This window comes from Nocardiopsis sp. NPDC055879, assembly GCF_053615935.1.
The window spans coordinates 1-57,671 of the sequence record NZ_JBSHCT010000023.1 but is presented as its reverse complement, the minus strand read 5'-3'; the positions used below and the strand labels follow the sequence as shown (position 1 = coordinate 57,671).

Annotated in this window: 45 protein-coding genes, 1 pseudogene and 1 riboswitch (1 of these 47 running past the window's edge); of the genes and pseudogenes, 25 read left to right on the top strand and 21 right to left on the bottom strand. The window is 65.1% G+C overall.

What is annotated here, in order from left to right:
• A protein-coding gene (locus tag ACWGKS_RS24180) for a type I restriction endonuclease subunit R (RefSeq protein ID WP_358507927.1) crosses the window boundary here: on the top strand, positions 1–2,702 show its 3' portion. Its footprint begins 469 nt before the window's first position; only the last 2,702 of its 3,171 coding nucleotides appear in the window; its start codon lies beyond the left edge, outside the window; its stop codon occupies positions 2,700–2,702.
• 130 nt (positions 2,703–2,832) lie between these two features.
• On the opposite strand, the gene ACWGKS_RS24175 is transcribed toward ACWGKS_RS24180, so the two are convergent.
• Genes ACWGKS_RS24175 through ACWGKS_RS24165 form a run of 3 tightly spaced genes read right to left on the bottom strand, consistent with a single transcriptional unit; the run spans position 2,833 to position 4,114 of the window.
• Positions 2,833–3,060 carry a DUF397 domain-containing protein gene (locus tag ACWGKS_RS24175; RefSeq protein ID WP_358507925.1) on the bottom strand — a complete coding sequence of 76 codons (228 nt, stop codon included), beginning with the start codon at positions 3,058–3,060 and terminating at the stop codon, positions 2,833–2,835.
• Positions 3,060–3,257 carry a DUF397 domain-containing protein gene (locus tag ACWGKS_RS24170; protein ID WP_358507923.1) on the bottom strand — a complete coding sequence of 66 codons (198 nt, stop codon included), beginning with the start codon at positions 3,255–3,257 and terminating at the stop codon, positions 3,060–3,062. Before ACWGKS_RS24170 ends, ACWGKS_RS24175 begins: the two co-directional genes overlap by 1 nt.
• Before the next feature lie 2 nt (positions 3,258–3,259).
• Entirely contained in the window at positions 3,260–4,114 is an 855-nt protein-coding gene (locus tag ACWGKS_RS24165) for a helix-turn-helix domain-containing protein (protein ID WP_452524140.1), read from the bottom strand.
• A gap of 208 nt (positions 4,115–4,322) precedes the next feature.
• Here ACWGKS_RS24165 and ACWGKS_RS24160 point away from each other — a divergent pair, with 208 nt between their 5' ends.
• Positions 4,323–5,102: a DUF5753 domain-containing protein gene (locus tag ACWGKS_RS24160; RefSeq protein ID WP_358507917.1), complete on the top strand. Its 780-nt coding sequence runs from the start codon at positions 4,323–4,325 to the stop codon at positions 5,100–5,102.
• A 122-nt stretch (positions 5,103–5,224) separates the two neighbouring features.
• Positions 5,225–5,797, top strand: coding sequence for an ATP-binding protein (locus ACWGKS_RS24155; protein WP_358507911.1), 573 nt, complete (start codon positions 5,225–5,227; stop codon positions 5,795–5,797).
• Positions 5,798–6,528: 731 nt separating this feature from the next.
• On the opposite strand, the gene ACWGKS_RS24150 is transcribed toward ACWGKS_RS24155, so the two are convergent.
• Complete coding sequence (locus ACWGKS_RS24150; protein ID WP_358507909.1) at positions 6,529–7,119, bottom strand: hypothetical protein; 591 nt, start codon at positions 7,117–7,119, stop codon at positions 6,529–6,531.
• A gap of 214 nt (positions 7,120–7,333) precedes the next feature.
• Here ACWGKS_RS24150 and ACWGKS_RS24145 point away from each other — a divergent pair, with 214 nt between their 5' ends.
• The 9 genes from ACWGKS_RS24145 (at position 7,334) to ACWGKS_RS24105 (ending at position 23,933) form a co-directional block, all read left to right on the top strand.
• Positions 7,334–8,920, top strand: a complete 1,587-nt coding sequence (locus ACWGKS_RS24145) for a serine/threonine-protein kinase (protein WP_358507907.1) — start codon at positions 7,334–7,336, stop codon at positions 8,918–8,920.
• Between the two features lie 55 nt (positions 8,921–8,975).
• Positions 8,976–11,114 (top strand): UvrD-helicase domain-containing protein, encoded by a 2,139-nt coding sequence (locus tag ACWGKS_RS24140; protein ID WP_358507905.1) that lies wholly within the window; start codon positions 8,976–8,978, stop codon positions 11,112–11,114.
• A 187-nt stretch (positions 11,115–11,301) separates the two neighbouring features.
• Positions 11,302–12,909 carry a hypothetical protein gene (locus tag ACWGKS_RS24135; protein ID WP_358507903.1) on the top strand — a complete coding sequence of 536 codons (1,608 nt, stop codon included), beginning with the start codon at positions 11,302–11,304 and terminating at the stop codon, positions 12,907–12,909.
• The gene (locus ACWGKS_RS24130; RefSeq protein ID WP_358507901.1) at positions 12,906–13,460 is read left to right on the top strand and encodes a hypothetical protein; all 555 of its coding nucleotides are present in this window, start codon (positions 12,906–12,908) and stop codon (positions 13,458–13,460) included. The genes ACWGKS_RS24135 and ACWGKS_RS24130 overlap by 4 nt, the downstream gene beginning before the upstream one ends.
• The gene (locus tag ACWGKS_RS24125; RefSeq protein WP_358507899.1) at positions 13,457–15,529 is read left to right on the top strand and encodes an Hsp70 family protein; all 2,073 of its coding nucleotides are present in this window, start codon (positions 13,457–13,459) and stop codon (positions 15,527–15,529) included. Before ACWGKS_RS24130 ends, ACWGKS_RS24125 begins: the two co-directional genes overlap by 4 nt.
• Before the next feature lie 95 nt (positions 15,530–15,624).
• On the top strand, positions 15,625–19,176 hold the full coding sequence (locus ACWGKS_RS24120) for a competence protein CoiA family protein (protein ID WP_358507897.1): 3,552 nt from the start codon (positions 15,625–15,627) through the stop codon (positions 19,174–19,176).
• A gap of 830 nt (positions 19,177–20,006) precedes the next feature.
• Positions 20,007–21,239, top strand: a complete 1,233-nt coding sequence (locus tag ACWGKS_RS24115) for an ISAs1 family transposase (RefSeq protein WP_452524136.1) — start codon at positions 20,007–20,009, stop codon at positions 21,237–21,239.
• A gap of 454 nt (positions 21,240–21,693) precedes the next feature.
• Positions 21,694–22,470 carry a DUF4253 domain-containing protein gene (locus ACWGKS_RS24110; RefSeq protein ID WP_358507893.1) on the top strand — a complete coding sequence of 259 codons (777 nt, stop codon included), beginning with the start codon at positions 21,694–21,696 and terminating at the stop codon, positions 22,468–22,470.
• 230 nt (positions 22,471–22,700) lie between these two features.
• Positions 22,701–23,933 carry an MFS transporter gene (locus ACWGKS_RS24105; protein ID WP_358507891.1) on the top strand — a complete coding sequence of 411 codons (1,233 nt, stop codon included), beginning with the start codon at positions 22,701–22,703 and terminating at the stop codon, positions 23,931–23,933.
• A 278-nt stretch (positions 23,934–24,211) separates the two neighbouring features.
• Here the strand turns inward: ACWGKS_RS24105 and ACWGKS_RS24100 are convergent, their stop codons facing one another.
• The 3 genes from ACWGKS_RS24100 to ACWGKS_RS24090 form a co-directional block, all read right to left on the bottom strand.
• Positions 24,212–24,625, bottom strand: a complete 414-nt coding sequence (locus ACWGKS_RS24100) for a hypothetical protein (protein WP_358507889.1) — start codon at positions 24,623–24,625, stop codon at positions 24,212–24,214.
• Positions 24,626–24,841: 216 nt separating this feature from the next.
• The gene (locus ACWGKS_RS24095) at positions 24,842–25,438 is read right to left on the bottom strand and encodes a hypothetical protein (RefSeq protein ID WP_358507887.1); all 597 of its coding nucleotides are present in this window, start codon (positions 25,436–25,438) and stop codon (positions 24,842–24,844) included.
• Between the two features lie 404 nt (positions 25,439–25,842).
• Entirely contained in the window at positions 25,843–26,010 is a 168-nt protein-coding gene (locus tag ACWGKS_RS24090) for a hypothetical protein (protein ID WP_358507886.1), read from the bottom strand.
• Positions 26,011–26,278: 268 nt separating this feature from the next.
• Between ACWGKS_RS24090 and ACWGKS_RS24085 the strand changes: the two genes are divergently transcribed.
• The 3 genes from ACWGKS_RS24085 (at position 26,279) to ACWGKS_RS24075 (ending at position 29,118) form a co-directional block, all read left to right on the top strand.
• A complete protein-coding gene (locus ACWGKS_RS24085) occupies positions 26,279–26,830 on the top strand; it encodes a DUF4352 domain-containing protein (RefSeq protein ID WP_358507884.1) in 552 nt (183 codons plus the stop codon).
• Positions 26,831–26,949: 119 nt separating this feature from the next.
• Positions 26,950–27,651 carry a hypothetical protein gene (locus ACWGKS_RS24080; RefSeq protein ID WP_358507882.1) on the top strand — a complete coding sequence of 234 codons (702 nt, stop codon included), beginning with the start codon at positions 26,950–26,952 and terminating at the stop codon, positions 27,649–27,651.
• 384 nt (positions 27,652–28,035) lie between these two features.
• Complete coding sequence (locus ACWGKS_RS24075; protein WP_358507880.1) at positions 28,036–29,118, top strand: type I restriction endonuclease; 1,083 nt, start codon at positions 28,036–28,038, stop codon at positions 29,116–29,118.
• Between the two features lie 34 nt (positions 29,119–29,152).
• Here ACWGKS_RS24075 and ACWGKS_RS24070 read toward each other — a convergent pair whose 3' ends face one another.
• The 3 genes from ACWGKS_RS24070 to ACWGKS_RS24060 are packed head-to-tail and all read right to left on the bottom strand — an operon-like array spanning position 29,153 to position 32,601.
• A complete protein-coding gene (locus ACWGKS_RS24070; protein ID WP_358507878.1) occupies positions 29,153–29,842 on the bottom strand; it encodes a hypothetical protein in 690 nt (229 codons plus the stop codon).
• 42 nt (positions 29,843–29,884) lie between these two features.
• Positions 29,885–30,832 carry a 5'-methylthioadenosine/S-adenosylhomocysteine nucleosidase family protein gene (locus ACWGKS_RS24065; RefSeq protein ID WP_358507876.1) on the bottom strand — a complete coding sequence of 316 codons (948 nt, stop codon included), beginning with the start codon at positions 30,830–30,832 and terminating at the stop codon, positions 29,885–29,887.
• Positions 30,829–32,601, bottom strand: coding sequence for a hypothetical protein (locus ACWGKS_RS24060; RefSeq protein ID WP_358507874.1), 1,773 nt, complete (start codon positions 32,599–32,601; stop codon positions 30,829–30,831). The genes ACWGKS_RS24065 and ACWGKS_RS24060 overlap by 4 nt, the downstream gene beginning before the upstream one ends.
• A gap of 90 nt (positions 32,602–32,691) precedes the next feature.
• Here ACWGKS_RS24060 and ACWGKS_RS24055 point away from each other — a divergent pair, with 90 nt between their 5' ends.
• From ACWGKS_RS24055 to ACWGKS_RS24040, 4 genes are all read left to right on the top strand, one after another.
• Positions 32,692–33,405, top strand: a complete 714-nt coding sequence (locus ACWGKS_RS24055) for an NUDIX hydrolase (RefSeq protein WP_358507872.1) — start codon at positions 32,692–32,694, stop codon at positions 33,403–33,405.
• Positions 33,406–33,952: 547 nt separating this feature from the next.
• Positions 33,953–34,237 carry a hypothetical protein gene (locus ACWGKS_RS24050; RefSeq protein ID WP_358507870.1) on the top strand — a complete coding sequence of 95 codons (285 nt, stop codon included), beginning with the start codon at positions 33,953–33,955 and terminating at the stop codon, positions 34,235–34,237.
• A gap of 76 nt (positions 34,238–34,313) precedes the next feature.
• Positions 34,314–34,934 carry a restriction endonuclease subunit S gene (locus ACWGKS_RS24045; protein WP_358507868.1) on the top strand — a complete coding sequence of 207 codons (621 nt, stop codon included), beginning with the start codon at positions 34,314–34,316 and terminating at the stop codon, positions 34,932–34,934.
• On the top strand, positions 34,931–36,871 hold the full coding sequence (locus ACWGKS_RS24040) for an N-6 DNA methylase (protein WP_358507867.1): 1,941 nt from the start codon (positions 34,931–34,933) through the stop codon (positions 36,869–36,871). Before ACWGKS_RS24045 ends, ACWGKS_RS24040 begins: the two co-directional genes overlap by 4 nt.
• Positions 36,872–36,980: 109 nt before the next feature.
• Here ACWGKS_RS24040 and ACWGKS_RS24035 read toward each other — a convergent pair whose 3' ends face one another.
• On the bottom strand, positions 36,981–40,427 hold the full coding sequence (locus ACWGKS_RS24035) for an AAA domain-containing protein (RefSeq protein WP_358507865.1): 3,447 nt from the start codon (positions 40,425–40,427) through the stop codon (positions 36,981–36,983).
• 519 nt (positions 40,428–40,946) lie between these two features.
• On the opposite strand from ACWGKS_RS24035, the gene ACWGKS_RS24030 reads away from it, so the two are divergent.
• The 5 genes from ACWGKS_RS24030 to ACWGKS_RS24010 all read left to right on the top strand — a co-directional run bounded on the left by ACWGKS_RS24030 (position 40,947) and on the right by ACWGKS_RS24010 (position 47,409).
• Entirely contained in the window at positions 40,947–43,121 is a 2,175-nt protein-coding gene (locus tag ACWGKS_RS24030) for a DNA methyltransferase (RefSeq protein WP_358507863.1), read from the top strand.
• Positions 43,118–44,578, top strand: coding sequence for a class I SAM-dependent methyltransferase (locus tag ACWGKS_RS24025; protein WP_358507861.1), 1,461 nt, complete (start codon positions 43,118–43,120; stop codon positions 44,576–44,578). The genes ACWGKS_RS24030 and ACWGKS_RS24025 overlap by 4 nt, the downstream gene beginning before the upstream one ends.
• Positions 44,575–44,943, top strand: coding sequence for a hypothetical protein (locus ACWGKS_RS24020; protein ID WP_358507860.1), 369 nt, complete (start codon positions 44,575–44,577; stop codon positions 44,941–44,943). Before ACWGKS_RS24025 ends, ACWGKS_RS24020 begins: the two co-directional genes overlap by 4 nt.
• A 196-nt stretch (positions 44,944–45,139) precedes the next feature.
• A riboswitch (TPP riboswitch) is annotated at positions 45,140–45,242 on the top strand.
• Positions 45,243–45,292: 50 nt separating this feature from the next.
• A complete protein-coding gene (locus tag ACWGKS_RS24015; RefSeq protein WP_358507858.1) occupies positions 45,293–46,075 on the top strand; it encodes a 3-oxoacyl-ACP reductase in 783 nt (260 codons plus the stop codon).
• Positions 46,075–47,409, top strand: coding sequence for an LLM class flavin-dependent oxidoreductase (locus tag ACWGKS_RS24010; protein WP_358507856.1), 1,335 nt, complete (start codon positions 46,075–46,077; stop codon positions 47,407–47,409). Before ACWGKS_RS24015 ends, ACWGKS_RS24010 begins: the two co-directional genes overlap by 1 nt.
• A 258-nt stretch (positions 47,410–47,667) precedes the next feature.
• Here the strand turns inward: ACWGKS_RS24010 and ACWGKS_RS24005 are convergent, their stop codons facing one another.
• From ACWGKS_RS24005 to ACWGKS_RS23960, 10 genes and pseudogenes are all read right to left on the bottom strand, one after another.
• Complete coding sequence (locus ACWGKS_RS24005; protein ID WP_358507854.1) at positions 47,668–48,150, bottom strand: carboxymuconolactone decarboxylase family protein; 483 nt, start codon at positions 48,148–48,150, stop codon at positions 47,668–47,670.
• Complete coding sequence (locus ACWGKS_RS24000) at positions 48,147–48,539, bottom strand: GNAT family N-acetyltransferase (RefSeq protein ID WP_358507852.1); 393 nt, start codon at positions 48,537–48,539, stop codon at positions 48,147–48,149. The genes ACWGKS_RS24005 and ACWGKS_RS24000 overlap by 4 nt, the downstream gene beginning before the upstream one ends.
• A 91-nt stretch (positions 48,540–48,630) precedes the next feature.
• A pseudogene (locus tag ACWGKS_RS23995) lies at positions 48,631–49,684 on the bottom strand (pirin family protein).
• Positions 49,685–50,087: 403 nt separating this feature from the next.
• On the bottom strand, positions 50,088–50,561 hold the full coding sequence (locus ACWGKS_RS23990; protein ID WP_358507849.1) for a hypothetical protein: 474 nt from the start codon (positions 50,559–50,561) through the stop codon (positions 50,088–50,090).
• 80 nt (positions 50,562–50,641) lie between these two features.
• Complete coding sequence (locus tag ACWGKS_RS23985; protein ID WP_358507847.1) at positions 50,642–51,106, bottom strand: hypothetical protein; 465 nt, start codon at positions 51,104–51,106, stop codon at positions 50,642–50,644.
• Positions 51,107–51,121: 15 nt separating this feature from the next.
• The gene (locus tag ACWGKS_RS23980; RefSeq protein WP_358507845.1) at positions 51,122–54,073 is read right to left on the bottom strand and encodes a DNA/RNA non-specific endonuclease; all 2,952 of its coding nucleotides are present in this window, start codon (positions 54,071–54,073) and stop codon (positions 51,122–51,124) included.
• A 63-nt stretch (positions 54,074–54,136) separates the two neighbouring features.
• Positions 54,137–54,472, bottom strand: coding sequence for a DUF6507 family protein (locus tag ACWGKS_RS23975; RefSeq protein ID WP_358507844.1), 336 nt, complete (start codon positions 54,470–54,472; stop codon positions 54,137–54,139).
• Entirely contained in the window at positions 54,469–54,795 is a 327-nt protein-coding gene (locus tag ACWGKS_RS23970) for a cell envelope biogenesis protein TolA (RefSeq protein ID WP_358507842.1), read from the bottom strand. The genes ACWGKS_RS23975 and ACWGKS_RS23970 overlap by 4 nt, the downstream gene beginning before the upstream one ends.
• A gap of 271 nt (positions 54,796–55,066) precedes the next feature.
• Positions 55,067–56,476 carry a DUF6177 family protein gene (locus ACWGKS_RS23965; protein ID WP_358507840.1) on the bottom strand — a complete coding sequence of 470 codons (1,410 nt, stop codon included), beginning with the start codon at positions 56,474–56,476 and terminating at the stop codon, positions 55,067–55,069.
• A gap of 138 nt (positions 56,477–56,614) precedes the next feature.
• A complete protein-coding gene (locus tag ACWGKS_RS23960; protein WP_358507838.1) occupies positions 56,615–57,145 on the bottom strand; it encodes an NUDIX hydrolase in 531 nt (176 codons plus the stop codon).
• A 182-nt stretch (positions 57,146–57,327) separates the two neighbouring features.
• Between ACWGKS_RS23960 and ACWGKS_RS23955 the strand changes: the two genes are divergently transcribed.
• Positions 57,328–57,671, top strand: a 344-nt coding sequence (locus tag ACWGKS_RS23955; protein WP_452524127.1) for a TetR/AcrR family transcriptional regulator, incomplete at its 3' end; no start/stop codon positions are given.

Here is a 57,671-nt window from a genome sequence, read left to right as displayed (position 1 = left end):
CTGAACTGAAGAACCCCCTGACCGGGCAGAACGTCAACGACGCCAAACGTCAGTACGTCCGTGACCGGGACCCGCGCGAACCGCTCTTCCACAAGCGCGCTCTCGTGCACTTCGCCGTCGACCCCGACCTGGTCTTTCTCACAACCAAGCTCGCCGGCAAGGACACCCGCTTCCTGCCCTTCAACACCGGTTCCGAAGGCCCAGGGAATACCGGCGGCGCCGGCAACCCACTCCCCACCGCCGACCAGAGCGGATACCGCACCGCCTACCTGTGGGAGACGGTCTGGGACGTCGACAACTGGCTCGACCTGCTAGAACGCTTCATCCACGTCAAGCGCGGCAAGGACGACAAGGGCCGCCGACGCGACACCGTCATCTTCCCTCGCTTCCACCAGTGGCACGCCGTGCGCCGCATGGTCGACCACGCCGCACTCCACGGCGCCGGGAACAACTACCTCATCCAGCACTCGGCCGGCTCGGGCAAGTCCAACACCATCGCCTGGCTCGCGCACCGGCTCTCCTCCCTGCACACCCCCGCCGACGTCTCCCTCTTGGACCCGGCCGCCGTCGCCAAGGGCCTTCAGCCCAACACCCCCGTCTTCGACAAGACCGTCATCATCACCGACCGCTCGGTCCTGGACAAGCAGCTTCAGGACACCGTCGGTGACTTCTCTCAGGTCGAAGGACTGGTCGGGCGGATCAGCGGCAAGGGTGGTTCCAAGTCCGCCCAGCTCGCCGAGGCACTGTCCACCTCCACCAAGCGCATCATCGTCGTCACCCTCCAGACCTTCCCCGCCCTGCTGGAGTACCTCAAGCGCGAACCCACCGAGATCCGAGGCGGCCGGTTCGCGATCGTGGTCGACGAGGCGCACTCCTCCCAGAGTGGTGAAGCGGCCAAGGACGTGAAGAAGGCCCTGCGTGACCTGGGCCTGGACGCCGACGACGACAGCGACGAGACCAACGGCGAGGACACCCCCAGGTCCACCGAGGACGCGCTACGCGAATCGGCCGCCTACCGGGGTCGCAGCGCCAACCTGTCCTACTTCGCCTTCACCGCCACCCCCAAGCACAAGACCCTCAACCTGTTCGGGGTGCGTAACGAGGCCACCGGTCTCTACGAGCCATTCCACACCTACTCGATGCGCCAGGCCATCGAAGAGGGCTTCATCCTCGACCCGATGCGCAGTTACATCACCTACGGCACCCAGTACCGCCTGCTGAACGCCAACACCGAGGACCGTGAGGTCGACGCGGCCAAGGCCAAGTCGCAGCTGGCCAGGTTCGCGCTGTTGCACGACTCCACGCTCGCCCAGCACGCAGAGACCATCGTGGAGAACTTCAACGCCGTCACCCGCAAGCAGATGGGTGGGCGGGCCAAGGCCATGGTGGTCACCCGTTCCCGGCAGGCGGCCCTGTGGCTGTACGAAGCGATCGGTAGCTACCTGAAGGACAGCGGAGCACCCGACCCGGGTGCCCTCCTCGCGGTCTCCGGTTCGCTCAAGAACCGGGCGGGTGAAGAGGTCAGCGAGCACAGCATCAACGGGTTCGCCGAGAGTGAGCTGCCCCAACGCTTCGCCGCGACCCTGGCGGACGACCCCACGGCCGTGAAGCGCAACGGCAAGGAATACCGGCTTCTCATCGTCGCCGACAAGTACCAGACCGGATTCGACCAGCCGCTGCTGACCACCATGTTCGTGGAGAAGTCCCTCAAGGGCGTTGCGGCGGTGCAGACCCTGTCCCGGCTGAACCGGACCCACCCCCTCAAGTCCCAGAGCGACCTGCGGGTGTTGGACTTCGTCAACGACGCCGAGGACATCCGGGACGCCTTCCTGCCCTACTACGAGCAGGCCGTGACCGCCGAGGCAGATCCGGACATCCTGCACACCATCTCCCATCGGGTCATGCACGAGTTCAACGTGCTGGTCCGGGACGAGATGCAAGGGTTCGCCGAAGCCTTCCACAAGCTGGACGTCCAGCCCGGCGCCGATAACCTGAAGAACCATCCCGAGCTCAACAGGTTCACGGCCCTGGCCGTCGAGCGGTTCGCTGCCTTGCTGGAGAGTGAGGAAGAGGACGAGCGCACCGACGCCGACCGTTTCCGCGCCGACCTGAACGACTACGTCACCAAGTACGCCTTCCTCTCCCAGATCATGCGCTACCCGGACACGGATCTGGAGCGCCTGTACCTGTACGGCCGGTTCCTGCTGCGGGTGCTGCCCGCACGCAAGGATGGGGGAGTGGACATCGGTGAGGTGGACCTGAGCCACCTGAAGCTGTTCCGTAAGGGCGAGAGTGACCTGAAGCTCAGTTCTGATGAAGACCAGGAGCTGCCCGGGTTCTCGGACGGGGCCGGCAGCGCTTACGACCCGAAGAAGGAACTGCTGTCGGAGATCATCGAGATCTTCAACGAGCACTTCGGCCAAGACCTCAGTGAAGCCGACAAGCTCATGATGGAGGAGCGCCTCCAGACGGTCATGGACGACCCCGACGTCGAGATGGCCGCCGTAAACAACGACGAGGGCGCGTTCCGGCACAAGTTCGACCCGGCGATGAAGAACGCCGTGATGGACCGATACGAGAGCGGGGTGGAGTTCACCGAGCGTTATATCGGTGAGCAGGACTTCCAGAGCTCCATCAACCGGGCGATGAGCCGGGCGGCCTACCGGCTACTGCGCCAACGCAACGGCCTCAGCGCCGCTTGAGCCGCAGTACTTGGCCTGCGAACTGTTCGGCCCCGCCTCGCTGACTCAAAGCAGGCAGGGCCGAACAGTTCGTGGTCTCATTCTGTTCGCCACAGGTACAAGATCGTCGAGAGGAAGAACGGTCAGTGTGTCAGGCGCCCTTGGCGATACCGAGGAAGGCCTGCCACTCGTCCGCCGCGAAGAACAGTGCGCCGTGCTTGCGGTTCTGTGTATCGCGGATGCCGGTAGTCGGACCTTCGGCCACCTCCACGCACTCACCCCGCTCGGCACTGTAGCTGGACTTGCGCCAAGGGTTGTGGGCGACCTCTGCGCAGGCAGCCTCACTCTGTGAGTAGCTGGACTTGAACCAACCTGTCATCAAGCCTCCTCAGGGAGCCCATTCTGGGTGGCGCTGAGAAGCGCCTGCCACTCGGCTGAGGGGAAGATGAGCATGCCAAGGTCACGATGCTTGGTGTCTCGTACGGCGGCCCCATTACCTATGTCGGCCACTTCGACACAGTTCGTCGACGTTCCGCTATAGCTGGACTTGCGCCAGTTTGCTGCGTACGGCCGCATAACTACTCCTTCTCCAAGGCTTGGGCGGCTTGTTCCAAGTATTCGAGGCTCTGTGCAGGACGCCAAGCATCTGCGAGTAGTCGTTCGAACACGTTGGTGTGCTGCGCCAAAGCGTCTTGATCGTCCCAGAAGAGACTTGTGTTGTCGTTGATAGTCACGAGCACCGACAACTCATCCAAGGTGAGCAGGGTGAATTCGCCGGTCACCAGTGCAGCGTGCGCTCCTGCCTCGAAGGGGAGTATCTGGAGGGTGACGTTTCGCTGCTCGGCGAGTTGAGTGAGTTGCCGAATCTGTTCGGCCATCACCTTAGAACCTCCGACGGTTGTTCGGATGGCTGCTTCGCTGATGATCGCCCACAGATGCGCGCCTCGTTCCTGCCAGGTGGCTTGCCTGGTAAGGCGAACCTCTACAGCGGCATCCACAACTTCAGGTGCCGCACTGGGCATTGTGCCCTTGAAGAGAGCGCGAACGTAAGCTTCGGTCTGCATCAAACCGGGGATGAGTACGGGTTCGTAGGTCCGGATGCGTCGTGCCTCGTTTTCAAGGCCGATGTAGGTGCCGTAATGGTCCGCGATGCCGCTGGACTGCCACCAGCCCGAGGAACGCGCTTCCTTGCGCACGTGTAGGAAGCGCTTGATGGCCTCGAAGTCAAGCTCGTAGTACTCCAAGAGACGTTCCAGGCTGCCAGGCCCTGGGATGGCCCCTTCGACCCCGGGTGTCTCCCAACGCGAAACGGTGGAGACGTTCACCTTGATGGCGCGAGCCACTTCGGAAAGCTTCCTACCTCCACGCAACTTGCGCAAATCGGTCGCAAGTTGCCATTGGGCGACGGTGGGGCTCATTGTCATGTCTTCCATACTGCACTGGCTCTTCGGCTCGGCAAAATTCCTCCAAGGGATTTGTGGATGCGGATTGCATCTGCGTGTTTCTCGGTGTCTACTGTAACCATCCCCCGACCCTCGGTAAGCAGAGGGTCGGACGTTGCCGAGGAGGTCGTCTGTGGTTGGTGAGTTTGGGATAGGTGTGCAGCTGGAGGGAGCGGGATGGGAGAGCTATGGGGGAGGGGTGTGGTCGACACGGAAGGAACGCGGGCTCTCCCTTCCCCTCGTCGCCGACCTGGTGCTGACCACACCCGAACTCCTCCAGGAGCTCGAATCAGGCGGCTGCGACCCCGGCCTCCGCATCGCCCGGGACCTCGATCGGGCGCTGAACGCCGGCGGTGAGCTCTGGAACTCTTGGGCCTCGGCGCACCTGGCGGCCCTCTTCCACTCCGACCGGCCGCCCACCATCACCGACGCTCTGAGCGAGGCCTTCCAGGTCCGGGCCTATGCGCCCCTCGTTCTCCCGGACCCCTACCTCACCGACTCCTACGCCGCCGCGTTGCACCGGCTCGAAGCCCCGATGAACCTTCCGCTCTCCACCAACGCCCCTGTCGAGGAGACTGGCCGGCTGCACCCCACCACCGCCACCACGCCCCACTGCCTGGTGGTCGACGAAATCGCCCTGACCCGGTACCTCGCACCGGCCGAAGTCCTGCGGGCCCAGCTCCTGCACCTGCACCATTTGGCCCAGCAGGACCGCGTCCCCGCCACCACCGGTCCCCACCCCGGGCTGCGTGGCGCCTTCTGGACGCTGTGCTACTCCCCGGCCCGCACTTTGGTCTACACCCCGCACCCCTGCGGTACCGGCCACTTCCACCGCGAATCGGCCACCGTCAAGGCTCACACCGACCTGTTCGCCACCCTCCAAGGGGTCGCCCTACCGGCCGAGGACTCCCTGCACCGCATCGCGGAACTCGCCGCGCGGCTCACCCCCAGTCCCCGCCAAGCCCTCACCGACCACTGACCGAGCACCGAACCATCCACACCCCGGCATGAAAAAGCTCTGGCGGGTGCGCCAACACCCCCAGAGCAGGCCGATCGAAGTTCCAACCATCCCGCTTCAAAGAACGAAGGAGTCTGACCGACATGTCCATTGTGCCTCAGCCGTTCCCGCCCGTGCACGTGCACCCCGCCCCCAAGCCCGTGCCCACCCTGGGTTTCCCGGGTCGCCGCTGGCCCTGCCTGCTCTACCCGGGCGACCTGGCACACCTGGCCATCATGCGCCGTGACCTGCACTGCGACCTGGCGGGCCTGGTCGGCCTGCACTCCGACACGGCCGCCGACATCGTCCTGTGCGCCAGCGAAATCTTCGCCAACGCCATCGATCACAGCCGATCCGGTGAACCCGACGGCAACGTCGTCCGCACCCTGACCATGCCCACCGCCACCACCCTGCGCCTGGGCGTCATCGACGACGGCCACCGCACCAGCCTCGCCCCGAACGACCCGCTGACCGAACCGGTCATCCCCACCGATCGCACCCTCACCGAATGGGAGGAGGCCGAACGAGGCCGGGGCCTGCTCATGGTCGAACACCTCTCCCAACGCTGGGGCAGCCGCAAGGTCCTGGACTTCCCCTTCTGCGAGGGTCTGGGCACCTTCCTGTGGGCCGAGTTCGCCTTCACCGGCCCCCGCGCCCCCTTCGGAGCCCTGGTATGAGCCCCGGACCTGTCACGGGTGAACTGCGCGCCGTGCTGGACGCGCCTCGGGGACAGCGCTTCTCCCGCCCCGGGGCCTCGTCCCCGAACATGGAGACCCCGCGTGCCCGCCGGCACGCCCTGGAACGGCGTCTACTCGTCCAAATGGCCGACAATCCCCATGGGGTCCTCCCACTCTGGGCACCCCTGTACTCCACCCGAGTGACCGAAGACGAGCGCCACGCCCACGAAGTTCCTGAACTCGAACGTCCTGAAGATCCGTGGAAACCCTCACCCGCTCCGCGACACCGGCCACGGCCGATGATTCCGAGTCCCCGCCCGGCTCCGGATGATGGCCCGCCTCCGCCCCGGCCGGCGCGTCCGCCATCGCCGCGCCGACCTCGGCGTCCGCACAGCCATCGCAAACCCCGTCGTCGCAGCTCGTACGTGGGCCGGCAGGTGCTCGGCTACATCCTGGCCACCGCTATCGGAGCACTCGCCCACCACCTGGTCCCGTTCCTGTCCTGACCCACACAGCGGGCCGGGCGCCCTCGCCGCCCGGCCCCGCCGCCTCACCCCGGAGCAGACTCCACAGGATGATCCTGGCGCCAGAACTTGTCCTCGCCGGTAGCGAGGATTAAATAATTCCAGGTCAGGGTAGGGGTATCCGGATTATTCCTGGACGCTCGTGCAGCGCACCCGTGGACGCGGATGGGCCCGTGCGATGACGGGCCCCGGTAGCTGACGTAGGAGTCAGTGACTCCGCCTGATGACGGCCTTCCCCCGCCTGTCACGCACCCAAGTGACCACGACGATGGTCACCGTGGTGACGAGTCCCAAGACGGGCAGGCTGATCCGGGTGAGCCCCCACAGGAGCTGTCTCGTCGGAGCGTTCTCGTAGAGGTCCTTGGAAGCGATGCCGAAATCAGTGTCCGGGTTTTCGCAGACGATGTCATGGGTGCCGGTCTCGGTGAGCTCCAGGGTTTGGACCAGGTTCCATTCCTCGGCCCCGAAGTAGTAGCCGCTCGCGGCGTGCAGCTCGGTTTCTCCATGAACGCCGGAAGGAGTGGTGACCATGCAGTAGCCGTTGAACTTCAGCCCATAGACTCCGATTTCCCCGAGATCCCCTTCCTCGACATCCAGCCGAACCTCCAGGTCGCGGCCCACCTCGCTGATGAAGTCGGGAGCGGGATGACGTACCCAGGGGCCCAGGGCGAGAAGGATTCCGAAGACCACCAGCGTGACGACGGCGCAGATCAGACTCGCGACGTAGCCACTACGCAGACGAGGCCTACCTGGAGTGTTGGGGGAATCAGGGGGCAAAGGTGTGGAAGTGGAGGACATCGCGACATTATGGCATCGGATCACGACCAAGGGTGAGCGGTGGGTCGGTGATGTCTTGTACCTGTGGATCGGAGCCGGTGCCCACTGTCCGGTTGAGGACCTTCGGCCGCGAGCCCTGATCCACAACCCCCGTAGGATCGCCCTTCGAGGACACAGCAGCCGCGTGGCCGGGCCGGTTGGGCGGTGGGCCGCGCCCGAGGCGGATGGGAGCCCGGTGCACACCACACCCGAGCGGATCGCCGACCGGTACGAACTCGTCGGCGTCATCAGCACCGGTGGCATGGGGCAGGTGTGGCGCGGTTACGACACCGTGCTCGACCGCCCGGTCGCGGTCAAGGTGATCCGCCCCGACGCGGTCGCCGATCCCACGCGCTACGACGAGTACGCCGACCGCTTCAAACGCGAGGCGCGCGTCACCGCTCGGATGGAGAACCCCGGGGTGCCCGCCGTCTACGACGCCGCCGTGGACAAGGACAAGGGCTCGCTGTACCTGGTGATGCAGCTGGTACGAGGGGTGTCGCTCTCCGACACCATCAATGAGGCCGCACCCCTGCCGGTGGCCACCGCGACGGCTGTGGCCGCCCAGGTCTGCGCGGTCCTGTCCGAAGCGCACGCGGTCCCCGTCGTGCACCGTGACCTCAAACCCGGAAACATCATGGTGGCCGACGACGGCACCGTGAAGGTCCTGGACTTCGGGATCGCCGCCGTGCTGCGCACCGACGTCACCCGCCTCACCCAGACCGGCAGCCCCCTGGGAACCTACGCCTACATGCCCCCCGAACAGGTACGGGGCCTGGCCGCCACCCCCGCCAGCGACCTGTACTCCCTGGGCTGCGTCCTGTACCAGATGCTCACCGGTCGGTCCGTCTTCCCCGACGACTACACGTCCTTCCAACTCCAGGTCGCACACGTGGGAGAGGTCCCCCTCCCCCCCTCCACACACCTGGAAGGACTGCCCTCGGACCTCGAAGAGCTCACCCTGGACCTGCTCGCCAAGGACCCCGAGGACCGCCCCGCCACCGCGCAGGACGTCTACGAACGTCTTGTCCCCCACCTTCCTCGGCCCGAGCCACTCGCCCCGGATCGTCCCCTTCCCCCCGGTGCCCTGCCCGACCCCACTCGTCCCTATCGGCGCCCGATCCCGCCCCGTCCCAAGGCGGTCGTGGCCGCCCCCACCAAGCCGTTGCCGCCCACCCCGGCGGAGGACACCCTCGATCTGGTACCCGCTCCGGGGCTGGCTCCCGGAGAACTGACCGAAGCGGACCAGCACGCCCAGGCCCTCATCGCCGAAGGACGCTTCGCCCAGGCCATCGGTGTCCTGGACGACGTGATCGACCCGGCCGCCGACGCATTGGGCGCCGAATCCGCCCAGGTGGTGGAGTTGCGCCTACTGCGGGCCAACGCGTTGGCCATCAACGGGGACGCGCGCCTGGCCCTACCGGAGTTCACCGACCTGGCCGACATCCTCGAACGCCAGGCGGGCCTACAGGACGAACGCGCCCTCATCTGCCGCGAACAGGCCGTGTACTGCATGGCGCAACTGGGACGGAACACCCAGGCCCTGAGGGAGGCCGAGCACGTTCTGGACCGATACCGATCGGTCTTTGGCGAACGCTCCGAGGACGCCTTGGACCTGCGTAGGCAGATGGCAATGTGGCGCCTTCGTTCGGGTGAGACCGAACAGGCCTCCTTTGAACTGCGCGCGCTGTACTCTGACCTGCGCGCGGCCTACGGCCCGGGCGCCCCCGAAACCCTCCAGGTCGCCGAACTCCTGGACCGGCTGGGACAGACCCCCGGCTGAGCCCGGCCGCCGCAGCGCCCCGAGTCGTACCAGCCAGAAGGAGACCTCCCCCCCCATGCCGCAGCTCTTCCTGGGCCAGCAGTTCTTCGAGAGCGGTGAGTACGACGAGCTTCCGCCGTCGGCGCGCAAGAACGTCCGACTCGCCATGGAGAAGTTCGGTCTGCTCACCCCCGCCGAACTGAAGGCCGATAAGGGCCTGAACTTCAAACCACCCCAAGCGCGCCGCAACCGCGACATCTTCACCTTCAAGGTGGACAACTTCTACCGGGGCGTGGTCCTGGCGCCCCCGAGCGGCGACAGCTACGTCCTGCTCAAGGTCATGAACCACGACCCCGCCTACGACTGGGCCAACAAACAGGATGCGGGCGTCAACCGGCTCACCGGTGCGGTGGAGATCTGGGACGACGAAGGGCTGGATCGCCTCACCCCCGACCTGGAGGAGCGAGCCGCCCCGACCGCACCCGAACAGCGTCTGTTCGCCGGGATCTCCGACGGCGAGCTGACCACCTTGGGTCTGAGCGAGAAGGTGTTGCGCGCGGCCCGCACCGTCGTGGACGCCGACGCCCTCGTCGACATCGTTCCGTTCCTGCCCGAGGACCAGGCGGAGGTGCTCCAGTACCTGGCCGCCGAGTTCTCCGTGGAGGAGGTCTGGCGCGACATCGTCGCCCACCGCCCCTCCGGTGCGGTCAGCGGTGACATGGACACCGCCATCCGCAACACCCCCACCCGTGTGCGTCTGGTCTCGGGGTTGGACGAATTGGAGGAGATCCTTTCCCAGCCCTTCGCGGCCTGGCGGATCTTCCTGCACCCGGCGCAGCGCAAGGTCGCCTACAAGGCCAGCTATCCCGGTAGTTACCAGGTGACCGGGGGCCCCGGTACCGGAAAGACCGTGGTGGCCATGCACCGGGTCAAACACCTGCTCACCTACCTACGCCCCGACGAACGCATCCTGCTCACCACCTTCACCAACGCCCTCGCCGACGCTTTGGGCATGGGCATCCGCCGACTCGTGGACGATGCGGCCCACATGGAGCGGCTCGACATCACCACCGTCAACTCCCAGGCCAGCAAGGTCCTGACCGAGGAGAATGGTGGGCGCGCCCCGCGGTTCATCAGCGACGTGCAAGAGCTCGACCGCTGGCGCACGATCGTCCAGGACCAAGGTCTGGAGTGGAACGCCGAGTTCCTCCAACAGGAATACCGGCACGTCGTCCTCGCCCAGCGTCTGGACACCCTGGAGGAATACCAGGACGCCACCCGTAGCGGAAGGGGAAGCCGTCTCGCCGGTGCCCAACGGGAACGGGTGTGGAAGGCGATGACCGCCTTCACCACCGGTTTGGACTCTGACGGGATGCAGACCCACCTTCGTGGTTGCGACCTGGCCGCTCGGGTTCTGGAGAAACAAGGCCCCCGCTTCCGACACGTGGTGGTCGATGAGGCCCAAGACCTGCACCCCGCCCAGTGGCGGTTCCTGCGCGCGGCCGTAGCGCCCGCGCCCGACGACCTGTTCATCGCCGGCGACCCCCACCAACGCATCTACGACGCGAAGGTCTCCCTGAAGACCCTCGGCATCAACGTGGTGGGCCGTTCCCAGCGGCTGCGCCGCAACTACCGCAGCACCCAGCAGATCCTCACTTGGTCCCGGCCGTTGTTGGACGGGGCGAAGGTGGAGTCCCTGGCCGATGGCGGTACCGAGTCCCTGGCCGGGTACCGCTCGGCGCTCCAAGGACCAAGGCCCACCACCTACGCCGCCGCCGACCACGAGCAGGAACTGGACGGCCTCGTGGAACGGGTACGCGAGTGGATCGACGCCGGGGTGGAACCATCATCGGTGGCGGTGGCCACCCGGGTCCGGTGGGTGGCCAAGGACGTGGTGACCGCCCTGAAGGAGGCCGGGATCCAAGCGCGCGATCTACGTGGAGCCGACGAGGACACCCCCGGGGTGCGCGTGGGCACGATGCACTCGCTCAAGGGTCTGGAGTTCCGATGCGTCGCCGCGGTCGGGGTCTCCGACGGAGCGGTGCCCAACCCCAAGGCGATCACCCCCGAAGAGGTGGACGAACTCCAGCACAAGGCCGACATGATGGCGGAACGGTGCCTGCTCTTCGTGGTGTGCACCAGGGCCCGCGACCACCTGCACATGTCCTGGCACGGCGCCCCGAGCCCGTTCCTGACCGAGGCCGGCATCGCCTGACCACGCGTTCACTCGAACCGGGAGTCCCCGAACGCATCACTCTGCGTGGTCGGAAGCGGGCTCATCTTGCACTTCCCGGTTCGGTGATCAGGCCGGTAAGATCCTGGAAGCTTGGTGAAGGTCCGAACCCGCACGGATTGTCACGTTCCAAGGTCGTGCCCCTCCTCTGTGAATAGAGCTCGTCAACGTGGAATCCAGTGCCTCCCGTGCGCGCGAAGACGCTTTGCTCGAACAAGAGCTGCGCCGTCTCGAACGGGTCCGAGCCAGAAGGAAGCTAGGGCGTAAGGACAGCGTCTGGCAGGAGTTTCAGGTCGACCCCGAACGGATTCCGCGACTGCGCGCCGTGGTCGAGGCCGTTCTCGAAGACGCCGGTGATGGACCGGCCCCGCGAGAACTTCGGAAACTGTTGGCGGAACGGATGTGTCCCGGCGCGCCCGTGTTGCTGATGCGGGCCTTGATGGAACTTCCTCCCGACATCGCCATCACCCACTTGGAGGAACTTCACGAGATCGGGGCTTCGGCGCTGACACGCTGGACCCGTGTGGGCGTGATGCTGGCCGCCGGTGAACGGAACACCGCGGCGGAACTCAATGACCTCCCACCTCACACTCCCGCCTTGAGCCTGTGGCGCGACAGCGAGTTGCTCCGTCGTGGGAACAAGCTGCGAAGCCTGGAGCGGTTTCTGGAGCGGGCACCGCTCAGTCTGGTGGACGATCTGGTCGACCGGGGCACCGCTTTCCCATTCACCGGTACAGAGCGGGTGGACGAGCAAGAGAATCGCTATCTGTTGGCCCGCCGTTCCCCTGAACGGCTGACCGAGGAACAACTCGACGAATTCGACTGGCCGGAGGAATCGTGGCGTAGACGACTGCTCCAAGACCCTTCGTGCGAGATCCCGGCTGAAGCACCGGCGCGAATCTCCGATCTGGCGGCCGTGGCCTTGGGAGACACTGATGCCCTCACAAGGCTGAGCGGTGCACTCGACGCACGAACCCGGAGTCTGGTGCTTCAGCTCCTCAGTGCGGTGGATCGGCCTGAAGTCTGGCCCAAGGCGATCCTCAAGGAGGAGGCCTTGTGGCCGGTGCTGGAGAACTTGTATTCAGGGCCGATCGAGACAGCCCACCAGGAGACATCTGGGTTCGTTGCGTGGCGGGACCTGCGGGCGGCCCACAAGGAGTTGCTTCAGGTGAACCCGTCCGCCTACGAGCGGATCGGTCCGCACCTGGACGCCGATGAACGGTGGGTGCGAGAGGAAGCCGTTGCGATGGAGGTGTACCTCGACCTTCGATTCGCGGAAAATGGTGACTCCTCAGCGTTGCGCAAGGCCTTGGACCGGTTGCTCGCACTGGAGAACCGTAGCCTCGGCACGGATGCCAACATCTCCTGGCTCCGAGACCGACTCGCCACGGATCGCAATCGACGTGGGCCACTGTTCAACCCCTACCTGGAACTCGGTGTGGCCCATGGGGCGCCGCAACGAGAGTGGCGGGAGACTTGGCGTCGACTCCGGCGCACGCTCCAGGGACGGCCTGAGGAACTCTCCGACATCAACAAGGCCCGTGACTTCATCCGGGACATGGAGGCGACCGGAAACGCGGGGAGCCACCCCTTGTACGTCCTGCCTATTTTCCCGGACCGGCTCTTCCCCACGCCCAAGGTCTCCACACGTTTGGTGTCTCAAGCCCGGCCGTTGCCGCGCAGGACCGAACCGGTGTCGGAACAGGAGCGAGAGCGGCTACGCATGGACGCGCTCACCTCATTTCTTCAGGAAACGGTCTCAAGGAGGACGGGATGATCGGTGATGAGGGGTTCAACGAGGACATCGATGAAAAGCTCGGACGGATCCTCGCGGACCTGACAGGCGAAGAACGTGAGTACCTGATGAGCGTCGTCGCCGTCGGTATGGAACCCAAGAAGCTCATCGCTCCGCTCGCCGCGAGCCTGGTCGACGTGTTCCGTGAGCATTCGGATGATCCGCTTTCCCCATCGGAGGCGCGAGAGATCGCCCGACGCACCCTGGTGGAGAACATGCGTGCCAGGCAGACCCACCTTTCACAACTGGCCCAGCTTCTCCAGGACGTGGAGAAACAACGGGGTGAAGGTGACCCCCGTGTCCTGACCCGACGGATCCTGGACTTTTGCCGCAGCAGTGGCCTGAAGAAGGTCACCGACATCGAGGACCTTTCCTTGTTCCGGGTGGTCTCCGGCCAGTCCGGTCCTGATACCGAGGCCAGAGTGCTGGTACCGGCCTTCGTCGACGAGATCAGTGGTCGCCTGGTGCTCGCGGGGGAGATCGTCTTCCGGGTGCCGAAATCGGGTGGGAAGAAGAGGAAGGGATCGGCATGACCTTCGGAATCGATTTCGGTACGACCAACTCGGTGCTCGCTCACTGGAACGGCGAGAAGGCCGAGGTCATCGCGCTGGACAGCACCAACCTCGACGCCTGGAACTACCCGGCCTTCGCTTCTCTCTTCCCCTCTATGGTCGGTGTGAGTTCGGTACGTAAAAACGTACTGTTCGGATGGGAGGCCAAACTCCGTTCCGAGCAGTTCACCCCTGCCGCCAAACGGCTTCTGGCCGGTGATGGCGAGATCCAGGTCGGCCACCGCTCCTGGCCGGCCTCCACCGTGGCCTCCGGTATCTTCCGTACGATGCGCCACCGCGCCGAGGAGGAACACTTCCTCGAACTGAACACCGCCGTGGTCACGGTGCCGGCCAACTCCGCGGGCGCCGCCCGATTCCGCACCCGGGCCGCGGCCAGGGAAGCGGGTATCCGGGTCGACTCGCTCATCAACGAACCGACCGCCGCCGCCCTTCACTACAAGCATCGGATCGGTGACGCCGGACTGGAGAACATCCTCACCTTCGACTGGGGTGGTGGCACCCTCGATGTCACACTCATGGAGGCGGAGGGCGATGGTGGGTTGTTCGAGGAACGAGCCGCACGCGGTGTGCCTCGACTGGGTGGTCTGGAACTCGATATCGCTTTGGAACGTCTGGTCATCCAAAAGGCCGGAAGACGCCCGAAAGGGTTGGCCGAGCGGACCGCGTTCGACCGCGAGATCGAATTGGCCAAGATCCGCCTGTCCACCGAAACCGTGGTCGCCGTTCCCATCCCCGGAGGACGGAGCAACGTCGAGATCACCCGAGAGGAATTCGAGTCGGCCATCCGCCCGGTGGTGGAGCGGGCGGTGGAACCGCTCCGGCAGTGTCTGGCCGACCTGGACATGGTGATCGAGGACATCGATTCGGTACTGATGATCGGTGGCAGTAGCCAGATCCCACTCGTTCGGCAGAGAGTCGGTGACATCGTGGGGGAGAGTCTGGTTTCCAACGAGTTCTGTGACCCCATGACCTCCGTCGCCCAGGGCGCCGCGGTCGCCGCCGCCATCAACAACGGCGACGTCGACATCGATCTCGCGGTGGGCACCACGCACGCGCTGGGAACGGTGTCTACCCGCAAACTGGGCCCCGGAAAAGAGGTGCGGTCCTTCAGCCCGATCATCCCGCGCAACGCCACCCTTCCGCGTGAACAGGAGAAGAACTACCGCCCCAACGACGCCGGACAAAAGCGCATCACCGTCGAGATCTGGGAAGGCGACCCCGCCGACCCGGTCATGTCCGAAGAGGGGGCGGACAACAAGTCCAACATCTGCCTGACCAAGCTCCCCATCGACCTGCCACCGTTCGAGGATCCGGAGAAGGCGACCTTCACCCTCACCTACACCTACGACATCAGCGGCCTCCTCGGGGTACGTGCCGTGATGGACCGGGACGGAGCCGTCCTGGTCGACCGGGAGATCAACGCCTTCGGTCTGTCCACTACGGGAGTCGGGGTGAGCGCGGCGAGTCTGCGGGAGTTCATGGAGACCAGACCGCGTTTACCTGAAACCGAGAGAACACCGCCCATGGAGACGGTTGTCGAACCCGCCCCGAATCCCAAAGACGTGGCCAAGGCCGCCGCACCGAAACCGAAGCTCGCGACCACCGCTGTTCCTTCTCCTGCCGGACCGTTCGTGGTGGACGGTTCCAACCTCGCCTACGAAGGCCGGGGGCGTGCCAGTCTGGCTCGGCTGTACTCGGCGCTGGAGGAGTTGCGCGCCGAGCACCCAGGCGCCGAGGTCGTGGTGGTCGTCGACGCGAACTTCCGACATGTGGTCGCAGATGAGGAAAAAGCCGAAGTGGATCGGGAGATCGACAACGGAGCGTTGCACCGGGTCCCGGCCAGGACCGTGGGCGGTGCCGACGTCTTCCTCTTGGAGGTCGCCCGTCGGAAGAACGGAATCGTGGTCAGCAACGACGGTTTCAAGGAACACGTCGATCACCACGGGTGGCTTGCCGCTTCGGGGCGGCTACTCGGAGCTGAGGAGATCGCCGGGATGTGGGTGTTCAAGGAACGGCGTCCTGCCGTGTAGCGCTGGTTCTAGGAGGCACAGCGGTGAACGTCGGGGACACACGCAAGGTTCAGACCGCCGTGGTGGGAACGGCGCGCTCTCGTGACCCGGTTCAGATGCCGGAGACTCGTTTCGAGGCCGTCCGATTCAGGGCCGACCACGCCCACCGAAGTTTCTGGTGCGGTGTGTGGTTGGGCGGGTGCGGTAAAAAACTGTCCACCCGTGTGGGCAAGGTGCGCATCCCCCACTTCGCCCATTACCCCGAGTTTCCCGAACGGCACGTGTGTCGGCGTAGGTACACCGACAGCGCCAGCGCCGACCATCTGTACCTGACCCGGGACCTGGAAAACTGGCTGGTCGCTCAGGGACGGCGCACCCCCGAGGTGGATCTGCGCGGAGACTTCGCGGAGGGAGACACCTGTCGGCAGGCGGTCCTCACCACCGATCGGGGCCTTGTCTCGGTCGAGTTCAGTCCGGGTTTGCAGGAGGAGAAGGGCGAGCACGCGTGGCGGACCCGACTCTTCGGGCCACGGGCGATCCCGCCCCCACGAATGGTGAAGCAGCAGCGGTACGTGCTGAGGGCACGTCTGGGCACGCCCACGGGGCGCTACCGGACCGAGATCGGCACCATGACTCCGAGGGGGGAGACCCGGTGGACGCCACTGAGAGACTGCGTCCTCACCGAACGAGGGTTGACCACCCCGCACATGCCCGTGCTGAAACCGACCGGTGAGAGGAAGACACCATCCCCCGAGATCTTCGGGCTGCCCCTGGATCATCGTGACCTGATCGCCTACCCCAAGGGAGAACACAGCAGCGGCCGCCACGGAATCGAATCACCGAAGCATGCGCACCGTCTGGCCGTGTATTTTCAGGCTCGACAACAACAGCGACGGGCCGGACATCTATGGCTGCCCGAACCGGTGAGTGGCCTGGCCATCGGTGCACCGCACCGGATCACCGGCCCCGCCTGGGCCGACCTGGACCGCAGCGCACCTGAACGATGGAGCGTACGGGCCCAAGGCCTCACCCCGGTCGATACCGAACCACCAAAACCCGAACCGGTGCCCGCGTCGTCCAAATCCACACCGGTATCCGCAACGCCCGAGACCACCTCGCCGAAGCTCTCCCCACCCGAGCCCGAGGCCGTACCGGTGCCCGAGGCAAGGCCGGTTCTCGCCGTACCCGACCGGATCGATGTGCCGGGCGTCGCCGACGTCGGCCTCGGTAAGGGAAAGCTCAAGCACATACCGGACGAGCTGTTGGAACGTAGCTCACCGCCTCCCGAAATGCTCGGTTGGCTGTCGAAGAACGGGTGGTCGGGAGGAAAACAGGCGAAGGATAGAGGATGGGTGTCCTTCGCCATGATGGACGAGAACCGTGTCCGCCAGATGCGGGGTCCCGAGGCCTCGCACGTTCGAACTCTCGTGGTCCTGCGGCGGCTCGGTGAGCGCTGGCTCGCGGCCTGCCTGCTGGACTCTTTCAACCGGGATTTCATTGCCATCGGTGCCTCCGTTCTACGTGACTGGTCCAGACAGACCGAGGACGCCGCCATCGCGAGAATGGAGGAGTGGCCTCAAATCCGTTCCCACGCGGTTCTGGAGAAAGGTGTCTCCCTGAGCGCCATCGAGAAAAGCCGTGCGCATGCACGTGTGGCGCTCCAGCTGCTGGGAGTCCTCGCGCTCTTGGGTGAGTACCGCGCCGTCCGTTCCCTCGTGGACGACGCCATGACACGAGACCTCGACTCGGGATGGAGCAAGAGATTCCAGTCCGAGGGGGTGCGGGAAGGCTATCGGGTCGAGTTCGATGACAAGCGGAATTCCGTTTTTCGCATTACTTTCACCGACGCGAACGGTGTTCGTGGCGAGGGGGCTCATAGAGACAGGGAGGTGGCTAGAAAAATGGCCGCCAAGTCCTATGCCGCCAGAACCGACGTGTCCTCCCTTTCCAAGAAGATCGTGAAAGGTGTGACACCCCGCAGCGTGGATTCCCCACCGATCACACCGCGGAACTATAGACGTCTTCCCGAGGAGTGGCAGGAGGGCCTGTGCGGCGTCCACAAGACCCTCGTACCGGGTGGTCGAGGGGAGGGGTGGGTGGTGCAGGCCCTCACCGATGCTTCCTGGGCCGAACAGAACCGGTCGCTTCTGCTGGCCTCGGGACAGAAGGACAATGGGATGCTCGCCCATCAGGGGAGCACCATCGGCCATCTGTTGCGCACACACAGACACAGCAGGAGACTCCTGGAGAGGACCATCACCCCGGACGAGGACGAGATCCAGGTAGGTCCCGTCCCCGCCGGGGACTGGAGACGTTTCCTGGTCGAAGTCGGAGCCGACCGTCTGGTGCTCACCGGGGACGGGGCCGCTCGGCCCAAGGCCGAACAGACCGCGGCCAAGGCTCTCATCGGCGCCTGTTGGCGCTCGTGGCCACGGCCTTCCGATTTGGTCGACACAGATCTCTCCGCGTTCTTCGATGTTCATGACCTCATGCCCGATCCGGTTTCCTGGAGGCGGAGGATGAACACGTTGTTCGGGTTGACCGGTGAACTCAAGAGTGAACCGGCCCAAGCCGAATCCTCTTTCCACACCACGTCCCTGGTGCTCGGATGGAGGGAGCATAGGGCCATATTGCAAGGCCCGCTCGTGCTCCCCAAGACCCGGCATCGAATACTGGCCACCCTCACCGAGAGGACCCTGCGTATCGCGGAGAAGGTTCGTTCCGCCGACCCATGGGAGCTGTCCGAGACCGAGACCCCGGTGGCCGAGGTGTTGATCGCGGCCCAGCTCTCGGGGCCACGGGAGGAACCGGACAAGCGAGACCGCGACTATCTCGTTCGGCGTGGGCACCTGGGAATCGATCATCTGGGGCGGGGGGACATCGACACCTTCGCGGCTTGGGCAGAACAGGTCGACGAACTGCACGGCCACGTCGAGGAGGCCGAACTCACCAGGGTGGCCCGGCTCTACCGCACACTCCTGATGTCGATGAAACCGGTGCCGACTCCGGCTTCGCGGCGTATGTCACGGCGGCTGCTCACCCTACTGGACCTCACCACCATGACCTCCGCCGAACAGAAGGAGGTCAGGACGATGATTGCCGCACTCGCCTCCCTGGGCAGGGTTTCGGCCTCATTCGGCCAATACGCCTCGGTGGGACGCTTGCCGTTGGCGAAGACCGAAGGCGCGAAGCCCGCGCCGGAGGTGGACTTCTCCGACGCGGGTCACCGAGAGGGGCCGGCGACGATCACGTCACGCCAGGCCGGGGCGCTACGGGAATTGATCGCTCGAATCCGTGTCGACGACGAGTCGGCGGAGGTCGAGGTGGCGCAGGAGGAGAGCGGTGTCTACGTCGTCGTCTCGGGGGTGGAAGGAGTGGACCACGGCGAGGTTCACATGCTGGCGGACCTTCTGTCCGAGGTGGTTCCCACCTTGACCTTCGAAGCGCACGAGGACGAGTACACGGTGATGATCCTCAGGGAGGATCCCATCGACTCTCTGCTCCAAGCCGGAGCGCGGGCACTGCGTGACTCCTTCCGGCTTCCACCGCGACTCGCCGAGGCCCTTACCCGGTTGGAGGCGTCATTCCAGACGAGAGAAGAGCAGGGGAAGGAGCCGGACCTAGGGATGTGGGACGCGCTGCGACGAGAGTTGCAGGGTGTGCTCTGAGCTAGTCGCCCGATGTACCCCGTAAGGATCACGATCCGAAGACACAGGGATCGATGTGTAGTGCACGTAGAGCACTCCCTGTACGACAGCCCGTGGGTGAGGCTGGGCAGGGCCGACATCATCACCTCCTCGGGAACGGTTTCGAGTGCCGCATCGTGTCTCCACCCGTGAAACCACGCCTGCATCTGCTGATCTCGATCTTCGTACCCGTGGGTGGGGAAACCGTCCGCCAGGATCACCGGCGGCCCTCACACCACCGGCCACGTTCTGGCTGAAGGAGCCCTTATCGATCCCGATGTCACCGCCGCTGAACCCCTTCGATTCGACCTCTCGCAGCACCTCGTCCGTGAGTGGTTCGAGTTCGACCAACGCGAATCCTTCCTCGGGGGCTCGACTTCGATGGCCGGATAGTCTCCCGAATGCGATGCGTACGCCGCGCGGGCAGCCTCCACTACGCGGTACCGCCACAACTCCCCACCTGTTCCCCTGCCAACACGACGAAGCCGTCCTCTCAGGGGAGCGGCAAGACCGACAGGTACCGAAACGGTGTCGATGAGCCGATCCCCTTCCGGGACCTCCCATAGTCAACTCATCCGCTTGACCCGTTGCGGGTGGTCCGGTTCCCGAGGGGCATCGGCCGTGAAATGATTCGTGCCCGAAGACAGCCCGCGGCCGGCCAAAGGAAGAAACAGCGCCGTGCGCACCCAGGGCTCGTTCAAGTTCCTGGATCACGCAGTTCATCCGATTTGACCTGGAACGATACACACAAAAGCAGGCACGGAACCCGAGATCATGAAGGTGTCTAAGCCACATGATCACGAAAGTCTGCCGTGCCTGCCCACCTATCCTCCCCGATCCCGCCCGTGCTCGCCAAACTCGGCCCCCTGGACCCCGACTCCATCACCGACCTGCGCCCCTACCTGGACACCGTTCCCGACCCACGCTCCCCACGGGGACGCCGGCACCCCTTGACCTGCATCCTGCTCGTGTGCGCGTGCGCCACCATCTCCGGCGCCAAGAGCATCGACGAACTCGCCGAGTGGGGCCAACGCGCACACCCCACTCTCCTGGCAGCGCTCGGGGCACGACCCCACCCCCTGGCCTGGCGTCGCTCACCTTCGGCACCCACCATCGACCGCGTTCTGGCACGCATCGACGGTGACGCGCTCGATGCCGCCATCGGTGCCTACCTCGCCGACCAACACCAGGCCACCGCTGAGGCGACCGAGAGCGAGGACACCCCGAGGCGGCCCGCGATCGCCCTGGACGGCAAAGCACTCAAGGGCTCAGCCCGCCTGGGGCAACGCTGCCGCCACCTGCTTTCCGCCATCACCCACCACCGCCCCATCACCCTCGCCCAGACCGAGGTGGGCGCCAAGACAGGCGAGACCCGGCACTGTCGACCCCTGCTGCGTGACCTGGACCTGGCCGGGTGCGTGGTCACCTTCGATGCCCTGCACACGGTCAAGGACCACCTGAGCTGGCTCGCAGGCACCAAGAAAGCCCACTACATCGCGGTGATCAAGACCAACCAGCCCCTCGCCCACCAGCAGATCTCGGGTCTGCCCTGGTCACAGGCCACCATCGCCCACACCCGATCCGAGACCGGGCACGGACGAGTCGAGTCCCGCTCGATCAAGGTCATGGCCATCGCTGACAGCCTCGGCGGTATCGCCTTCCCCCACGCCAAGCTGGCCATCAGGGTTCACCGCCGCCGTCGGCAAAGGGGCAAGAAGCAGACCCGCGAGACCGTCTACGCTCTCACCAGCCTGGACGCCCACCAGGCCACACCGGCCGAGCTCGCCGCCTACCTGCGGGGGCAATGGGCGATCGAGAACTCCAGCCATCACATCCGCGATGTCACCTTCGCCGAGGACGCCTGCACCGTCCACGCTGGCAACGCGCCCCGAGCGTTGGCGGCCTTGAGGAACCTGGCCAACGGTGTGCTCCACACTCTGCGGGCGGACAACATCGCCAAGACCACCCGCGCGATCCGGGACCTACCCGAACGAGCTCTGCCGTTCTTCGGGATCAGTTACGAACCCGACCCTTCAGGAACTTGAACGAGCCCTGGTGCGCACCACCGCGGACAGCCGGGCCCGTCCCACCACACCCATCATGGTCTGTCCTTCGCCACTTCCCCTAAGCCGTTCCCAAGGTCCCACGAAGTCATCGACCGCGCTCTTCGGCCGACACCTTGGAGACGGAAGCCGCCCCCTCCCCGTCGAATTATTCCAATGTCGCCAGGACCCCCGTCGCCGTTCTCCCCGGCGATGCCGAACACCTTCAGAAGACCGCGGAACGCTTCGCGGCTATTCACCAGGAAGCGGAACCGGCTCATGCCCAATACGTCCAGCCCCTGAACCAGAGCGAGAACGACCTCGGTGTCGATCAGCGCCCAATCCTAGAAGCCTCGGCCCTTGGTCTGTTTCCAACGGGGTCGCGCTGCCATACGGGGCCGGGTGGTTCTTCTCCGCACCCAGGGGACTGTCGCAGGGGGCCCTACAGTCGACGACCATGGAACTCCCAGAAGCACGATCCCTCCAGCTTCCCGCCGGCCGTATGGTGTCCTCGGCTCAGGGGGAGCCGGTCCTATGGCTGAGTGACGCTCCGGTTTCATCGGGCCTGTGGTCTCGGGTGCTCGCCGAACACCCCCGTTTCGGTCTGTGGCCCTTGTTGCTGGATGGGCGTCACCACGAACCCGATCGACCATGGGAGTCACAGGAGTTGACCGTCTCGGGGTTCTCCCGTCTCACTGAGCATGACCCGGAGGAACTGTTCACCACGTGGTGGAACGAGCACGCTCACGTCAAGGACGGTGTTGCCCCTCCGGAGTCACTGGAGACCGCGCCGTTCGGGCTCTGGCCGGGCCGGGCGCCCGCCCATGGCGTTCAGCGAGGAGCCGCTGAGCAGAGGGCGTGCGAATACGCCGAACTCCTCGTGGAGTACAGGCACGGCTGCAGACTGGGGCTGGTCCGGGCCAGGTCGGGGGCCGAGGCGATGACCGAGTCCGGATGGACGGGGCCGCTCAACTACGACAATGACACGGCCGTGTTCGCCTGCGTGGTGGCCGACTGGGAGCGCCGCTTCGGCGCGAGAGTTCTGGGCTTGGGGTTCGACACCCTGACCCTGAGTGTGGCCGCCCCACCCACCGACATCGATCAGGCTCTGCGCGTGGCGGCCGAACACTTCGCGTTCTGCCCGGACAACATCCTGCAGAACCCTCCGCACCGACTGAGAGCCTACGCCGAAGCCTTGATCGAACGTCCCCTTTGGAACTTCTGGTGGGACTGACCGTGTCCGGACACCCGGACGGACAACGGCCGCACACACGCCGCGCAGCCGACTCTGGCGGAAAGTTCCGCCGAACCGGAGTGCGTTCGGCACCGCGGCCCATGTCGAGGGCGGGGTGCTCTCTCGGCACTGGCGGGACCTCCAGATGATGGCGGCCCATCGCGACGTGAAATGGCACGACAACCACGCCGTGTTCGCCATGGCTTCGACCGATCGGATACTGGTCTGACATGCGCGCCTACCTGTCCTTCCTGGCCACCAACCGGCGACCGCTGCTGGGCTGCTTCGTCCTCTTCCTGTTCTCCGCCTTCGGCCAGACCTTCTTCGTCTCCCTCTTCTCCGCCGACATTCGCCAGGACCTCGACCTCACCCATGGCCAGTTCAGTTCCCTGTTCATGATCGCGACCCTGGCCGGCGCCCTGACGATGACCCAACTGGGCAAGGTGGTGGACCGTCACGGCGCTGGGCGGATCGTTCCCGCGCTCACGCTGATGCTGGCGTTGGGCGCCGCGATCATGGCGCTGGCCACTCAGGTGTGGATCCTCTTCCTGGCCCTGTTCATCCTGCGACTGTTCGGGCAGGGCATGATGACCCATACCTCCTTCACCCTCACCGGACGGTGGTTCGACCGGGAACGTGGACGTGCCACTTCGGTGGCCACCCTGGGGTTGAACGTCGGTGAGGCCGTCCTGCCGCTCGCGATCGTCGCCCTCTTGGCCGTCGCCGGATGGCGGGAGGCGTGGTGGATCGTGGCCGCGCTGCTCCTGTTGCTGGCGTGGCCGATGTCCGTTCTCATGCGTTGGAGGCGCACGCAGACCGGCGCGGTCGATGGCCGACCGATGACCGTGGTCCGCGGCTGGACACGACGTCAGACCCTGCGCGACCCCTACTTCTACCTGCTGCTCGCGGCCATGGCCGCGCCGGCCCTGGTCGGTAACACCGTGTTCTTCCACCAGGCGTACCTGACCGAACTGCGTGGGTGGTCCCCGGCCCTGTTCGCCTCGGCCCTGTCGGTGTACGCGGTCACGACCGTGGTGTTCAACCTGGTGGGAGGTGTCATCGTCGACCGCCTCACCGCACTGCGGCTCGTCCCCTTCTACCTGGTCCCCCTCGGCCTGGGATTGCTCGTCCTGGCGGCGGCGGAAGGGCCGTGGAGCGTCGTGCTGTTCATGCTGCTGTACGGGATCACGAACGGGTTGTCCCTGAGCCTGTTCGGGGCGGTGTGGCCTGAGGTGTACGGGGTGGAGCACCTGGGCTCCATCCGGTCGATCATCGTGGCGGTCCTGGTGTTGGGTTCCGCCGCGGGTCCCGGTGTCACCGGGCTGCTGATCGACGCCGGCGTCGGTTACCCGGCCCAGATCATGACCCTGGGCACCTACTGTCTGCTGGCCTCGGCCGCTGCGGCGTGGTTCGTCTCGCGCATCCGGGCCCGACTACGGGATGAGCGCATCGAGGTGGTGTGAGCCGACCGAGCACCCTGGCCCGAGAGCCCTGGAATCCGGGCGCCGTTCCGTCTCTTCATCGACCTTGAGTGCGGCGTCTCCGGGTGACCCGCCCTCCAGCACGCCGCCGATGGGGATTTCATGCCCGGGTCTCGGCCATGAGGCGATGCCGCCACAGAGACAGGACGTTGCCCTGCCCGCCCGAATCGGACCGGGTGCTTCCGACAGGATCGACCGGAAGCACCCAGGGCACGTGTTCCTTGGGCCAGGCCAGGCCGAGGCGGTAGCGGCCGGTTTCGCTACGTCGACCGTTCCGGCACGCTGTTCGGGGCGGTGGTCAGGGTGAACTCGACAGCGACGCAGCAGAACAGCTCACGTCGGCTGCGACCGTCCTTCTCCAAGCCCTCGAAGAGTGCTCGCAGTTCCTCTTCGACACCCGGCATCACGTCCTCGTTCCAACGGACGCGCAACCGGCTCAGGAGGAGTCGCGGCGTCTCGTAGGCAAGTTCGAGTGAGACGTCGTCGAGACGGGTGATCTCCAGCGCGACCTCCTTGGAAACGGTGGCGTTCACCTTCTCCAGCGGCAACCTCAGAAGAGGCCCCCGGACAGGGAGGATGCGCATCTCCAGGTCCTTACCGGAACCGGTGACGCACAGCTTCTCCAGGGGTAGACCCCCGACGGGCAGAGCCGGGGACCAGACTTCGGATGTCATCGAACCTCCACGTTGCGCCGGCCGGACCATGGCCGGCCGGGAGCGAACAAGCACACTCGTTGTATACGGGTAGGCACTGACAGTGGAGATTCGGTGGTCACTCGGGCCGGTTTCAGGCGGCTCGGGGAACGAGGCCGGCGCGACTCCGTCGAATGTCTCGCCCGGGTCGGTCACCAGTTGCCGGGGAAGGTGTCGAACGGTGCCCGCGAAGCCCCGTCAGGGAACCTCCACCACGGCTACCTCGGGTGCCGATTCCGCTGACAGGTCGATCACGGAGAGTTCGGTGTTCTCGGGAACGTCGAACACCAGCTCGTACTCGGTGCTGTTGCCGGGGTTGGTCTCGTCCGCGAAGGCGCAGATGTTGTCGTCCGTGGAGTACTGGGTGCCGTCTTCGGAGTACGCGTACGCCCCTTCCCAGGAATCCGACGGCGGGTAGGCCGGCGCCGACCCCACGTTCTGCGCCCTGATGGTGAGCACGTGGTACTCGCCCGACGCGGAGTGCTGCTCACCACACGACTCATCGTTGTAGGTGGCCGAAGTGCGCGAATCGGTGACCTCGTAGTCGAACACACCGTCGCTCGGCTCGCCTTCCGGAGGCCCGGCGGGTACTTCCGAGGGCTCTTCCTCGTATTCCTCCATCGCCTCCATGTCCGTCTCCTCGACGGGCACTTCGGTATCTTCCGCGAAGTCCTCGAACGCGGACTCGAATTGAGAACGGATGTAGGCCTGGTTTCCGAACCATCCGATGCAGAAACCGAACAACAATGCGACCACGCCGATCGCGGTAGCCACGATCCACCCGGTTTTGTTCACAGTGATCTCCTTGCAGGGGCCGGTATGGAGCGGGCAGAGCAACCGGCTTGGACATGGTGCTTTGTATTCTATCCGGCGTCGCGCGTATCGCGGGTCGGATTCCGCAGGTCATGGCCGCTCTTCGTCGAGCTTGGTGCGACCCCGCTGCGGGGACGGGGCGTCATCGTGCCAGAGTTCCCCAGGGAGATCGAAAAACTTCGATTCGGCATATCGGTTTACCCGAAAGAGCGCCAGGAATTGTAATTCCGATCACACTTCCATCGCTGGAATCGAGGGCTGCCGAACGCATTCGTGACTCACCTTCCTGGGGTGCCCCGAGTCGCGGGCATGGGTCGGACGCTCTGTCCGCGCCGCGCTCTCGCCCTGATGCCATCGAGAGCGCCTGTTGGTGTGGGCCAGGCCGTTCACGCGCCCCGATGGCCAATGGGGGTGGAGGGCAGGGAGGTCGCGGGGGTAATGGCCGCCGGCGCGGCGGAAGGGGAGGGAGGTTCCAGACGTACGGTCTCGTTCTCATCGCAGCCGGTCAGGAGCAGGCCGAGGGCGGCGGTGGCGAGGGCGAGGCGACTGCGCATGGGGACTCCTTGAGTTGATGTCAGATGTGAACGCTATGGTGTTAACTATATTCACACACGCTTAGTGTATATTGCGTGAAGCGATGCAGGGGTCTTCTCCGCGCCGCCCGGCCCTCGGCGGAGTCGACTCCGCCGGTATCCACATCCACCAGACCGGAGTGATCCCATGAGTTACGGCCACTACCCCCACGGTCGACCCGCTCCCGGTCCCCGACCGGGCATGTCCACCGGTGCCAAGTTCGGCCTCGGATGCCTCGGGTGCTTGGGCATGGGCGTGATGGGTTTCTTCGCTCTGCTCTTCCTCGGAGCGCTGGTGTCCACCACCGATGACGGGGGTGACACCACGGTGGCCGACGCCCCGACCGGTACCGACGACGAGGGCGGTGGAGGCGAGACGGAAGACGAGGGCGCGGAAGATGCGCAGCCCGAGGAAACGCACCCGAGCCTGGGAGAGAGCATCGAGCACGGAGACTGGGAGATCATCGTGCACGCGATCGAGTACGACGTCCCCACCGCGCAGCTCGACGAGTTCTTCGCCGAGGAGCCCTCGGGGCAGTGGGTCACCGTTGAGTTGACGGTGAAGAACATCAGCGGTGAGCCGCGGTCGTTCGGTGAACGAGACCAGGTCCTCATGGACGAGGCCGGTTCCATGTACCGGTATGAGCTGTGGGCCTCCACGCTGTTCGGCTTCGACACCAACCCCGGTTCCGAAGAGACCGGCGTGCTCGCCTACGACGTGCCGGTCGACTTCGAGGTCGACCACATGCTGGTCAACGGACAGGGCGGTTTCGCCGATGGGGTCCGCGTCGACCTGGACTGAGCCGGGCCGTGGGCCTTCGACGTTGAGGCTCTGGTTCGCAATCCCTCGTCCGAGTGAGTCAAGAGTCCTTTCCGGTTCGGAATTCGGTGCGGACGGCACCGGGAAAGCGGTGATCTGCCATGTCCGATGATTCGGTGCGCACGGAGGACGGTGCACTCGACCAGCTGCGGGAGGGCGGCCGTAGAAAGCCGTCGCTGCCCCTGGTGCTGATCGTGGTCGGGGCGCTCGGCGCGGGAGCCCTCCTGGGGTGGTCGTCGCGAGCGCCGGAGCGCACGCCGGTCTACCTGGAGTTGTCCGAACGGCACGAGTCGGCCGGATCCGACCTGGAACAGGCTCTGGAGAAGGAACTGGACTACCAGGACACCATCAGTGGGCTGCGCGAAGAGGTGGAACAGCTCGAACGCCCCTTCCGGGAGCTGGACGAACGCGAGGACGGATTGGACGACCGGGAAGAAGGGATGGACACCCGAGAGGGTGAGCTCGACGACCGTGAAGGCGATCTGGACGAACGCTCCGAAGAGCTGGACCAGCGAGAAGAGGACCTGGACACCAGGGAGGGCGAGGTCACCGACCTGGAGACCGAAGCGGAGGAGAACCGCTTCCCCGGCTCCGGGACCTTCCTCGTCAACGACGAGATCTCACCGGGGACCTACCGCTCTGGGGACACCGCGAGCTGTTATTGGGCGAGACTGTCCGGAACCGACGGTTCCTTGGATTCGATCATCGCCAACAACTTCGGCGGTGGCCGTCAGATCGTGACCATCAGCGGTTCGGACATGGCCTTCGAGACGAGCGGCTGCGGTGAGTGGAACCGGGTCTGAGTCTCGGGCGGTCCTTGAACCCGTGGTCCGATGCCGACCAGGGTTGTTCGTCCCGGGTGGACGCCCTCCCCTGCGACACCACTGCGGGACGTGTCGTCGAAGGTCAGTGGGCCAGAGTGCGCCTTGTCCGCACCGAGATTTAATCGTTAACTATATTCACAAGTAACCCGTGTATTGTGCTAACTGTGAAGTGATCGATGTCCTTGATGATCAAGACGATGGAGAAGCCCTCCCGGTTTACCGGGGTGGGTGGAATGCCCCCAGAGGCGAAGCCTGTCCTGAATCCGCATGTCCCTGCGGCCTCGTCGTGAGAACAGGCCCTGCCTCTGACATCGATCTTTCCGATTGCCTGGTTCTCCGGCCGAACTTCGTAGGAAGGTCGCTATGGAATTCTCCGAGAAGGTCTCCGCTCTCAGCACCAAGGTGCAGAACCAGCGGGAGATGACTCAGACCGAAGAGGCGGCCAAGACCGCCTTCGTCATGCCCTTCATCGCGACGGTCCTCGGATACGACGTCTTCGATCCGCGTGAGGTGGTCCCCGAGTTCACCGCCGATGTGGGGGTGAAGAAGGGGGAGAAGGTCGACTACGCCATCATGCGCGACAACGAAGTACAGATGCTCATCGAATGCAAGAAGTCGAACGGGACTCTGACGATCGAGAACGCCTCACAGCTGTACCGGTACTTCTCCGTCACCAACGCGCGGATCGCCGTCCTCACCAACGGCGTCGAATACCAGTTCTACACCGACCTCGACGCACCGAACCGGATGGACTCCAGGCCGTTCATGGTGCTCGACCTCGGTGACGTCGACGAGAGCCTCCTGCCCGAGCTGCGCAAACTCACCAAGTCGTCCTTCGACCTGAATTCGGTGATCGACGCCGCCGAGAAGCTCAAGTACATCGGCGCGATCAAACGCACTTTGGCGGAACAGTTCCAGGAGCCCGAGGACGAGTGGGTCAAGTTCTTCGCCGGCCGCGTCTATGACGGATCCTTCACCAAGCGGGCGCGCGAGCAGTTCACCCCGCTGGTCCAAGAGGCCGCGTCCACCTTCCTCGACGACCAGGTCAACATCCGGCTGAAGAAGGCCTTGGAGACGACACGTCCCCAGTCCGATTCGGTGTCGGTCGACAGCGCGGAGGTCGCCGAGGAGGACCTGGTCCGAGGCACCGGGATCGAGACCACCCTGGAGGAGCTGGAGGGATACCAGGTCGTCAAGGCGATCGCGTGCAGCGAGGTCAAACCCCAGCGGATCGCACAACGGGACTCCAAGAGCTACTTCGCGATCCTGCTGGACGACAACAACCGTAAGCCGATCGCGCGTTTGCACTTCAACGCCAAGTCGAAGAAGTACCTCGGCACCTTCGACGCGGAGAAGAACGAGACCCGCCATCCGCTGGGATCGATCGACGAGATCTACCTCCACGCCGACAAGATCCGTGAAGCGGTACGCGGTCATCTGGACTGAGGGCCGTGATTCCTCTCCTCCTCTGGCCGGTTGTTCAGCTGTTCGGTGCTCCCGTGTCGGGGCTCTGCTCCGTCGGTACCGCCTGTGCACCGGCCCAGGTGGTGGAGAAGAAATGGAGGGCGGCCTCGTAGAGCACACCCGGAGCACGCACGTACAGGCAGGGGGAGTGCCGCCCGTGCCTACCCCGGTCGTAGAAGGTGATGTAGGCGGCCTGGTCCGTGACGATGACGCGGTACAGATGAGGCAGATCGAATCGGCGGAGTTCGATCCCCTCCCGGCCCTTCGCCACGGAGCTCAGATAGGAGGTGTTGGCGCGGATCTGGTTTCTCAGCAGATCGGGGGTGAACCCCGGGTCGATGGGTTCCAGCTCCGCGGCCCGAAGCGCCAGCCATTCGCCGGGAACCGCGTCGGGATCGGGCAGTAGAACCCGCACGGATTCGACCCGGCCGGTGGTATCCGACCACAACGGCGTGAAAACGTCCCTGGTGAGGGTGTTGCCCCGGCCGGTCAACACCCTCACCCAGCGAGCCCGCGCCAGATCCCGAGTCACATCCTTCTCCGCCGACGACTGCCGTCGGTACACGCGGTGCACACCGGTTCCGGTCAGCCGGGCGAGTAGGGCCACCAGCCACCAACGAGGGCGGGAGGATCGTATCCACCCCACGAGGACGAGGATCATCGTGGCCAGGATCGAACTGAGCACGCCGAGGACGAACGCGACCATGTGATCACTTCCCTTGTTCGGATCGCTGGCGACCAGAGCGGGTCAGAGTAGATACGGGAGTAGTTCGTGGACGACGTGCGCCGCGTTGTGCGCGGCCAGAGCATGGGCGTCGTCGTCCTTCTGCGCGTCCGCTCCGTCCGAGATGCCCCGAACCACGACCCAGTCCGGGTTGCCTTCACCGCGCACCGAGTTCTCCTGCCAGAACTGGCTGAGCCCGCCCGACTCCATGTCCACGGCCATGACCTTGTCGTTGTAGTGCTTCAGCCACTGCCGCTCTTCGGCGTCTTCGTGGGCGATCACGGCCTCCCCCGAACCGATCAGGCCATGGTGGACCTCGAAGCTGCGCTTACGGTGCCCGTTGACACGGCCGCGGATCACCGCCGGCTCTCCCCGGTCGGTGAAGTAGGCGTTCGCCGCGTGGACGACGCGTGCCGGTGCCTGCCGTTCCTCACCACGGCGCTGAACGCGGTCGCCGGCCGTGATCTTGCGTGAGTCGTAGTAGACGATTCGGGTCGAGACGATGACGTCACCGATACGGCCACCGCCGGCGCGGCTGGGGGAGTTCCCAAGTCCGCCTCCGATGCCGACCAGGACCCACAGACGTGGGGAGAAATGGTGGCGCAGATGGTCTAGTGCCGACATCACCGAACGTTGCCCGGGACCGAGGGTCTGGGTGGCCACCACGCTCGCCTTACCACTTTCGGTGGAGACGTCACCGGCGCTGAAGAACAGGCCTTCTTGTTTGCGGGGCCGCTCCAGTCCCAGTTCGTCGAGGATCGCTCGTGTCTCCACGGGCAGGATCGTGACGATTCCGACGTCCTTCCGCTGGTCGGACTCGGAGTGCGCCGAGGAGGTGCGTACCTGCAAGGGCCGTGTGGGGTCCGAGGGCGTGATCATCTTCGCCTGGTCGCCGACCGCGGTGTTGGTGAAGCTGTTGGTTCCGCCCATGTTGACGATGCCACTGTTGTTCGGAGGTTGGTGGAGGCTCATGCGGCTTTCCCGTTCTGTGAGGCATTGGGGGTGGAAGGAGGGCTCTGCGTCTGCTGGTGCGCCTGGTCGCCGACCGCGGTGTTGGTGAAGTCGTTGGTTCCGCCCATGTTGACGATGCCGCTGTTGATGATCTGTAGCGCGCGATCATCGAAGTCGGAGATGTCGACACCGTGAGAGTCGAGGAAGTCGCTGGTGGCTTTGAGCAGCCGCTGTTCGACGTTCTTGATGTGGCCGAGAAGCGTGGTCTTGTCGAGTTGGACCTTGCTCCAGTCCTCCGCCAATTCCTGGCGAACGCTGATTCGACTGCCGATCCCGATATTGCGGCGAGGAACGAGGGTGAAGTCGATGCCGCGGAGCACCAAGGCCCGGTGTAGGAGGCCGGAGAGGGCCTTGGCCAGGTAGAACGGGTAACGGGTGATGCGTCCCAGTGAACGGATGTGGCGGGGGAGCCGGAACAGGTCGTGCCAAGCGGCACTGACGATGGCCCGTTTTCCGTGCTGGCCGAACTCTTCCGCTTTACGGAAGTCGTCCGGATTACGGGTCAGTGCGCAGGCCGCGAACGCCAGGCTCAGCGTTCGGCCACGCACCCTTACCTGGAGCAGTACCGTTGCGACCAGCTCTCCCCCCGCGTCGGGGACGCTCACTTCGAGGAAGTGCTGGTGCGCGGAGTCCTGTCGGTCGATGATCCGGCGCATCGCGACCGGATCCACCGATTCCCGCAGGATGGAGCGGTCAGTGGACACGTCCGAATGGGAGACGTAGATACGGTCGCGTACCTGCGCCGGAAGACGGACGTTCTCATGGTCGTCGCGAAGGTCGGCGACAGCCGCGCGCAGGTGGTCCATCAGTTCGTGCGGCTTGAAGGGCGGGTGCCGGTGCTCCCGTTCGTGTAAGGGCTTGTCGTCGCTTCCCTTGCGCAGGAGTTGGACGCTCATGGGTGGATTCCACTGGTGGATCAGTTCTCCCGCTCCGATGAAGGGTGATTCCTCACCGAAGAGCGTGAACACGCCCGCGTCCTCGTCCTCGCCGTCCTTCTTGTGGGCGGGGCGTTGGTAGACCACACAGGGATGCTTCTGCTGCTCGTCGACGACCTTCTCCCGATGGGAGAGGCGTTTGGGCCTGAGAGCGGTGGCTTTGTGAGCGTGGTTGATGCACGCCTGGCGCAGACCGCCGACGATCGCGGTGAGGAGGGCGACGGCGCAGCCCAGGTAGAGGGCCAGCGTTCCCTGAATGGGATGGGAGAAGGCCAGGACCACCATGGCGAGGGCAAGGACCAGGGCGAACGCGCCAGTGTTCTTGAGACGTTTGCTCTCCTCCCCGTACTTCCAGCTGGACCTGGAAGGCAACTTCGGTCGACGCTTTCGCCTCTTCTTCGTCAGCAAGGGCTCTTCGGGCCGTGTGAGCTCCTTGGAGATCCGCCAGGCGTGGTCCAGGAGTACGAGAAGTACGTATCCACCGGCGACCAACAGGGTCGTCACCGTGAATCCCCAGAAGTAGGGCGTGGCGAGGGCGGTGAGCAATCCCGACCTCGACAACGAGGTCAGGTGCAGGGACAACCACGCGTGGCGCATCACCGGAACGAGGTCGAATTCGTAGGAGGGGGCCGCGCGTCGTGAAGGGGCCGTACATACCTGTTTGATGACGAGGTCTCGGAAGTCCTCGTCGATGTGCACACCGGTACAGAGGTGACGGGTGGCCCCGGTCGGTTCCTCCTGTTCCGGAGGAGGGCGAAAAACAGGGGATGGAGAGACGTGATCGGTGATGGACATGCACTTCTCCTGTGCCGATCCAGTTAAGGTCGGGATGACCATAAGTGGATCGGATGGTTAAAGTCAAGATGACCTTTAAGGGGGGTCGCAGTGGACGAGCGCTTGGCGCGAGCCGTTGACGTGGGGTTGTCCCTGGTCACGGTGGATCTGGCCATCTTCACCATCAGGAACGGAGCGTTGATGGTTCTGTTGATCGAGCGAGGGGAGGAGCCGTTCCAAGGGCACTCGGCGTTGCCCGGCGGGAGGGTCCGAAGACAGGAGACCCTCGACCAAGGTGCTCGGCGCGAACTCTTGGAGGAGACCGGGGTCGACGGCTCTCGGCTTCACCTGGAACAACTCGGTGCCTTCGGCGATCCCGGTCGTGACCCGCGGGGGCGGGTCGTCACCATCGCCTACCTGGCCTTGGGGGCGGACCTGCCCGAGGCAGTGGGGGGAAGCGATGCGGCGCATGCCCGTTGGGTGCCGGTGGAGGAGCTCGTCGCGGTGTCCACCTCCTTGGCCTTCGACCACGACCGAATCCTCGGTGACGCTCTGGAGCGTGTTCGGGAGAAGCTGGAGTACACCACCGTCGCCACGGTCTTCTGTCCTGAACCGTTCACGCTCAGCGAGTTGCGGGCGGTCTACGAGGTGATCTGGGGGCGTGAGCTGGATCCCAGCAACTTCCGACGCAAGGTCACCAAGGCGGAGGGGTTCGTGGACCCCACGGGAGAGCAACGCGCCCAGCCGGCGGGGCGGCCGGCGGCCCTGTACCGCAAAGGAGGGTCCTCGATGCTCACGCCGCCGCTACTGCGTTCGGTTTCGTGAACGTGGTCGGGCGCCCGTGCGTGGAGGAAGGCCGTAGTCCCATCGCGCGCCCCGCATGAGTGGTCACCATCCAGGTTGTCTGGGCACCCGCGATGAGTTGTGGCGAAGCTGCCTTTGCTAATGCCTCGTGGGATGAGGACTCCACTCTTCTCCGGGCGTGCGGTCGAGGCCTCTATGGGGAGTTCCTGATAGTGACTTGAGTCACATTGTTGCCGCTGATTCTGTCGGTAATAAATGAATACTCGTGGCGATTTCTCTTGTCCAGTCGATGGGGCAGGAGATATGTGGTGCTGTGTTCCGCATGTCTGGATTTTTGGTTTGCACTGGATGCCCTCTCCTCCTGTGTGCTTCTCAGCCAACCTAGGTTTGACAATCTGTTTGTGCTAGCTTGGGGGCGTACTCGAAACCGTTGGCCGGCTCGAAGTCACGGTGTCAGGACCCGCACCGGAGCCCGTTCGACGGACAGACCGCACCCGCCCGTAAGGGTCGGAGCCTAAGGGAGGGTGCGGACGGCGTCAGTGATCATCACGAACGTTTTGGAGAGCAGTTGCTCAACACCCCCGACGAACACGACGAACACGACGACCAGGAGCGCCAGAACAAGGCCGGATCCCGGCTGAGGAAGACCGGTCCGGCCCTGTTCGGATTCGTCATCGTGATCCTCGTGATCATCGTGCCCTTCGGCTACGACAGTGAGGAGCTGGGCGCCCTCTTGGCCGCGGCGGCCCTGTACTTCGCGCGGAACGCCCCGGCGACGATGAAGGCCAAGGCCAAGAAGTTCTTCGCCGACACGGCCGAACACTTCTACGGGTGCCGAACCTGTCAGGCTTGACCACTCGGGGGCGCCTCGGCGGGCGCCCCCGCCCCCACGGGGGCCACCCCCGAACAGATCAGACAGAGGAGAACCCATGCGGCCAGTAGGAGCGGTGCCCCCCAAGCGCACTCCTCTCGGCGCGGTCGCCGAGGTCAAGGCCGGTCCCTCCGGGGCCCGTCTCAAGGAACTCGGTGACCATCCCCGAGGGCTTCCCGTCATCACCCCCGCCGACTTCACCGAGGCCCAACGGGTCGATTCGCGCAACGTGCGCAGGGTTCCCGAACGGGAAACGAAACCCCTTGAGGCCTATCGGTTGGAGGAAGGGGACCTGCTCGTCGTCAGGCAAGGGGCCCTGGGACGTCTCGCCGTCATCGAATCGGACCAACGGGGATGGGTCTACGGCTCCTCCTGCCTGCGGGTACGGATCAAACCCTCCAGCCAAGTCCACCCCTCCTACCTGGCCGCCTACCTGTCACAGCCACGAACCCTGGAACGCCTGAAGGGACCCGCGCTGTCCAGCACCATCCCGTCGTTCAACGCCACCGCGCTGCGCGACTTGGAGATCGCGGTACCCGAAGCCGCACAGCAGGAGAGGATCGTGGCGACCCTCACCGACATGGACGGGGCCATCGCGGCCAGGCTCGCCGTCGTGGAACGTATGAAAGCCCTGCGCCCCTCCGTTTTCGAGGCGCTACTCGAAGGGAAGCCCTCATGAGTGAGCCGGCCGTGGTGGTCCGAGAATCCGACGAATTGCTGCGCATCGCCGAGAAGCTGGCCGCTGGAAGCCTCGGCGAAACCGCCGGGGTGGTGGCGGCGCTGCTCGTTCTGGGAACGGACATGGAGCCGGAGAGCGACCAGTTCCTTGGGGACACGAGCACGCCGCGGAGCCGACTGGCAAAAGCGATCGAAGCCCCGTCACCACCCTCGCGGGAACGGCCCGGGGGCCTACAGAGGCAATGGGATGACTGGCTGGAGGCGGCGAACCGTCGCGAACTCTTCGCCAGCGAGAGGCCCTTCCGCGATTTCCCCTCGGAAAGGTTGACCGAGGCCGCACGGGCCGTTCACCGTCTGTTGCTGCGTCTGCCCGAACGGGAGGGACGGTACCTGGTCGGGGAGATCTTCGACCGTTTCCTGAGCCTGCTGAGCGAACGCCAGGGGATTCGGGGAGACGAGTTCTCGACACCACGTTCGGTGAACGAACTCATGGTCCGGCTGGCCGAACTCCGACTCGGGATGGTCGTGGGCGACTTCTACGCGGGGCAAGGCGGGACCCTCATCGCCGCCTTGCACCACGTGGGCGCCCCGGAACGCGGTGAGACACCCATCAGTGGATCCGAGGTGAACCAGGCGAGCGCGTTCTTGGCCAGGGTCAACCTCCTCCTGCACGACACCGACCCGGGTCTCATCCGGCATGAGGACGCGCTCAGCACATGGCGCCCGACCGATGACGAAGGTCGGAGCTTCGACAGGATTCTGTCCAACCCTCCCTTCTCCCTCCACTACGAGCAGGAGAGCTACCGGACCCCACCAGGTTTCCTCGGCCACACCTCGGGATCCAAATCCGAACTGATGATGCTCCAGCAGATGCGGGCCTCGATCAGACCGGGGGGACGCGTCATCATGGCGATGCCCCATGGCCCCCTGTTCCGCGGGGGACCGGAGGAGCGTATCCGCCGTGCACTCCTGGAGCGCGGAGAGATCGAGGCCATCGTCGGAATCGGGCCCAACCTCTTCCAGGGAACGGCGATCCCCTCCTGCCTGATCGTGCTTCGAAGTCCCGTCCAAGACCCCGGGGAATCAGCCGACGTGCTGTTGATCAACGCCGAGCGGGAAGTGGAGAAGGGGCGTAACCAGAACCGGTTGGAACCGCGCCACATCGAGAAGATCACAAGGGTCTTCCAGTGGCGAGCCGAACTACCGGGCTTCTCCCGGCTGGTGCCGTACGAGGAGATCGCCTCGAACGCGCACGACCTGAACATCCGCCGATACATCGATCCGCCGGCGCGGCAATCTCCCGACCTTCGAGCCATGGTCAGTGGAGGGGTTCCTCCCGAAGAGGTCGAGCCGGTTCGGGCGCGATTCGCCGCGTTCGGGCAGCCCCCTGAGCGATTCTTCGAACGAGACTCCCACGGTTACCTGTTCCCTCAGAGCACCGACGGGTTCGCCGGGGTGATGAAACAGCTCTCCACCCTGGCCGGTCCTGTGGTCGGGGACCTCGTCGAGAGGCTTCGACACTCCTGGCCGGACATCGTTCACCAGGCGCATCCGCCCACCGCACGCCCCACCCTCGGCGCCTTCAGGCAGAAGCTGGTCGATGGTTTCTGCACCGAGCTCACCGAAGCGGGTGTGCTGGACGAATACGAACTCGCCGGTGCCCTCGCCCAGGTGTGGGCGGATCATGCCTACGAGGTCAACGACCATTTCCACGAGGATCGTCGTGAACTGCTGGAGTACGTACGTGTCCGGTTCGTCGAACCCCTGAGTGGACAGATCGACGAGCTGGTCGGACACCGTCAGCGAGCGCTCGCGGACACGGTCCGTCAGTGGAGCGAACGTTACGGGCTCCCCCTGACCCATCTGCTGGAACAGAGCGCCCAGGCCGACCGGAGGTTCCAGGAAAGGTTTCGGGAACTGGGTCTGGACCTGGACTGACGCCCGAGTCGGAAAAACCGGGGCCTTGACGGTCACCCACGTGGCTTCCTCGAAGGCCACCTTCTTCGGTCCCTTCGAGGAAGCCGCGTGGAGACGGGCACCTCAGTGCTCACCCCCGGTTCTGTGCTTCTCGCCGAGGCAGGTGACGTCCCAAGGTCTGGAAGTGGTGCCGGTCGGCCCACGCGGCGTGGTCGCCGATCACGTAGAGCCTGCGCTTGGCACGGCTGGCGGCCACGTTCAGCAGGTTCGGCGTCTTGGCCGCCCACTCCATGGCCCCTTCTCGATCGGGGGAGCCACCCAGCACGAACACCACCACGCCGGCCTCCTTGCCCTGAGAGGTGTGGATGGTGCCGCTGCGCTTGACGGGCACCCCGAACCGTCGTGCGATCCGGCCCACCTGCGTGGCCACCGCGCGGAAGGGCGCCAGCACGAACACGTCCTCCATCGGATACCCGCGGCGCTGGAGACCACCCAACAGCCACTCCAGCGCCTCGCCCTCGGCGGGCCGCCAGTGGTCGGGTGAACCCGGCCCCGGCGCGGGAACGTTCACCCACTGACTCCGAGGCAGGTCCAGGTCCGCGCGTGGAGGGGTCCCGTACACCATCATCCCGTCGTAAGCGACCAGGTTGGAGATGGTGAACATCGGGTCGTCACACCTGCGGTGCACACGCAAGGGCGCCCCCACCCACAGGGGTTCCTCCTCCGCGCGTTCGAGCAGGGTGCCGAGCGGAGTCACCGCATCCGCCAGCGCCTGCACCGAGGTGCGGGCGGGCAACCACCGTTCCTCCACACCGAAGTGCGCGCGTAGGTGCTGTTGGGCGGGCAACGACAGCGAGGTCACCGGCTCCAACTGGAGCGGGTCCCCGACGATCACCGCGCGCCGGGTCCGCCACAGCGCGCCCACCACCTGCTGTGGGGTGGCCTGACCGGCCTCGTCGACCAACAGCCATCCCAGGGACTGGGAACCGAAGGCCTCGAAGAGCCGGGAATAGGAGGCGAAGGTCGAGGAGACCACCGGGACCACCAGGAAGAGGCTGCGAAGGGCGTCACGGACCAGTTCGGCCGGGGCACCACCAGCCTCCCCGGAGAGCACCCGCACCGCGGCCCGTAGGTTCGCCGCCATCTTCTTGGGCACCGCGTGCAGGAACGCCTTGTGCACCTCCAAGGCGGCCAGGAACACCTCGGTGCGGGCGCGTGTCAGCTCAGGGTCGCTCCAGGGGGCACCGCGTTCACGCTCTTGTTCGTCGGGGGCGGGATCAGCGAAGGGAACATGGTCGGGCCACTCTTTTCGGGCCTGGGCCACGACCTTCTCGGTGGCGGCCGACCGCCGCCGATGCTCCTCGAGTTCCTGGTGGGCGAGGGAGAGGCTCCGCTCGCACCGGTTCACCTCGTCCTTGGCCCGATCGGCCGCCGCCTTGCGCTCCGCTTCGACGCCGCGATGACGCTCGACCTCGCGCAGGAGGTCGTCGTCGCGCCTTTGCCATTCCCTCAGCCTGCGGCCCAAGGAGAACAGGACGTCCCAAAAACCCGGCTTGAACTCCCAATGCGCGGTCCGCTCACCCTCGGCCGACTCGCGTTTCTTCCGGGGTTCGACCAGGTCGAGTTCGCTCTGCGCCAGCCTACGAACCGCGCTGCTCCGCTCCTCGTCCCGCAGTCGCAGTGCCCTTTCGGTGCGCTGGAGGCTTCGCCTCATTTCGGGGAGCCGCCTCAGTTCGCGGGCCACCGAGGCACGGGAGCTGACCAACCGGTCCCGCTCGCGCAAGGCGCGGGTGAACCCGTCGATCGCCGCGCGCCAGTTCCGAACGACCGCGCCTTGACCGCCACGGCTCGCCTGATCGAGCCCCTTGATCAGGTCCTGCATGCCATGCTCGCCTGTGGAACCATCGGGGTGGTTTCCCCACCAGAAGCGTTTGACGAAGTTGCGCCGGTTGCGCGCGTTGCCCAGCTGCGCGGCCAGCGTCCCCCACGCCTTCTTGTCGCCATCGAGCATGTTGGTGGCGGTGGCCGCGAAGTAGTCCGTGTGCGCCCAACGTTCGTCGATGGCCTCCCGGCCCGGGATCTCGGTGGTGACGTTGTCGACCGCACCGTTGTTGGTCGAGGCGACGACGATCTCGAAACCGGTCAGTTCCGGTCGTAGACGGGGAAAGGCGGTACGCCCTCGGGAGGTCTCCCAACCGTCCCATTCCTTGGTGAAGGCCTCCCATGGTTTGTCGAAGCCGGACAACACCCGGGCCCGCTCCACGATCACGTGGGCGATCAGGTCGCGCAGCAACGTCGTCTTCCCGGTCCCGGGAGGGCCGTTGACGGCGAAGAGACCGGGGCGCTCGCCCAAGCGCTCCACAACGCTGTTGATCGCGATCTGCTGGCTCAGGGCCAAGGGATGGGTGTCCTTGGCGGGCCAGCGACCGGCCGGGGTCAGTTCAGGGAAAACCCTTTCCGTCGCGGCGTCGCCCTCCGCCCGGATGTCCTCGCGGGAGATTCCGGACACCTCCTTGGAGGAGGAGAGATAGGAGCGCAGAGCGGGGCCAAGGTCGCCCGCTCGCACCGCCCCGGCGACCTTGGCCAGGTCATCGGCGATGAAGCTGTTCAACAACGGGGTGTCCGGTGGCTCCACCTCCTCGTCCTCGGCCGGACCCGTGTCGGTGTCCCCACGATGCCGGGCCAGAAGGGCCTCTTGGCGCTGGGCTTCCTCCTGAGCCCGTGAAAGCGAGACCGGATAACTGCGGATCCGCATCCCGAGTTCCAAACGCCCCTGTACCGAGAGCAGCGATGCCAGGACCCGTTGCAGGGCCTTCAACTCGTCATGTCCCAGGGAACGAGTGGTGGAGGAACGTGGGGCGCTCTCCGTCGACGCCCCTGCGGACACTTCACCGGACGCTTCCGCCGAAGTCTCCGCGGAAGCCAAGAATTCGGCCTCGACCCCCTCCATCTCCACTGCGAGGGAACCGGCGACCTCGGCCGACACGCTCAGCGAAGCACGAACGGCCTCCCAGAGCTCGAACAGGGGAGCCGTGACCAGGCCGCCGTCCACCAGGGCGAGCAGTGCTCGGGTGGGGGCGGGGCCGGGCTCGGCGACCAACCATTCGTACAGGGTCTCGAAGCGCTCCTCGGCGGTCGCGAACCCCTCCAACCAGTCCTTGCTCCTCGGCCCGGGACCTAAGGTCCTACCGATGGCCCAGCCACAGGTGGAAACGGTCTGGGCACCGAGCAGGGCCTGTCCGTGTTCGTCCACTTCGAAGGCGCCGAGCGCGGTCTCCGAGCCGACTCGGGACTCCACCTGGCGTGGGTCGGCCCCGAAGACCTGGTCGAGAATGGTGTGGGTCTCCTTGGTGGAGAAGACGCCAAGGTAGACGGTGTGCCGCCAGACGGTGTTGCGCGGTGGGCGCCTGTTCTGGAGGGGATGCCCCTTCTGCCAGGGCAGGGGAAGCCCGGCCTCCACCTCGTAGACCGGGGTGTCGCCTCTGAGGTCGGGGCGGTCCACCTTTTGGGGTTCGAACAGCTCGACCGCCCGCCAGAAGTCCACGACACGTGCGCGTTCCTGGTCGCCCCTGGCCACAGCTCCCGCTTTCCGTTTCGAAGTGCACGGACACGATCTGCCCGTGGAACGTTACCCATCGTTGATATCAGCTGTGGGACGGCGACCCATCCGAAAGATGGTGTATCGGTGGTGGAACGACCGATGTTGGCCGCAACCGGCCAGAAGAGGGGCGGGTGGGCCTCTTCTGGGTTCTGGCCGGACACGGAGCGAGCTGCCAGGAGACGGGTGTGATGCTCGCAAAAGCCGGAGAACCGTGTTCAGACGTCTTGGAACCCTTGGTCGCCCTCATGACTGGTCTCCAGAGGAGAAAGTGCCGATACGAAACTTCCAGTTCCCTGTGTTTCTCGTGGTGCCAGTGTGATGCGTTCGATGGTTGAGTCGAAAGAGATCTGCGGATGTGGGTTTAGGGAAATGGGAAAAGGTCAGTGAATTGCTAAACGTGACCTTCGAGTCTTCCTTTTTCGCACGTGCGAATGGTCTTGTGGATTCAGGTGTGGATGCACCTTCGATTGTCGCCCCCCGCGTAAGGACACGTCGATGCCCCCTGCGCCCCTGCCTCCGAACCTGTCCGCGATACGTGACGTCGGCGGGGTCATGCCCGCGGACATGCTCTTACGGATCTTCGACGGCCGCGACGTCGAGGGCGCACGGCCGTCCGACTACGGGATCATCGGCACCCGGGCGGTCGAGGACGAGGCCGAGCGGCTGTGGCAGGAACTGCGCGGTGCCTGGTGGGTGCTGCGGCGCACGTTGCCCGGTCGCGACGTGGAAGGACGGTTGCCGGGCGATCCCACGCGTTCCGCGCTGCGGGGCTGGATCGAACCGTTGTTCGTCGCTCTGGGGTTCGGGCGTCTCGCCGGATTGCGAATTCCCGGAATCTCGGCCGACGACGACCGAGGCCGCGTCTTCCCGGTGACCCACCGCTACCAGCACCTGTTGATCACGGTGGTGCCCTGGGACACCGAACTCGACAGGCGTGGCCGTGACGGATCCGCTTCTCCGCAGTCCCAGACGCAGGAGGCCCTCAACCGTGCGGGTGCCCACTTGTGGGGCCTGGTGACCAATGGCCGGGAGTTGCGATTGCTACGCGACTCCACCTCGCTGGCCGGAGCCGCCTACCTGTCCGTCGATCTGGAGGAGATCCTCGACGGCGAACCGGTCCACGAGTTCATCGCCCTGTGGAGACTCCTCCATGCTTCCAGATTCGAGGTCCTGGACGATGAACCACCGTCCACCTGCTTGATGGAACGCTGGCGCGACGAGGCGTTGCGTTCGGGCGTCCAGGCCTTGGACGCCCTACGACAGAACGTCGAGGAAGCCCTGGTCATCCTCGGGACCGGGTTCCTGCGACACCCGGACAACCACCACCTGCGACACCCCGTCCGTGTCGATGAACTCCACACCGCCCTTCTACGCATGGTGTTCCGGGTACTCTTCCTTGTCGTCGTGGAGGAACGCGACCTCCTCCACCCCACGAACACCGATCGGCTCACCCGTGGGCGCTACGCCGACTACTTCTCCTTCGCCCGACTACGACGGGTGGCCGACAGGGGCGGAGGTGGAGGCCCCCACCGGGACCTGCATACGAGTCTGCGCATCGTCTTGGACTCCCTCGGGCTGGAGACCGGTCGTCCCGAACTCGGTCTGGTGGGCCTGGGTGGACTCTTCACCCGCACCGAAGAGGATGGTTGCCTTGATGACGCGTCCTTGAGCAACCAGGTCCTGTCGCGCGCGATTCGCCGACTGTCGCGGGTACGGGACTTCGGAACCCGACGTTGGCGACCGGTCTCCTTCCGTACCCTTTCCTCCCGGGAGTTGGGCGCGGTCTATGAGTCCCTGCTGGAATGCCTGCCTCAATATCGGCCCGGCGATCACTCCTTCCACCTGGTCCACCGGGCGGGGAACACGCGCAAAATGACGGGTTCGTACTACACCCCGTCCTCCCTCATTTCCCGCCTACTGGACTCCTCTCTCGAACCGGTGCTCGACGAGGCCGTCAAACGAGGGGAGGACAAGGCCGCCGAGTTCGACGAACTCGACCCCGCGGACACCATCGCGGAGATGCTCCTGTCCGTCACGGTGTGCGACCCCGCGTGCGGATCCGGTCACTTTCTGGTGGCCGCCGGCCAACGCATCGCCAAACGGGTCGCGGCCGTCCGAGAGGGCACGCCCGAACCGGGGGAGGAGGCCTACCGCCAGGCGTTGCACACGGTGGTCGCACGTTGTCTGTACGGAGTCGACCTCAATCCCATGGCCCTGGACGTGGCCAAGATGGCGCTGTGGCTGGAGGGCATGGCGCCGGGCAGACCACTCGACCTGCTCGACCCCCACCTCAAATGTGGAAACGCCCTCATGGAGCGACTCCCGCGCAGATACGGGCCGGTATCCCCGACGCGGCCTTCGCCCCGGTGGAAGGTGACGACCGCAAAGTCGTGGAGTCACTGGGAAGGACCAACACACTCGAACGTGTCGGTCAGGGTGCGCTGTTCGACACCGAGTCCAACGCGGTCAAGGTCGGCAACACCACCTACGCGGAGGGGCTCAACGGGCTCTACACGATCCAGGTGGGAAGCCTGCGGGACGTCCGAGAGCAGGAACAGGTCTACCGGGCCTGGCGTACGTCTGCCGACTACCGCAGGGACGTGCACATCGCCGACGCCTGGTGCGCCACCTTCCTCTGGGAGAAGAGGGCGGGCACACCCCGGCCGGTGACCGACGAGACCTTCCGCCGGCTCTTCGACCCCGAGGACGCCGCTGCGACCGAGGCCACCCACGCCGAGATCAGGCGACTTCGAGAGCGGTATCGGTTCTTCCACTGGCACCTGGAGTTCCCCGACATCTTTCGGGTCTGTGACGACGAAGGGAGTGGTGGCAATGGCGCTCTGGGCTGGCAGGGCGGGTTCGACTGTGTGCTGTCGAACCCGCCCTGGGACAAGCTCGACTTCGAGGACAAGAAGTACTTCAGCGTGGTCGAACCCTCGCTCGCCCGCATCGCCGGGTTGGCTCGTAGAGAGGCGATCGGACAGTGGCAGCGCGACCACCCCGAAGAAGCGGAGCGATACCGGTCGGCGCGCCGTCAGGTGAAATCCACCCTGCACTTCGCCGGGCGTTCGGAGGGGTTTCCCGCGTGTGCCAAGGGGCTCACGGTCAAAGGGGTGAACACCCTTCAGGTGGATCATCTCTTCGTGGAGCTGTTCACCGCACTCGTCAAGCCCGAGGGCCGGATCGGTGCGATCGTCCCTACGTCCATCGCCACCGGGGCCGGAGCCCAGGAACTCTTCGCGAGCCTGACCCGTGACCGGTCGATCGCTTCCCTGTACGACTTCGAGAATCTGAAGCAGCTGTTCCCCGGGGTCGACGCACGGCAGAGATTCAGTTTGCTGTCGTTGCACGGGGACAAAGCCCCCGTTCCTGTGGCCGACTACGCCTTCTTCCTACATGAGCCGGCCCATCTCGACGACGGAAGTAGGAGCTTCGAACTCACCGCTGACGAGATCGCCCTGCTCAGCCCCAACACGGGTTCGATCCCCCTATTTCAGTCCAGGCGTGACGCCGATCTCACCCTCTCTATCTACCGTCGAATCCCGGTGCTCTGGAAAGAGGGACAACGGGACGGAAATCCATGGGCGATCAGGTTCAAACGTCTGTTTGACATGACCGATGACTCCGGTCTCTTCCGCGACATGATGGGCCTGGAGAAGGAAGGGTGGGAGCTACGGGGTAACGTCTTCGAGCGCGAAAGCCGTCGAATGATGCCACTCTACGAAGCGAAGATGGCTCACCACTTCGACCATCGGTGGAATGGCTTCACCACGGCCGGAGCTCCGCGACAACCGGCCCAGATCGAGAAGGGGCCCCCGCTTACGCGCCGATGCCGCGCTACTGGGTTCCCGGAGAGGATGGTTCCAGACCGGGTCTGGCCACGCGACTGTCGGAGGTCGGGTGGAACAGAGAATGGCTCTACGGTTGGCGTGACATCTGTCGATCGAATGATGAGCGAACCGGGATTCCCGCCTTCCTGCCACGTGTGGCCGTCGGCCACACCTTCCCGCTCATGTTCGTGCAACGGAGACCGCACCTGGTCGCGGCCTTGTGCGCCGTTCAGAGTTGCCTGGTCTTCGACTTCGTCGGCCGCCAGAAGATCAACGGCGCGCACATGTCCCTCATGACCTGGAAACAGCTTCCCGTGCCCACACCCGAGCAGCTGGAACCCCATCTCGGCTTCCTGGTGCCTCGCGTCCTCGAACTCATCTACACCACCCATGACATGGAACCTCTGGCCAGGGACCTCGGCCACGAAGGCCCACCCTTCCCGTGGGACGAAGAACGCCGTGCGACCATCCGCGCCGAACTGGACGCCTACTGCTTCCGCCTCTACGGGCTCGACCGGCAGGAGGTGGACTATGTCTTGGAGACCTTCCAGACGGCCAAGGGCGGCCTGAAGAACAACGAGATCGCCAGGTTCGGAACCTACCGAACCAAGGAGTTGGTCCTGGACGCCTTCGATGGTCTGACGGACGTGGCGATCCAATAGAAGCCCTGGAGACCGCAGCGGAAGTCTGGGCCCGGACCACCCCACCCGGGCGTCGACGTGTGCTCGGGAGCATTCCCTTGCCCGTCGACGTGGAGGGGCACCAACCGGCCGGCTCCCCGAAGGTGCGATCGCCGAGCGGGAGGCGAGCGCGGCACCGGCCGGTGGCCCGAGAGGGTGCCTATGGGCTACCTTGATCGGCAGTGACACGGGGTGCCCTGAATCCACTGATCAGGGCTGAGATGACACCCGTCGAACCTGATCCGGGTCATACCGGCGAAGGGATGTCCGTACATGGCCGGTGGTATCGGTGGCCGAAGGGACGCCTTCGCCCATGCCAGAAAGGCCACCGATGAGTTCTTCCCGCACCGCACTCCCCATCGACCAACAGACGGTCGTCGTCACCGGCGGGGCCCGAGGGCTCGGGTCCCGGCTGGTCCAGGCCTTCCTGGGGCAAGGCGCCCGAGTGGTGATCAACTACCTCCACAGCGCAGAAGCGGCTCGCGAGCTCGCCGCCACCCACCCCGACCGCGCCCTGGCCGTGCGAGCGGACGTACGCGACCCCGAACAGGTCGCCTCGATGGTCCAGACCGCAGAGGGCCATTTCGGCTCCTCCGTCTCCACCGTCGTCAACAACGCGCTCGCCGACTTCTCCTTCAACGGCGACGCACGACCCCACGCCGACACGCTCACCCCACAACACCTCGACCAGCAGTTCAGCGGTACCGTCCACGGCGCACTGAACACCGTCCAGGCGGCCCTGGCCTCCATGCGCGGCCAAGGGTTCGGCCGGGTCATCAACGTGGGCACCAACCTGTTCCAGCACCCGGTCGTCCCCTACCACGACTACACAGCGGCCAAGGCGGCGCTGCTGTCGCTGACCCGCACGCTCGCCCACGACCTGGGACCCGACGGCATCACCGTCAACATGGTCTCCGGTGGTCTGCTGCGCACCACCGACGCCAGCTCCGCCACCCCCGAGAGCGTCTTCGACATGATCGCCTCCTCCACACCGCTGCGCCGGGTCACCACACCGGCCGAGTTCGCCGACGCGGCCCTGTACTTCGCCTCTCCCTGGGCGCGCGCGGTCACCGGTCAAAACCTCGTCGTCGACGGCGGGCTGGTGATGAACTGATGACCGCCGCTTCCGCGCCTGACCAGGCCCCCGATCGCCGGATGCACCTCAACCTGTTCATCTTCGGCTGTGGCCACCACAAGGCCGCCTGGCGTCACCCCGACTCGCCGGCCGAACGGATCGGTGACATCACCTACTTCGAAGAACTGGCCCGCACCGCCGAACGCGGCCGCTTGGACGCGGTGTTCTTCGCCGACGGCCACGCCACGGGCGACGTCGCCGGTGGCCCGTGGTGGTTCCTCGAACCGTTGACCGCTCTGGCGGCCATGAGCCGGGCCACCCGGCACATCGGTCTGGTCAGCACCGTCTCCAGCACGTTCTACACGCCTTTCCACGCGGCACGCCTGCTGGCCTCCCTGGACCACATCAGCGGAGGCCGAGTGGGCTGGAACGTGGTGACGTCCATGTTCGACACCGAGGCCCGTAACCACGGATACGAGCGGATGCCCGCGCACCAGGAGCGCTACGCGCGAGCCGAGGAGTTCGTGGAGGTGGTGCTGGGGCTGTGGGACTCCTGGAGCGACGAGGCCTTCCACTACGACCGGGAGGGGGTCTTCGCGGACCCGGACCTGGTGCGCCCCATCGGCCACCGGGGAGAGCACTTCCAGGTCGACGGTCCGTTGAACGTGCCGCGCCCGGTACAGGGCAACCCGGTGCTGTTCCAAGCGGGTTCGTCGGAACAGGGACGCACGCTGGCGGCCCGCCGCGCCGAGGCCATCTACTCCGTGGCCTATGACCTGCCCAGCGCCCAGGACTACTACGGCGACGTCAAGGCGCGGATCCGTCGGGCGGGCCGCGACCCCGGGTCCGTCGCCATCATGCCCGGACTGGTCACCTACGTCGGTTCCACCGAACGGGAGGCCCAAGACAAGCAACGTGAACTGGACGAACTGCTGCCGACCGAGGAGTCATTGCAGCAGCTGGGGCTGTTCACCGAACAGGACTGTTCCGATTGGGAGCTGGACGCGCCGGTTCCCGAGCTGCCGCCACTGGAGGAGTTCACCGGTCCCAAGGGACGCTACGAGACCATCTTGCGCATCATCGACTCCGAACGGCCCACGGTGCGGCAACTGCTGGGCCGTCTGGCCGCCGGCGGCGGACACTGCACCATGGTCGGAACGCCCGAGCAGATCGCCGATCGGATGACCCGGTGGTACGAGAACGGTGGCGCGGACGGGTTCAACCTCATGCCGCCGTCGTTGCCGGGCGGGATCGAGGACTTCGTGGACCATGTGGTTCCCGTCCTGCAACAGCGAGGGCTGTTCCGTCGCGAGTACGAGGCGGACACGCTTCGGGGCCATTTGGGTCTGGAACGGCCGCCGTCACCGCACTGAATACGGGAGGGAGGTCAGGGAGGTGGGAGGCCTGAGGAGCCGTCCTCGACCTGTCCGGACCTCCCTGCCATAGGAGAGGCGCGCGGCAGCAATCGTCTCAGGGCTGCTGAGCGCCGGCAGACCCCCGTGTCGGGAGCCTCGTTCGGATGTGACCGCCTTGCTCCGAACCTTGGGTGCCGAGCACGTCACCCTGTTGGAGAAGGTGGGCTTTCCGGAAAAGGGGACCCACCGCTGTAGCGCTTTTTCGGGAGGAGGGCGTTACAGCGGTGGAAATCGCTTTCCCTGTCGTGTGATCACGGGATGACCACTGGCGATCGAGACCCGGTTGAACGCGTTGATGAGCGCGGTCGTCCACTCCACCGCGGAGATCTGTGCGGTGGTCAGGTGGGCGGCCGCACGGGCGTTGATCTCCTGCCGGTCGACGGCGGGGTCGATGACGGTGAGGGACTCCGCCAGGAGCAGCGCGGCCTTTTGCATGTCGGTGAACACGCCGGCTTCACGCCAGGACGGCAGCACGTCCAGGACACTCTGCTTCACCCCGGCCTTGCGGGCCTTGGGAACGTGGATGCTCAGGCAGGTCGGGCACCCGTTGATCTGGGAAACCCGGACGTTGATCAGCTCGATGGTGTCATCGCCCAGACCCGCCTCGTGCGAAGCGGCCCGGGAGGCCACAGCCGCCTTGCCGAGCGCCTTGTACACAGTGGGGTGTTCCTTGTCGATGTAGGGACGCTCCGCGCTCATGCCTGCTCCTCGGTCGTCTTCTGGACCAGGGCCAGGTCCGCGGGCCTGGGCTTGCGGAACCTGCCGCCCTGGGCCGTGTACTCCTCGCCGTGTTCCTTCAGGTGCTTGGCGAACAGTGGGCACACGGGGACGACGGTGATGTTCCTGCGGACGCTGTCGGCCAGCGCCTCGCGCAGCAGGAGTCCGGCCAGACCCCGTCCACCGAACTCCGGTGAGACCTCGGTGTGGAAGAAGACGCGCTCACCGTCGCCCTCCGGTGGGTCGACGAAGTCGGCGCGGCCGGCGAGGGTGCCGTCTTCCAAGGTCACGGTGTAGGCGCTGATGGCGCGCGTTTCGTCAAGGGCGATATGCACGACGGCGCCGGTCTTGTCGGTCTGTGGTTCGGTCAAGGTGAAGACCTCTCTGGGGATGCTGCCGGGCCGGTCGGTGGCGCACACGACGGCGCCCCGGCCCGGTGGGATCGGTGTTCGGCGGTGTGGATCAGTCCTGGGACCGCGCGTGGGGCGGCGGGTTCTTCCTCGGCCGCATCCGAACCTGGGGCAGGTCGGGGGCCGGGAGCCATCCCATGCCATCGCGGTTCTTTCCCGGGCCGCCGTGCCCCACGTAGCCTTCGACGCGCCCGAACCGCTCGCCGCGCTCCTGCCATTCCTCCCGGTACCGCCGGATCTCCTCGGTGGTGCGGCCCAGGAAGTTCCACCACATGACGAGCTCCTCGGCGAAGGGGGCGCCTCCCACGAGCACGAGCCGGGCCGGTTCGTCGCCGTCGTTGGCGATACGCAGCTTCTGGCTTCCCACCCCCGGTGTAGCCCACGGCGTCCTTGGGAACGCGCACGCCCTCCAGTGTGATGGCCTCGCCCGTGTCCACCAGCAGGCCGTGCTCGAACCCGGACTGGACCGCCAGGTCCAGGGTCGCGCCGGGATCGAGCCTGATCTCGGCGCCCACCAGCGGCGAGTACATGCTCACCGGGGACTGTGAACCCAGCAGTGAACCGAGGAAGACGAGCGCGGACCCGCCGTCGAAGGTGACGGGCTCGGGGACATAGTGCTCGAACTCCCGGCCCTGCCGGTTGCGCGCCTCCTCGGGGAGGGCGATCCAGAGCTGCACCCCATGGAGCCGGCGGGTGTCAGGGGTAGAGGTCTCGGAGTGACAGATGCCGGCACCCGCCGTCATCAGGTTCATCTCACCGGGAAGGACGTGGGCGCTGTTGCCACCGGAGTCGATGTGGGCGACGGTCCCTTGGAACAGCCAGCTCAGCGTCTGAAGGCCCGTGTGCGGGTGCGGAGCCACGTCCATCCCACCACTGGCCGACACGTCGTCCGGCCCGTAGTGGTCGATGAAGCACCACGCGCCGATCAACGAACGCTGCCGTTGCGGCAGGGTACGGCGCACGTTCATGGCACGCGGTCCACCCAGGGGCACGTCGCGGGCGGTGATGAGCTCGACGGGAGCTCCACCCTCCCGTTCGGCCCACGGCCCCGGGAGGCCGCCATCGACGCACACGTGGGTGTCGGGGTCAGCCTCTGGATCGGTCATCGCGAAGTCCCTTCCGCCGCGGGGTCGGATACGACGGTTGTGGTGTTGATGTTCTCTCCTCCAGGCCAGGCAGGTGCAGGAGCGTGCGAGCTCCACCTGTACTCAGCCCCAAGGTAAGCGCACGCGACTTCATCGTGCCAAGGCCCTACAGAGAGGGTGATGGTCGGGCTAGGGAGTGGGGTGTCAGTGGCCGTCACGGTTGGAACTGTGGGGTCTTCGACTCGATGTCAACGAACCGATGTCACGATGCGAAATATCCGTGAGCGATCAGCGGTCGAGGCATGAGTTTTACGGTTCGTTCGATATTCCTGTTCAGCTCATCTGCGAAGGATGCGTTCTATTTCGCCCAGGCGGGAGGGACGGGTCGCCTTGGCGCCCTGTGAATCCGTATGTACCAAAATTCCTACCCGTCCGCTTCTCCACCGAGCTTTTGTTGCAGCCAGGCGGGGATGTGTTCTTCGTCGCGGGGGAAGTATTTGAGGTCGTTGGTGAAGGCTGGGCCGATGAGGCCCGGGATTTCAGGATCCTCATAGTTGTATTTGATGGAGAATCGTCCGGGATGGGCGACGGAGTAGCGGACCGAGAACCATGTTCCTTTTCCGTCCCGGTAGAGGCCCGCCCTCAAGTCCTCGAACAACAGGTTGACCGCAACTGGTTCGCTCGATTCGAGGGTGTCCCCGTTCTGGTTCTTGACCGTGTAGGTGGTGAACGACTGATCGGCTACGGAGACACGAGTGTAAACAATCTCAGCCCAGTCGTTCGATGCTTCTTCTACCATCTTCCGGCCAATTTTTACCAGAAGCTCTTGTTGCTTTTGTGGATCCAATTGATTTCCGGTGAGTTCGATAATTCCTGCATCTGAGTATCGTTTTTCCATGGCCTGATTCTCCTTTTGGTGAAGGTTTCTCGTGGTAGTCGAGTCGGAGGCCGCTTCGCGGTCGATCTCCGTTCCTAGGGTCACTCGGATTGCATACGGGGTTCCTCGCTGAGTTTTTGTTGGAGCCAATCGGGGATGTGTTCGTCATCGCGGGGGAAATATTTGAGATCGTTGGTGTATCCCCATGCGGTGGGAAAGAGAATATGAGGATCTTCGTCGTAGTTATACTCGACATGGAAATTTCCAGGTCGAATGATTGTGAATTTAATCGAAAACCAGGTTCCCTCGCCTTCTCGATACATTCCTGCGCGCAAGTTGTCGAGCAAAGGTCCGATAGTGTTGGGTCCCCAGCCTGCTATGTTTTTTTCGTATGCATCGTGCACCTGAAATTTAGAAGAGCTGTGGTCAATCACAGCGTCACTTCTATAAATTACCTTTTTCCATCCTTGTGGTGCCCGCGAAAGAATGGACTGGCAGATCTCCTTGATGAGATCGAGCTGTTGAGTGTGGTTAAGGTGGCCTCGTTTGAAATGCTTGCTTACCAAAGGATATTCCTTGCGTCAATCGAGTGGTGGTAGATTTTTATATCGCTGAGGTTCCATTGGAACGCCATTAATGCTCCATTCCACATTGAAGGCAGAGGGCGGTGGGTCGATGAAATTTCCAGATTTGGGTGGGTACTCGATCCGAGGCATGCTGGGATCGAACTCGCTAGTGATCTTCGCCTGAATGTCAGGTTTTCCAGGTTTTAAGGAAATCGCATCGTTCCATTCTCCATTATTGAAATCCGGATTGTTGAAGTTGTGCCACTCGTCCCCATGCTTCAGTAGTCCGCGCCAGCTGCGCTCCAAATTATAGAATGATCCGTCGATCGTCCCGAGTTCTTCGGGGAGTCGGTCGGAGAATGCGGTATTGGTCCGATTTTGGTTGATGTCGAAGCGCATGGGAGGCATGTTAAGAAGCTCTCCCGGTCCGAAGAACTGTGTGCCGAAGAGATGCCCTCCCTGAAATTCAACTTGCTGATATTGCGGCACCTCTCCCGGTTCTGGCCACCGTTTTTCTGTCTCAAAGAAGTCCTTCCTGTACTGTTCGTTGAGGAGTTCGAAGTACAGCTCCCCATCATGTCCGGACTGTGTTTGCTGTGTCTCGTTGCGGTGATTCTCTGCTCTGGTAATGGTGCCCTCTGCCTCGACCGTCCTTCCGTACTCGTCCGTGCGGAAAGTGTAGTTCCCATCGACTACGTAGGTCATGTCCGGCCGAGGGTCCATGAACTCCGGGTTCCTTCCGCCCCACGCGGGGGAGTCGGCGCGAATCTCCCGGATCTTTCCGTCGCTATCGGTGATGTAGTCGATCGAACGTTTGCCGTCCGCCTCCAACACCGTGTACCGGGTGTCGGGGTCCAGCGTTACGTCGTCGCCGAACCGCGCCCCCTCCTTGGTGAAGAAGCGAGGATCTCGACTGTCGACCTTTACCGGGGCATCGGTTGAAGGCTTCTCCGAGCTCGGCCGGGCATCGGAACCTGAGGAGTCTCTTGGAGCGGAAGGTTCACTCGGACCGAAGAGATCGCCTCCGTCGTCCTCGGGTCGGCCCGGGTCGGACCCAGAAGGGGAGTCGTCTCCCGGGCTCCTCGGTGGGAGGGGCGGTCCACCGCCTTGCCCGCTGCCGTCGTTGCCACCTCCGGTGGCGGGTGTGGGGCCCCCGGTTTCCTCGCGTGGACGGCTTCGATCCGGTTGATCATTGTCGTGGTTCTGGGTTCGGGTGTCATTTCGGCCGTCGCCCGAGTCGTCATGGCGGCTCCGAGGACTTTCCTCGTTCCGGTGAGTGCTGGACCCCTCCGACTCGGAATCATGTCCCGAGTGTGAGGAGGGCCCTGGAACGTCCGTCTCCCGACTAGGACCGTGCGACGTACCGGCGCCCGTGTCCTCGCGTTGCGGACGTGGCGTGCTCTGACCGTCCTCTCCGGAGAGAGAAGGAGCGTCATCGTCGCCGGGACGCTGAGGCGAAGGGCGCCCCTCCTGAGCGGGCCCGCTCTCCGTCTGATTCGGGGTAGGGGGATTCCGTGGAGCCGGGCCGTCAGCGGAAGTGGGGCGGTCAGGAGAGATGGATGGCGCGGGCCGGTGCTGGTTCGGGTCCAGCAGCGATTCCTGCGTTATCGCGAGTTGGTCGGCGAAGCGCTCGGTGGTCGAGGTGGTGCCCCCCGGACGATCCTGGGGGAGAGGACTGCTGGGCCAGCCCTCGGCCCCGGGCCCACCACGCGCCCTGAAAACGTCGGAGCTCTCTGAACCGGTTCCGCTAGAGCCAGTGCCAGGGGACCCGCCGGAGCCGGAATCCCCGGAGGGCATGTCCACCCCCGACCCGACCACGATCTTGACCAGCTTGAGCGGTAGGCCACCGGTCATCATCACCGCGTTGGTGGCGATGGTGGTGTTGGAGTAGGCGACGCCGTCCTCACGGGTGGACCAGGCGGTGTGGCCTTCGATCAGCTCGTCCTTGGTGTCTCCTATGTTGTCGACCCACCGGTCCCACCCGGCGCCGGCTCCTTCTTGCCCGCCTTCGCCTGGTTCCCACAACCAACCGTGCTCGTCGTGGATACCGACCAGAGCGGCTGTGTCCATCCCCGCGTCGATCCAGGCGGCCTTGGCGTTGTCCTTGCGGCCGGTCAGATCGAAACGCCACCCGTTGTCGGGGTGCCAGAAGCCGAGTTTGGACTGGAACCCCACTGCTGTTCCCCACAGCACGTCGGTGACCACCGTGTCCCACACGGCTTGGCCGTAAGGGTTGTCGAACTTCGCCAGGTCGGGATGGAACTCTTCCCTCGCCCAGTTCGCGACGTTGTTCACCGTGTTGTTCACGTAATCGAAGGACAGTTCCGGGTCCAGCGGATCCATGTCGACGTCACCGGCGTCGGTGGGCAACCCGTAGACGAGAACGCCATCTCCGCTCGCCTGGTCGGGGGAGGCGTAGGCGGGTCCGTCGAAGAGGTTCGAGATCCGGGTGGCGCAATCGTTCTCGGCCTCGTTGAAGGTGGCCCAAGCTGCGTTGACCGCGCTCTTGAGTCGGAGGTTCTCCTGCAGGGCCCACTCGTCGGTTTCGTCGTCCTTGTCCAGCCACCACAGCTTGTTGTCGTGGTTGCGGTTCCAAAGACTCTGGGCCTCGATCCTGAGGGTGTTGAGCTCGCCTCGGGCTGTCTTGGCGGCTTCGGCGAGATCCTCCAGCGCGCCGGCGACGGTGGACAGGTCGGTTTCCAGGCCATCACCACGGTCCACGACCGGGTCCATCTTGGCGAAGAGCGTCTCGCTCTCGGGGGCCTCGTAGTGGGCTTGAAGACCCTGCCAGGTGGAACGCATGTCCTCGGCCCCACTGGCGATGTCCTCCCCGCCGCTGCGTAGTGTTTCAGCGGCGTAGTTGAGGGACCACACGTCGGTCAGGGGATAGGGGATGGCCTCAGGGTCGATCAGCGTGAACGGATTGGGGTCCACGCCGTCCTGGGGCTCGGTGGGTTCGAAACTCACCAGGAAGCCTTCCGGGGAACTGGAGCGGGGGTGGGGGTGGGGGTGGGGTTGGTCAGGGGGAGGTCAAAGGTCGAGGTTTTCGGTGGTGCCCGCCTGACGTTGTGCTTCGGCGGCCATGTCCTCTTGGCCCTGGGTGTAGGCCGTGGTGGCATCGGTGGCGCCTTGCAGGCACGACAGGCTCCGTGTGAACATGGCGTCGGTTTCGCCGCTGAAGTGTTCGAAGAATCCGGATAGGGCGGATTCCACCGGTGGGCTCTTGGCATTGGACAACGCCATGTCGATCCCGTCCGAGGTGGAGTCGATGGTGGAGGAGAAACCTCCTCCTTCCAAACCGAGCTGGTCCCCGAGGTCGGTCAGTACCAGTGAGACCCCGTAGACGTCGATGCTCCATTCGCTCATCGGTCCTCCTTGCCGGGGGAAGGGGTGAAGCGGTGGGGGTGGAACTCCGCTCCGGGGTCGCTCTCCACCTGGCCGGCGGCGATACGGTCGGCCTCGACCATGTCCTGCTCAATGACGTGGGCTCTCAGGCGGTTCAACGAGGTGCGGACACCGCCGACGGCCTTGGCCATCCGCTTTCCGATGGGTTTGGTGCCGAGCCGTTCCTTGCCGGTCTTGGCGAGCTGTGGTTCCTTGAGACGCTCAGCCGTGGACGTGGGGTGCGCAAACCCGGAGGCGGCACCGTCGTCGACACCCTCAGGAGGCTCGACCATCTCGAATTTCATTCAGAAGCCTCCTCGGTCCTTTACCGACCCCGCGGGGGTCTGTGGCCTTGCCTCAGCAGTATGCACATAGGGGGTGACTCTCCATGAAGGGCCATGGTTCGTGGGAAAGGTGCATCGCTACGAATGAAGAGACAGCGCACCGGTATTCGTCGCAGAACATGCAGATGAGAAAGCTGAAACCCTCAAAAAAGTGACGCACGGCACTTTTTCTCGTTGGTGGTTTTCGGTGGAGTCAGGGGCGCCGAGCCGGCTGCAACGGGCGCGCCTCTCCTCAGGTCGACGCGGACAGGTGGGCCGATTGCCGCTGGGCGAGATCCAGTGCGCGCAAGGGGGTGCTCGCGTCCTCCAACACCGGATACCAAACCGCCTGCTTGTCACCCTCCCCAAGGAGCACACCCGGAATGGGTCCGGCCTGGGCGGCGCCAGGCCCGATACGGAGCAGGTGGTCAGGTCCTATCGCGAGCCCGACCGGAACGGCGGGTCCCGTCCATACCGGTTCGTAGGTGAGGTCGGGGCGACCGGGAAGCCGGCGCACCCGCAACGCTCCCAAGAGCCCCTCCCCGGCCAAGGTCTCCACCAGGGTGGGGAGTTCCTCGAAAGGCACCGTGTTCTCGTTCTCGAACCCGATGACCACCGAAATCCGCTCCAGGACTCGACTTCCGCGCCAGGAGAGACGGAACTGGCCCGAGAACGCAGGACCCTGATCCAGTGGTCCGGACAGGTACAGAATCCATGGTCGGGGCCTGCGGCGAAGAGCCGATTCGATGATCCGCGCACGGTCCCAGGCCAAGAGAGCGGGCTCGTGGGGGCCCCAGACCGATGGTTTCGCTCCGGTCAGGTGCTCGGTGATGATCTGCGTGGCCCGACCCAACTCCGGGGTGAAAGGGTCTGGGTGCAGAACGGACACATCCACCACTAGCTGAGTCCCCGATGTTTCGGCGAAGTCGGCGAGGAACCCGGAGACCGGTGCCGCGTCGGGGTGCTTCTCGGTCCAGTTCGGCCCGACCGGTTCCTCGACCGGCCGGAAACCGTAGGTCTCGTCCCAGTGCACGGCCAGTCCGGTGAGGCCGTCGAAGTGTCCACCATCCTCGCCCTGAACGACCCAGCGCCCCAAAGGGCCGGCCAGAAAGGTGCGGGCTCCGTAGGTGAGCCGTGTGGTGGCGGGGGTGAGCACCTGTAGCGTTTTCTCCCGTCCGTATGTGGCCACCGCGTCGCTGAGCCAGGAGGAGAACGGCACCACGTCTCGGTCCTGGGCGACCAGGAGCGCCCGCTCGGCGGTCCGTTCGGTGGTCGGGTGTTCGGGTTCCTCCCACAGATCGAAGTCGGCGCTGCCCGAGGTCCACACCGCCCCGCCGAGTCGCAGCGCGAGCCTGTCGGAGAACCGATGCGCGACCTCACGGCCCTGTTCGTCGGGACGGGCACGGGTCTCCACCCACCAGTAGGTCTCCGGAAGACCGGCGACGACGTCCTCGCCGAGCAGGCGGACCACGTCGTCGGGTCGTTCCACCTCTTGACCCGGTTCCAGGGTGGCCAGCAGCCGGCCCTCCTGATCCCGAATCTGTAGGACGTCGGTGTTTCCGTGCACATGTAGGCGCAGCTCTGGGTCGACGTACTGCAAGGCGTCGACGATCGCCTGTTCATTGGGGCGTCCACCGACCAGGGCCACCACGTCGTAGCTCAACGACTCTCCTTCGTTTCGAGGTACGGGTGACCGAGATCGTCCGAAACAGGCATGGGACGGGCCACTTTTCGTGGGTGAGCATAACCAGATCCTCACGAAACATTCGACGCGTCCCCCTGAGCCCTCGACACCCTCTGGCTAGCGCTGTCGGCTTCCGGTCTGGGAAGCCGACCACCGTACGTGTTCGCGGATCCTGTCCCGGTCCTCGGGAAAGACGGTTTCCCAGTCCTGCTCCAGCGGGATCCAAGCGGCCGGTTGGCCCTCCTCTCCGTCCAGGGGAAGCTCCCGGTCGATGCTCGCCACGTACGAGAATCCCAGTGAGGGATCCCAGTCCGAACGGTAGGAACGCACACTGACGGCGGCGGGCACGGGATCGAGGTCCCCGGCCACGCCGGTTTCCTCCAGGAGTTCGCGAGCGGCCGCTTCGATCGGTGTCTCTCCCGGGTCGACCTTGCCGCCGGGAGGCACCCAACCGCGCCAACGGTGTCGGATCAGCAACACGTGACCGTGGTCGCGGTCGAGCGCCCATACCTCCGCGGCCACGGGAGCCATAGGCTCGTTGAACGCTTCGTTCAACCAGGTACGGGCGTCGTCGAACTCGCGGGTGGCCCGAAGAGTTTCGGTCAGCACCGAGCCGAGGGTCCGTGGTGAGAGGGGAGTGCGCGTCATTGGAGCCACTGTAGAGAGCACACTCACGCGCCAAGGCCCCAGGCTTCGAAACCGGCCGAGGTGGAGACGATGGCCGGGCGATCGATCGATGAGTACTGGTCCGGTCGCACGTGCCCGGTGGTGTGGGCGGGGTGCCATCCGGTTCCCCACCGGAAACCGAGGCGGGTTCTAGGATGACGGGCATGACTGAGGAGAAGGTGCGGCGTGGGCGTCCGCGCAGTGAGGCTTCGCGGCGGGCCGTTCTGGAGGCGACCGCGAGATTGGTGGGGGCCAAGCCCTATGACGATCTGACGATCGAGGGGATCGCCGCCGAGTCGGGGGTGGCCAAGACGACGATCTACCGGCGGTGGAACTCCAAGGCGGAGATCGTGCGCGAGGCGACCCTTTCCGGGTTTCTTCGGGTCGGTGGTCTGGAGGTGGTGGACACCGGAGATCTTCGTGCCGATCTGCTCGCCTGGGTGTTGGGGTTGCGACAGGAGGCGTTCGATCCCGGTCACATGAGCCTGGCGCGCGCGGTGCTCTCGGC

Bases quoted from the DNA above. Each gene is read 5' to 3' on its own strand.
- ACWGKS_RS24175 (WP_358507925.1), bottom strand. From the start codon at position 3,060: ATGACAGGTTGGTTCAAGTCCAGCTACTCACAGAGTGAGGCTGCCTGC.
- ACWGKS_RS24170 (WP_358507923.1), bottom strand. From the start codon at position 3,257: ATGCGGCCGTACGCAGCAAACTGGCGCAAGTCCAGCTATAGCGGAACG.
- ACWGKS_RS24165 (WP_452524140.1), bottom strand. From the start codon at position 4,114: ATGGAAGACATGACAATGAGCCCCACCGTCGCCCAATGGCAACTTGCG.
- ACWGKS_RS24155 (WP_358507911.1), top strand. From the start codon at position 5,225: ATGTCCATTGTGCCTCAGCCGTTCCCGCCCGTGCACGTGCACCCCGCC.
- ACWGKS_RS24150 (WP_358507909.1), bottom strand. From the start codon at position 7,119: ATGTCCTCCACTTCCACACCTTTGCCCCCTGATTCCCCCAACACTCCA.
- ACWGKS_RS24140 (WP_358507905.1), top strand. From the start codon at position 8,976: ATGCCGCAGCTCTTCCTGGGCCAGCAGTTCTTCGAGAGCGGTGAGTAC.
- ACWGKS_RS24130 (WP_358507901.1), top strand. From the start codon at position 12,906: ATGATCGGTGATGAGGGGTTCAACGAGGACATCGATGAAAAGCTCGGA.
- ACWGKS_RS24125 (WP_358507899.1), top strand. From the start codon at position 13,457: ATGACCTTCGGAATCGATTTCGGTACGACCAACTCGGTGCTCGCTCAC.
- ACWGKS_RS24120 (WP_358507897.1), top strand. From the start codon at position 15,625: ATGCCGGAGACTCGTTTCGAGGCCGTCCGATTCAGGGCCGACCACGCC.
- ACWGKS_RS24110 (WP_358507893.1), top strand. From the start codon at position 21,694: ATGGAACTCCCAGAAGCACGATCCCTCCAGCTTCCCGCCGGCCGTATG.
- ACWGKS_RS24105 (WP_358507891.1), top strand. From the start codon at position 22,701: ATGCGCGCCTACCTGTCCTTCCTGGCCACCAACCGGCGACCGCTGCTG.
- ACWGKS_RS24100 (WP_358507889.1), bottom strand. From the start codon at position 24,625: ATGACATCCGAAGTCTGGTCCCCGGCTCTGCCCGTCGGGGGTCTACCC.
- ACWGKS_RS24090 (WP_358507886.1), bottom strand. From the start codon at position 26,010: ATGCGCAGTCGCCTCGCCCTCGCCACCGCCGCCCTCGGCCTGCTCCTG.
- ACWGKS_RS24085 (WP_358507884.1), top strand. From the start codon at position 26,279: ATGGGCGTGATGGGTTTCTTCGCTCTGCTCTTCCTCGGAGCGCTGGTG.
- ACWGKS_RS24080 (WP_358507882.1), top strand. From the start codon at position 26,950: ATGTCCGATGATTCGGTGCGCACGGAGGACGGTGCACTCGACCAGCTG.
- ACWGKS_RS24075 (WP_358507880.1), top strand. From the start codon at position 28,036: ATGGAATTCTCCGAGAAGGTCTCCGCTCTCAGCACCAAGGTGCAGAAC.
- ACWGKS_RS24070 (WP_358507878.1), bottom strand. From the start codon at position 29,842: ATGGTCGCGTTCGTCCTCGGCGTGCTCAGTTCGATCCTGGCCACGATG.
- ACWGKS_RS24065 (WP_358507876.1), bottom strand. From the start codon at position 30,832: ATGAGCCTCCACCAACCTCCGAACAACAGTGGCATCGTCAACATGGGC.
- ACWGKS_RS24060 (WP_358507874.1), bottom strand. From the start codon at position 32,601: ATGTCCATCACCGATCACGTCTCTCCATCCCCTGTTTTTCGCCCTCCT.
- ACWGKS_RS24045 (WP_358507868.1), top strand. From the start codon at position 34,314: ATGCGGCCAGTAGGAGCGGTGCCCCCCAAGCGCACTCCTCTCGGCGCG.
- ACWGKS_RS24040 (WP_358507867.1), top strand. From the start codon at position 34,931: ATGAGTGAGCCGGCCGTGGTGGTCCGAGAATCCGACGAATTGCTGCGC.
- ACWGKS_RS24030 (WP_358507863.1), top strand. From the start codon at position 40,947: ATGCCCCCTGCGCCCCTGCCTCCGAACCTGTCCGCGATACGTGACGTC.
- ACWGKS_RS24020 (WP_358507860.1), top strand. From the start codon at position 44,575: ATGACCTGGAAACAGCTTCCCGTGCCCACACCCGAGCAGCTGGAACCC.
- ACWGKS_RS24015 (WP_358507858.1), top strand. From the start codon at position 45,293: ATGAGTTCTTCCCGCACCGCACTCCCCATCGACCAACAGACGGTCGTC.
- ACWGKS_RS24010 (WP_358507856.1), top strand. From the start codon at position 46,075: ATGACCGCCGCTTCCGCGCCTGACCAGGCCCCCGATCGCCGGATGCAC.
- ACWGKS_RS24005 (WP_358507854.1), bottom strand. From the start codon at position 48,150: ATGAGCGCGGAGCGTCCCTACATCGACAAGGAACACCCCACTGTGTAC.
- ACWGKS_RS23990 (WP_358507849.1), bottom strand. From the start codon at position 50,561: ATGGAAAAACGATACTCAGATGCAGGAATTATCGAACTCACCGGAAAT.
- ACWGKS_RS23975 (WP_358507844.1), bottom strand. From the start codon at position 54,472: ATGAGCGAATGGAGCATCGACGTCTACGGGGTCTCACTGGTACTGACC.
- ACWGKS_RS23970 (WP_358507842.1), bottom strand. From the start codon at position 54,795: ATGAAATTCGAGATGGTCGAGCCTCCTGAGGGTGTCGACGACGGTGCC.
- ACWGKS_RS23960 (WP_358507838.1), bottom strand. From the start codon at position 57,145: ATGACGCGCACTCCCCTCTCACCACGGACCCTCGGCTCGGTGCTGACC.